The following is a 57,671-nucleotide window of genomic DNA, read 5'->3' as shown; positions in this document are numbered from 1 at the left end:
CGAGACGGATTGGCGACGTCCATCCGCCGCAGGCACTTTCGTATCAGCCGCCGACCGAGTAGATGCTCCACGGCCAATGGTCGCCCTTGCCATGGCCAACGAGAGTAAATCCGGCTTTCTTGACAAGATCGTCGTAGTCCGGCGAGTAGTAGATGACCGTAATCTTTTTCCGGTTTCGGCGTGCCGCCGAAACCAGGTTGTTCATCACTGCCGTGAAGACCGGCGGCCCGAATGGCGAGAACATGTACACGACCAGATTCTCGGCAGGCGCAATGAAGTCAGCAGCATCGATTGCAAGTAACTCGATCTCGGCGGCCTTCAGCGGCCCGGTATAGCGGCGCAGGTTATCCTCGGCCTGCCGGACGAAGGTGGGAGAGAAGTCGACACCGATGACCTTCTTGTACGGCGCACCGGCCGCCAGCAGCACGATTCGACCCTTACCACAGCCAAAATCGATGAACACGTGATCCCGATAATCGATGTCTTCGACGCTCGCCATCATACGCTCGAATTCATGTCTGCGGGTCGGCAGGTAGTGGGACGCCTCTTCCATGTGCGGCCCGACACCGTCGATATCAGCGAGACCGACGATCCCGTTGGTCTCGGTGCCGAACGTCTCGTCGAAGCGCTCCCGCCTTTCGTGGGATCGGATCCGGATGTATTCAATACTGTCGACGACAGACTCTCGAAACGTCGAGGTACGCAGCGTTTGTCGAAAAATCTTCCAGTCGGTACGCAGATCGGCGAAGATCGGCACGTCTCACCTGCAAATCAGGGTGATGGAGTCGGTTGAGCCCAGCTGGCATCTGACAGCCGGAGCGCTAGTCCATGATCGGACCAGAAGGAAACGCTGTCCAGCGGGATTCACCGTACGGCCGGCCAGGAAAAAGCCACCGGACAGTGGTAGCGTACGAGCCCTCGCACATGCATGTCCGACAAGGACAGGTCCATGTCCGACAAGAAGCGGCCCGGTCAAGACCTACCAGTCAGCCGCCAGTCCAGACGGCGGCTGAGGTGGCGTCCGGCGGATCGCGTATCGTGGGGAGGCCGTCTGCCGCCATCGAGGAGCTGCGACCTGATGATCTCCGCAGACCCTGCCGCTCCCGCTGGACACCGATTGCAGGCCGGGCACCGACTGGAGACCGTTCACGGTTCGATCGCTCTGCCGACCTTCCTGCCCGACGGCACGCGGGCCTCGGTCCGCGCGGTCGACAGCCGTGACCTTGCAACAGTGGGGATCCAGGCGGTGATGGTGAACGCCATGCACCTGGCCCAGCGCCCCGGGCTCCAGGCCGTCCGACGGGCCGGCGGGCTACACCACTTCATGGCCTGGGACGGGGTGATCGTCTCTGATTCCGGTGGGTTCCAGATACTCTCCCTGATCCGCAAACGGGGTCAGACCGGGTCAATCCGATCGAACGGGGTGACTTTTCAGGAATCGCCCGACACGAAAAAGATCGTGCTCACCCCCGAGAAGGTCATCGAATGGCAGTTCGGCCTCAGATCCGACGTGGTGATCGCCCTCGATGACTGCACCGGCCCGGAGGACTCCCCGGCTCAGCAACTCGCCTCCACCGAGCGCACGATCCGCTGGTTCCGGCAGGCCCGACAGGCCTACGACCTCCAGTGTCGGCAGCGCCGGGCATCGGAGCCGCCCCTGTTGGTCGGGGTGGTCCAAGGCGGTACCGATCCGACGCTGCGCCAACGCTGCGTCGACGCCCTCGTCGAGTCCGGGGCGCAGGGGTTCGGATTCGGCGGCTGGCCGCTGAACTCCGCTGGCGAGTTGGAGCGTGACATGTTCGCCCTGCTCGCCCAGATCACTCCGCCCGACGCGCCGCTGTTCGCCCTCGGAGTCGGCCGGCCCGAGCATCTGGTCGCCCTCTGCGAGCTCGACACTCGATGGATCTTCGACTGCACGCTCCCGACGCGCGACGCCCGACACGGCCGCCTTTACGCGTTCAAACCTGATATCGCCAGCCGGCAACTCACTCCGGATCGAAGCTTCTACCAGAACATCTACATCCTCGACGAGGAGAATTCCCGCAAGGACCAGCCAATCTGCCCGACCTGCGACTGTCCGACCTGCCAGAGGTACAGCCGCAGCTACCTGCACCACCTGTTCCGGGTGAAGGACGGACTGGCGGAGCGGCTCGCCACCCTGCACAATCTTCGCTTCTACACCCGCCTGCTGGAGATGATCCGGTCCGGCCAACCGGTCGGTCCCGCCGGATGCGAGCCGGGCGGGCGGGGATGACCGACCGGTGACCACACCACCACCGGGCCAAGCGCCGGACGACGATCAGCCACTGGTCAGTCGAGGTGGCGGTACCTCACGTCGCGGCCTGCGACCAGCAGGCGCCCACCCGCCGGGCCCAGCAGGCGGCGCCCACCCTCCGGACATCGCCACGCCATCAGCACGAACGCCCGAACCTCCCGCCGTTGGCAAGGTGATCGCCCGGCTCACCTCGGCCGCCAAGTACCGCGACATCCACCCGGAGACCATTGTCGACCTGGTACGGCGGGAGGGGCGGGGCACCGGCGACGCGGCCGAGCTGGAACGACGGGTACGGGCCCGGCTGCACAAGGTGGCCGCGTTGCATCTGCTCACCGCTCGGCCACCGGCGCTACGACGGGCGATCGACCGCGCCGATCTCGACGATCCGCAGGTCCGGCGGGACTGGTGCCGGCAAGTGCTGGGCGGCCACTTCTCCACCGCTGAGCGTCTGCCCGACCTCGACGACTTTTATTCCGTCCTGTTCGGACTGGTACCGCCACCACGGACGGTAGCGGACATCGCGTGCGCGCTGAACCCGTTCACGCTGCCCTGGCTGAGGCAGGTCAGCGATGCCCGGTACGTCGGCTACGACTTCAACGCGTTGTTCGTTGCGTTGGGTAACGCGTTTCTTGGCCGGGCATACCCTGAATGCGAGATCCGGCACGAGGATGTGCTCGCCGACGGCCGGCCGGTGAGCGCCGACTTGGCGCTACTACTCAAGACGTACCACTGCATGGAGGGACGCCGTACGGGTGCCGGGCAGTCGCTGGTCGACCGACTGGACTGCCGCGACGTGGTGGTTTCGTTCCCCACCCGGGCCATGAACGGTCGAGCCGCAGTCTTCGTGTCTCGACATGTCGAGGAACTCTCCGAGCTGGCCCGCGATCGGGGTTGGCGCTTTTCACGAGCCAGCCTGGCGTCGGAGGAGCTGGTAGCGATCCACAAGGGGTGAGACAGGTGGTCTCAGTCCGCCCAGAGCCGCTCGACGATCGCGACGGTCTGCTGCCGGGTACGAGGCCGGTCCGCCAGACCGTCCATGGCACCCCATGCGCTCGCGTACCAGGAATGTTCGGTGATTTCGCGGTCGGCGAAGCGGCCGGCTAGCACACGGCACACCCGGTCGATCCGCCCACACGCGTCTTCGACGACCGCGCCGGCGAACGCCGCCGACGGGGTCTGATTGTCGCCCTCGAAGAAGAGCAGCCCTTCGGCTGCCGCCGCAGCGTGGAAGGCGTCCTGCACCTCGCCGTCAGCACAGACGAACTGGAAGAGGTTGCCGTTGCCCGCGATGTCGATCGGCACGCCGGTGGTGGCGAATGCCGACCGCGTGTGGGCGATGAACGACTCGCCGGCGGCGCGGATGGACCGCTGCGGTACACCGGTCGCCATCCGGCGCAACGTAGTGGTCGCGGCTGCCAACGTGGTCGGTTCGAAGTACGAGGTGAACGAGACCTCCTGCAGCGGAGTGAGCAACTGTGCGGCGCCGCCGACCGCCGCAACCGGTGAGCCGTTGGCCAGGCACTTCGCCACGATCCAGACCGCTGGGTCGATCAGCTGGGTGGACAGACCGGCCTGGTAACGCAGGCCGACCTTGACCTCATCAGCGACAACCGGGACCTCCGCTGCCCTGGTCAGCCGGCTGAACTCGGCATACCAACGCTCACCCAGGTGCATGTGGTCGGGAGAGATGACCACTGCGGCCACCTGAGCTGGGCGGCTGAGCCATTCAGCGAGCACGTCGAGATCAAAGAGGAACTCGACGATTCCGTGCCGGTTGGGAGTGAACGGCTCATCGCAGTGCCACATCGGGTCGTACCCGTGGTATCCGGAGCTGAGGACGATCGGCCGGTCCCGGATCTCCCGAACAGCGCAGGTCACCGAGCGGAGCGCGGCGGTGCCGGTCCGGTAGAGTCCGACGACGTCGCCGCCGCACACCTGCCGCAACTGGCCGGTCAGCTCGTCCAGCATCGGGCTCCAGGAAGTGCCCACTCCGCTGCGGCCCCGGGCCGCCTGGGCGATCGCCTCGGCGATCTCCTCGTCACCGTGGCCGAGGACGACTGAGCCTCGGGCGTTGTCGAAATCGATCCACTGCCGACCGTCCGGGTCCGTCAGGTACGCCCCTGACCCTTCGACGAAGACCCGGGGGCGTCCGTCGGCGTCCCGGGGGCAGGTGGGCTCCTGCGCCAGTAGGTTACGCGCACCGATGTCGATGGTCATTGACTCCGCTCGTTTCGCTCCGTGCCGACAGGTGAGTAGGACAGGTCGAGTTCGATGCCAAACTCCCGGCGCAGCAGCCGGTGGGCCATCCGCAGGGCGAGGGCCTGGATGGTGAGCGTCGGATTGACACCGCCTGGGTAGGGCATCACGCCGCCGTCGACCACCATCAGATTGGTCAGTCCGTGCACCCGCCCGTCCGGGTCGGTGACCGACGTACGCGGGTCGGTGCCCGCGCGACAGGTACCGTGCAGATGGGTGCTACCCATCCAGAAGTACGATGATTCGCGCCAGGTCAGCTCGCAGCCGGCGGCTCGCAGGATCCTCTCGGCCCGCTGTTGGAGGTACTCCAGACGGGCACGGTCGCGAGGGTGGGGCGAGTAGTCCATCACCACGTCTGGTAGGCCGAACCGGTCGACCCCTCGGCCGAGGGACACCCGGTTGTCAAGACTGGGCTGGTCGGGTACAAGGCACTCGAGTCGCAGAATCTGCTCGTCGGGACGCATTCGAACAGCCTGCTCCGGACCGGACTCGATGATCAGACCGCCGAATCCACCAGGTGCGTCATCGGCGGTGTAGTAATCGGTGATCGCAGCGGAGGAGAAGGGGCCCGGGCCGGCGGGGCGGTTGTCAGGTGGAGTCGCCGGCGGGTCGGCCCGCCGATACCCGAGCACGTACCCACTCATCTTGAAGCACAGGCCACGACCGACCATGTCGTGATCGTTGCCGAGACCATGCGGGCTCTGCTTGTCGGTGGAGCGCAGCAGCAGGGCTGCGCTCTGGACGGCGTTTCCGGCGACGACCACGTGGCGGGCACGTAGGACATGCCGGTTGCCACTGTCCATCCGGATGCATTCGACACCGTCCACGGTGGTGGCGTCCCGGCGCCGGATCCGCACGGCCTTCAGCCCGGCGAAGAGACGCAGACCGGCTTTGCGGGCCGGGTCCAGGAACACCGTGACCGCGTCGCCCTTGGCACCCCGGTCGCACTGGTTCGAGATACACGGACGTTCCCCACCGCATGGCGGCCGACCCTGATAGGGCGTGGTGGTGATGGCCAGCGGGGTCGGGAAGGGGTGCAGGCCGAGAGAGCGGGCCGCAGCGTTGATCACCGCGCCCTCCGCCGTGGTCTCGACCGGCGGCATCGGGTAGGCAGGGTCGCTCGGCAGGCTCGGGTCGTGCCCGCCGCCAGCGATACCGAGCGCCGACTCCACCAACGCGTAGTATGGCTCGATTTCCGCCACAGTCCACGGCCAGCGCAACGGCAGGTCTCCGCGACCCAACCGGGTCTCCGAGTCGAAGTCCACCGGACGATGACGAAACGCCGCGCCACCGAAGAAGACGGTTCCACCGCCGACGTTACAGGTGGACCAGGGATTGCCGGTCTTCTCCCACAGGCCGCTGTCCTGACGGATCCAGGCGGTCTCGGCATTCGTCTCGATGTCGTCGTAGCTCACCCAGGGATCGACGAAGGGGCCCTGTTCGACGACTACGACGTCCAGACCGGCACGCTGCAGGGCCCACGCGGTGATCGCTCCGGAGGCGCCACTGCCGATCACACAGACGTCGGCAACCCGAGTGACGTCGTCCACGGTCGGCTCGGGGCCGTACCGCAGCCGGCTCGTGGCATCATCGTGACCGGTACCGAGGTCGGCTGAAACGCTGATGAGAACCTCCCGGGTTTGATCTAGGTGCTGCCTGCTGTGGTCATGTCCGCCGCACCGGCTGCCAACTCTTCGAGCGTCTGCCGGACGGTGAACACCTGCCCGGTGTTCCCGCGCTGGCGGGCAACAGTGGCGGCCCAGGCCACCAGCCCGGCGGCGGCCAGCGTGTCGTCGGGTGCGTCCGGGCCACCCATGTCGGTAGGGATCCAGCCCGGGTCGACCGCGTTGACGACGACGTCCTGGCCGCGCAGGGCGACTGCCAGGTTGACGGTCATGACGTTCAACGCGGCTTTGGACATCCGGTAGCCGGTGGCCTCGCCGTCGGCGGTGCTCGGGTCGGCGTCGTCGGCGGTCACGTTGACCACGGCGGCCCCGCCTGCTGCCCGAAGCAACGGCAGCAGCCCGCAGGTCACCAGCAGCGGACCGACCGCGTTGACGGCGAGCAGTTCGTGGACCGCCTCGGCGGTGATGCTCTCCGGCCCGGCGTCGCGTCCGTCGAGGAAGATCCCCGCGTTGTTGACCAGGCCGGCGAGGCATCCGCCGGTATAGGCGGCGACCAGTTCAGCGGCGGCCGCGATACTCGCCGGGGAGGTGACGTCCAGCGGTACGTGGGTGGCCCGGCCACCGCCACGGCGTAGTGCCTTGGCCGCAGCTGCTCCGCGCTGATCGTCGCGGCAACCGAGCAGGACCGACCAGCCGGCGTCGGCCAACAGGGCGGCAGCGGCAAACCCGAGGCCACGGTTACCACCGGTGATCAGGATATGACTCCGGCCAAGGTCGCCGTCTGCACTCGCCGGAGCGGCACTCGGTCCCCGTCGCCCGGTCACGTTCCGCTCGCCGCCCCGGCTCCGACGAGGGTGGCGCGGTAGCAGTCCAGAATCCGGTCCCGGGTGGCTGCGAGATCGAACGTACTCGCCGTATCGGGCTGGGCTGCGCGGAGCTGGGCGACCACCGAGTCGCGGTGGGTGAGTACCCGCCGAACGACTTCGGCGAGCCCGTGCACGTCACCGGGATCGCTGAGCAGGTCGGGGCAGGCCGAACCGATGGTGCTGCGCAGACCGCCGACAGCGTACGCCGCCACCGGGGTACCCGTCATGATCGCTTCGATCGCGCTGCCGCCGAGTTCCTCGTGGATTGAGGGCATGACCAGGGTGTCCACCAGGGCGAGCGCGGCCGGCACCTGGTCGTGCGGAAGGAAGCCGGTGACCACGAACTGATCCGTACGGCCGGCCTCGGCGATCTCCCGTTGCATGCGTTCCCGTTGCGGGCCGTCGCCGACTACGAGGAAGGTCGGAGCGAGATCATCGAGAAGCTCGGCCAGCCGGAGCAGATCGGGCCAACCCTTCTCATGAGCAACCCGGCCGATGTAACCGATGAGCGGCCGCCGCCCGGTCAGCCCGTGCCGCTGAGCGAACAACGCCGCCTCGGTGGCCGTTGCCGGGGTGATGTCGACTGCGTCCGGGTTGACCACGATGCTGGACCGGTCCAGGCCGGTCGCGGCGCTCACCACGTCGGCGGTCCGGGCGGTCAGCGTGCTGACCCGCGCTGCGGAGCGCAGGGCTTGCCGTTCGGCTCTGGTGACCATGCGGTGCGCCATGGCGTCGACCGCCGACATCGGCTGATAGACCGAGAGTCGGGAGCAGTGCAGCGTGAGTACGTACGGCACGCCCAGAATCCGGGCCGCGACCCGGCCTGCGATCAACGGCCAGATCTGACCGTCCGCGTGAACATGGACCAGGTCAGGACGCCAGGTTCCGCGACGCAGCCGCAGACACTCACGGATGGTGGCGATTAGCCAGGCCTGTCCGAGACCCACCAGGCCGGTGATCTCGGAGCGGACCTGCGGCAGCGAGACTCGGGCTATCCGGACGGTCAGCCCCGGCTCGATCTGCTTCGTCGGCGGCAACCCGGGGAAACCCAGGGTCAGCACAAGCTGATCGACTCCCGCCCTGGCCAGACTGCGGGACAGCGCCAGGATCTGGACCTGCATACCGCCTACCGGATCGAACTCCGCCGGCCAGTGGTCGACATAGTCGTGATGAAAAAAGGGGGTCAGCCGAAGCACACGCACGACGCCATCCAGTTCTCCTGAAAGAGCGGCGAAAGCTACTTTTGAATGACGTAGACCAGCTCGTTGCCAATCTCCAGTTGCCGAAAGCCGTATGACCGCTCCCGGGCCTGCGACTCAAAGCCCTGCGAATAGTTCTGGAACATCCCTTTCGATCGCTGGCCGAGAGATCTGGTCGGGAAGGTTACCACGATAATCGGCGAGTTGACAAGGTCGATAGCTTCCCAACCGGATCCTCGGCGCTGAGTTTCCAGGCAGGGCAACGTCTTCAGCAGTAGCGTGACATCGGTCGGCTCGTCAACCCGATCCTCAAGGATGTCAGCCACCCCCACCCGGTGCTCTACACCCAATCTCGTCAGCACCGAACCCACAAAGCCGATCAGGCGGGCGTCGATGTCGGATGCGACGTACACGGCCCGCTCGGGTAGCCCCATCCACGGCGCGGCCAGTGGGTTGAGGCCGCAAGCCAAGTCACGCACCGTGTTCGGCTCGGGCAGATCACGGAAGACTTCTTGGTAGAACTCCGCCAAATGTGGCAGTCGCTCCCGGGTGGATAGGTGCACCGACATCGCACGTCGTAGGGCCTCCTGGACCGCTTCGTCGTCTCCCGCGTCAACAGCAGAGTCAATCTGCTTCAGCAACGCTGCGTAGTTAGGTGGCTTGGGCGGCAGAAACGCGCCGTAGATCTCATGTAACCCGCGCTTGGTGCGTTTCACCGCATCGGGAACATCGCCCCGGGCCGCGACGAGCGCAGCTCTGGCCAGGCGTCGCACGGTGGCTGGAGCCACCGTCTGGTACCGCCGACTCTTCACGATGGCCTGCTCGATCTCGTCGACTCGGTCGTCGGCCGCAGATTGTGTCATTAATCGATCCCTTTCGAACCGCTGGCCCGGCACAAATCAGAGATATTCCCCGACTGATCACCGCATCGCCCCGCTAGCCATTGACTGTATACTATAAACCTATAAGGCGGACATTGCGCAATATTCCGGAGCGCCCACATCAGAACCGCAGCATCACGCCCGTAATGATCAGACTGTCCAACAAGCCCGTCTTGGGAATTTTCTTCAAGTCGACACTGGTAATTGCGTCTGGCACACTAGGCCCAGCCGATGATCCATTGGTTGCCGCAGTCCCGGCTCGGGGAGGACGTGACGTGACCCATCTTGCCGCCAATGGCGGCCCCCCTATACGTTTGCAGCAGTGGCCGACGTGGCCCGCTCCCGCACCCAGTGCCCTCAATGCACTCAATGAGGTTCTCCATTCCGGTCGCTGGGCAATCAGCGGACCATATCAGGGGAAGCGGAGCTTCGAACGGCGCTTCGCGGAGGCATTCGCCGCGTACCATGAGATCGCACACTGCGTGCCGACAGCCAGCGGAACGGCCAGTCTCATGGTCGCGCTCGAGGCATGCGGGGTCGGTGCTGGCGACGAGGTTATCATCCCTGGGCTCACCTGGGTCGCCAACGCCTCCACTGTGGCGGGGGTCAACGCGGTTCCCGTACCGGTCGACGTCGATCCCTTGACGCTCTGCCTCGATCCGGCGGCCGTTGAACGGGCGATCACCCCGCGAACCGCAGCCATCGTCGTGGTGCATCTCTACTCGGCCGTGGCGGACCTGGACGCGCTGACCGCCATCGCGAAACGGCACGACGTCGCACTGATCGAGGATTGTGCGCAAGCCCACGGCGCCCGCTTCCGCGGCCGTCGGGTCGGCACGTTCGGCGCCTTCGGCACCTTCAGCATGCAACACAGCAAGGTACTCACCAGCGGTGAAGGCGGCGCCGTCATCACCGACGACGGCGCGCTCTCCCGACGTGCCGAGCATCTACGGGCCGACGGTCGTACGTACACGGCGCACGAGCCCGCCGTGGGCGGGATGGAGCTGGACCAGACCGCCGAGCTGATGGGCAGCAATCGCTGCCTGTCCGAGTTCCAGGCGGCAGTCCTGCTCGGCCAACTCGAGCTGCTCGACGAACAGAACCAGAGGCGACGGGCCAACGCCGCGCTCCTCGACGACGGCCTCGGGGCGCTCGGCATCCGGCCTCAGGTCTCTTCACCCGGCACGACCGAGCGGACCTACTACGAGTGGGCAGGGCGGATCGAGGACGACGAGATCGGGCAGCTCGGCGTCGGACCGATCGCCTCGGCGGTCGCGGCCGAGCTCTCTGGTGCCGGCATCTACACCAGCTACCCGCCCATGAACCACAACCGGCTCTACCGTCCCGCCACCCGGAACCGGTTCAAGGCCATCCCTGGTCTCGACCTGACCGGCTATTCACTTCCTGTCGCCGAGGACGCCGGCCGGCGGGTTGTCACTGTTCATCACTCGGCACTACTCGGCGACGAGTCGGACGTGAAAGACATCATTCGGGCGTTCGAGAAGGTGTTCACGCATCATCGGGAACTATGCGGCTGACCCGGCGGAGTGGGACGGGTCAGCCCGCCCACCCGCCGTTCCGTCGTGACGAGGAGGTACCGACTTCGGCCTCCGCCTGGTAAGGGCCCCATCCAAGGGTTGCAAGGACCCGTGACGAAGGGTTTGCGTATGAAGGTCGAGATACGCTTGGGTTCGGTTCGATATCCGTTCCGGCTCGGCACCGATTGTCTCGGCGCCATCGTCGAAGACCTGGTCGACATGTCGGCCAGTCGACTACTGATCGTCTGCGACAGCAACACCGGCCCGCTCTTCGGTGCGGAGCTGGTCGAACGGCTCTCCCCCCGAGTCCCGGCCAACCTGCTCGTTCACCGCGCCGGAGAACCGTACAAGGACCTCCAGGCCGTCGGCACGCTCGCCGAATCGGCACTGCGGCTCGGCGCGGATCGCGCCTGCGTGGTGGTCGCCGTAGGTGGCGGCGTGATCGGCAACATCGCAGGGCTAATGGCTGCTCTCCTCTTCCGGGGAATCCGCCTCGTCCACATTCCGACGTCGCTGATTGCGATGTCCGACTCGGTCCTCTCGCTGAAGCAGGCCGTCAACGCGAGTGCGGGGAAAAACCTCATCGGCACCTTCTACCCGCCGGAGTGTGTTCTCGCCGACACCGCGATGCTGCGGAGTCTGCCGCTCCGGGAGACGGTCTCCGGCCTCTGCGAGGTCGTCAAGAATTCGCTGGCCATCCGACCCAGCATGGTTGAAATGCTACGTACCTCGCTGCGTCGGGACGGCAACTACGACAACGAGACGATGTACCGAATCATCTCCGAGAGCATTCTGGCGAAGGCCTCGGTGACCATTGACGACATGCACGAGTGCCGGGCCGGGCTGGTACTCGAGTACGGTCATACGGTCGGCCATGCCATCGAGTACACCGCAGCCGGAGAGATTTCCCATGGACAGGCAATCGGGCTCGGCATGCTGGTCGCCGCCGAGGTGTCCCGGCGGCTGGGCCACCTCGACGACGAAACGGTCGCGCTGCACCGGGAACTGCTGGCCAGAGCCGGGGCGGCAGTCACCATTCCTGCGCACGTCGATCTCGACGAGGTGATGCACCGGCTCCGCTTCGACAACAAGCGCGGTTACCTCAGTGATCTGGCCGAGAGCAGTGCCATGGTCCTGCTGCGTGGTCTCGGCGAGCCGCTGTGGCACGACGGGCGTCCGCTGGTCCCGGTCCCGATGAAACTGATCGGCGAGGTGGTCGGCGAGCTCGCCCGCCCTGAGCTGCCGGGCTTCGGCCTGAGCGTGTCGACCGGCGCGGAAAAGGTACCGGACGCGGTGGGGGCTACCGATGGTTGACCGGGTGGGCGTCGCCATCGTCGGCGGCGGTTTCATGGGCGGTGTGCACGCCGACGTGCTGACCGCCGACCCCCGGGCCGAGCTGCGGTGGGTGGTGGACCGGGACGAACGCGTCGCGACGAACCTGGCCGCGCGGACCAGCGCGCGCGTCAGCACGAGCTTCGACGACGCGCTACTCGACGACGCGGTCCGGCTGGTGGTGGTGGCCACCCCGGCGGCAACCCACCAGCCGATCGCGGCGCAGGCGATCTCCACAGGTCGGCACGTCCTGGTGGAGAAGCCGCTCGTACTCTCCGCCGGGCACGCACGGGAGCTGGCCGCCGAAGCCCTCAGACACCGGGTGACGCTCGCCCATGGCGGCAACTTCGGTTACGCCCCGAAGTTCGTCCGGGCACATGAACTTGCTGCCGACCGGGATGCGTTGGGCACCGTCCACTCGGTCCGGGTCGTCTTCCGCACCTCCGGTCCGGACGCCGACTGGTTCCGGTCGAAGGCGACCGCCGGCGGCGGTGCCCTCACCGACCTCGGGTGGCATGCGGTGGAGTTGTGCCGCTGGATGCTCGGCAAACCGGCCATCCGATCGATCACCGCCTGCACCCGGCAGCTCAGCGCCATCGGTGACGTCGAGGACCAGGGCGTCGTTCTGATCGAGTTCGCCGACGGCGCGATCGGACAGTGCGACGTCTCATGGGCCTGCCCCGGCGGGGAGCAACTCACGGTCGAGGTGATCGGCACCGAAGGTCTGGTCCGTGCCGATTTCTGGCAGGGCATGGGCGTCGAGGCCTACACCAACACCAAGTTCGGCGCGGTGTGGGAGCCCAACCAGGGGTGGTTGCGGCCGGAGTGGGAGTGGATCCGCAACAGCGGATACGTACACCAGGACCGTCAGGTGCTGGACGCGATTCTCGCCGGCCGGCCGATGACACACACCCCTGACGACGCGATCGCAGTCGTCGAAGCGCTCGATGCCGCATACCGCAGCGCGGAGGACGGACGGAAAGTGGAGTTGAATGACTGAAGACAGCGCCCCACGAGGCGTCCTCTCGATGACACCGTTCTATCTGTACGCCGACCACCAGAAGCTGTGGCAGCCCCGGTTCGACCCGATGGGCGGCATGCACGTGCTGGGCCATGCGATCGTGACGGAGATGGCCCGGCGGGGGTTCCCGCAGCGGGTTCTCACGATGGCCCCACCCGGCGTCCCGAAGGACCTCCAGACCGCGCCGAACATAAGTGTGCACGCCCGGCGGCTGCCCGTACTACCGATTCCGTCCAAGCTCGAGGGATACTTCGGGCTGGTCGGGGCATGGGCGAAGGCAAGCCTCCTCTACGTGGTCCGCAACCGGGAGCAGCTCCGGCGCGAGATCGGCATCGTGCACGCGCACTGTGACGGGTCCGGGTCGGCGCCGGCCTACGCGTACGCCGCCGCGAAGGTGCTCGACGTGCCGATCGTGTCGCACATCTATTCCTGCCGGTCGTTGACCCAGCACCCGACCACGGTGTTCGAACAGGTGGTCGACCCGTTGGCAAAGTCGGCCGAGAAGTACGTCATCCAGCACTCCGGCGCGGTTCTCACCCTCAGCGACAAGGTGCGTGAGCAGATCCGCGACGAGTTGCACGTACCGGACGATCGTGTGCATCGGCTCGCCCACCTGGTGACCGACAAGTTTGTCGGCCACGATACGCCCGAGCGCCGAGAGGAACTGCGTCGCAAGTTCGGACTCACCGACAACAAACCGACGATCCTGTACGTCGGAAGAATATCCTCCGAAAAGGGCGTCGACTGGTTTGTCAGGACTGCGGCAGAGGTCGCCAAGCGACGTAACTGCCGATTCCTCATAGCCGGCGACGGTCCGCAGCGCGCGGACATCGAGGCGTTGGCCCGCCAACTCGGGGTCGCCGACAACCTGATCATCACCGGTTTTCTGCTCCCCGAGTACATCCCGTCGATCATCTCGCTCTCGACGCTGGCCGTCCTGCCTTCGCTATACGAGGAGCTGGGGGTCGTGGTGCTCGAGTACATGTTGATGAGGCGACCAGTCGTAGCGCACGACGTCAGTGGTGTACACAAGCTGGTCGAGCACATGAAGACCGGCGTGCTGGTGCCGCCGTTCGACCCACCGAAGCTCGCCGACGCCATTGAGATGGTGCTCGACGATCCGGAGTTGGCCCGGCGCCTTGCGGAGAACGCCCAACCGATTCCTGCACGGGAGTACTCTCTCGCGTCCGCAGGTGCTCGCCTTGAGGCGATCTATCTATCCCTAATGAAGGAGTCCTGAGATGACCGTCCCTGACAAGATCGTCACCGGTGTCGCCTTCCCGCCATCGTTGCTGGCGGAGACCCCACCGATCTCCGTGGCGACCCTCACGGCGTACCTTCGTGACAAGGGCATGCCAGCCCGAGGTTTGGACCTCAACGCGGACTTCAATGAGTATCTGCTGAGCCGAGTCGAGATCGAACAGGTTCAGGGCACGGAGAACATCCATGACTTCACCAAGCCGTTTATCAAGCAGTTCTTTTTGAACCATATCACCGGGAACTACTTCACCGAGACCAACTTTGAGCAGTGGGAACTGCAGCAGCAGTGTCGGGTGGCGCCGGAAAGCCTCTCAATCTGGGACCCACCGTTCCCATTCTCGTACTGCGAGTTCCTGTCGATCCTGCGTGACGAACCGGAACGTGTCGCGAAGCTGGTCCGAGACCCGGATGCGAACATCTACCACGCGTTCTACCGAGAGAAGGTCGCCGGCCGAGCCTCCGAACTCGGCCTAATGGGCTTCTCGATCATGGGCTACAACCAGGTCATCCCCGCGCTGACCCTGGGCTACCTGATGAAGCAGGAAAACCCAGATCTCTACATCTGCTGGGGTGGGCCCTGGGTGACCTCATTCGCCGACATGCTGATCCCACGCCTCGAGTCTTGTCCCGAACTGGGCGACCTGATCGACGCGTTGGTCGTACGTGAAGGCGAGGAGCCGTTGCTGAAAATGGCCGAGGCGCTGTCGCGGGGCGAACGGCCGGTCGGTATCCCGGGCGGCTGCAAGCCGATGTCCGAGCAGAGCGTGCTTGACACGAAGCCGGTCGGCCGCAAACTGCTACTGGAGATGTCGAAGCCGCGAGAGAATGTCCCCAACACCCACTGGCGGACCGAGAACGGCAGCTACGAGCGCAGCGGCGACATCTCCTGGGTCGCCGACATGAACCAGATCCCGACTCCCGACTACAGCGACTTCGATCTGTCGCTCTACACCACGTTCCGCGAGGGTCAGGGCAGCCTGGTGCTGCAGGGTTCACGCTCCTGCTACTATATGAAGTGTTCGTTCTGCAACGCGATCACCAACTTTGCGCCTTGGAGCTACCGGGAACGCAGCACCGAGAACATTCAAAATGACATCGACACGTTTCTTGAGCTGTATCCTGGTGTCGTACACTTCGACTTCGCCGACGCGGTCTTCCCGGCAAAGCGGCTGGTCGAGATCGCTGACTTCTTCATCGCGAAGAAGCGGCCGGAGTTGTTCTGGGAGGTCGACGTCCGCTTCGAGGGCAACATCGACAAGGCAGTACTGACCAAGATGCGTGACTCACAGGGCACGCTCCGCTTCGGCTTGGAGACAGCAAATGAACGGCTGCTCGAGCTGGTCCGCAAGGGCAACCGGATGGACGTCGTCCACCGATTGCTCCAGGACAGCCGGGAGTTGGGCTACAAGCCGTTCCTGATGACCATCGTCGGCCTGCCCACCGAGAATCGGGACGAGGCTGAGGAACTATACGAGTTCCTCAGCAACTACCACGACACCGTGACCTACCAGATCGCCGACTTCATCGTCGAACGAAACTCCCCCATCCAGCTACGACCAGACGAGTACGGGATTCACATCGACGAGGACGAGCAGCAGAGCTTCCATCATAATCTACATTTCAGCCGTCGCTCCGGGTACAGCGACGAGGAGGCCCAGGAGGTCTACCGCGACATCCTGGTCCGGACGATGCAGCGGTTCAAGGGCGCCCAGGAAGTCGACGTGGAGCAGGAACGTTCCCGGGTCGCGCCGGACGACTCCGTGTATCGGCTGAGTCTGCGCGCCGGATCCTTCGCGCTCGAGAACTACTGGGTGAAGCACAACAACATGCCGTTCGACGGACTTGTGCCCATCGGTTACAAGGTCCAGCAGCAGTGGACCGACATGACAGACAAGGGCACGGTCTTCGAGATCGACCCAGACATCGCCCTCGGGGCCCTCGCCGGGGCAGGTAGCCACGGATGAACCAGAATCTGGCGATCCTCGGTGGCGACCCGGTCCGGACCCGGCCATGGCCCGAGTGGCCGCACGTCGGTCCACAGGACGTAGAGCGGCTCCGCGGTGTGATCGAATCCCGCAACCTCGGAGGCATCCCCTTCCCGAACACCCTGCACCAGCAGTTCGCCGAACAGTTCACCAGCAGACTGGGCGCCAGGTACGGGGTTCTGATGGTCAACGGCACCGTGAGCCTCTCGGTGGCGCTGCGAGCGCTCGGGGTGCACGCCGGCGACGAGGTCATCACGACCGGCTTCACCTGGATCGGGACGGTCGCCGGCATCGTGCACGTCAACGCGGTACCGGTGCTGGCCGACATCTCCGACGACAACTGGTGTATCGACCCGGCCAAGGTCGAGGAGTCCATCACCGACCGGACTCGGGCGGTCATGGTTGTTCACCTGGGAAACCAGGTCGCGGACATGGATGCCCTGCTGGACATCTGCCGCCGACACGAGCTCCTACTCATCGAGGACTGCGCACACGCTCACTTCGCTCAGTGGCGCGGGCAATGTGTCGGCACCGTCGGCGACGCCGGCAGCTACAGCTTCGAGACCAGCAAGATCATGACGTCGGGCGAGGGTGGTTTCCTGGTCACCGGCAGCGAGGAGGCGTTCCACCGCGCCATGTCCCTGGTGCACGTCGGCCGCAAGGAGGCCCCGTACGACAGGTTCCCGGGGCGGGTCTTCGGCTGGAACCATCGGGCCACCGAAATGCAAGCAGCCGTGCTGCTCGGCCAACTCGACCAGTACGACGCCCTCGACGAACAACGCACGGCGATGGCGGAGCTGCTCACCAAGGGGCTTACCGAGATCGGCGGGTTCCTCCCACTACCGGAGGACCCACGGGTCACCCGGCGGCAGCGGTATGAACTTCTCTTCCGTTTTGACACGGACGCGTGGGAAGGGCTGCACCGGGACAAGGTGCTGGAGGCGATCCTCGCTGAGGGTGTGGAGTTCGAGGGGAACACCTTCTACCCGCCGCTGCACCGTGACCCGCTGTTCCACATAACCGCCGACGACTGGCCGGCGATCCGGGATCGGTACGGCGACAAGATCTCCCCGGACGCGTTCCACTTGCCGGTGGCCGAGCGGGTCGCCTTCGACGAGGCGGTGTGGATTCACCACTCTCTGCTGTCGGTTGAGCCGGAGGACGTACAGGACATGCTGGACGCGGTGGTCAAAGTTAGGGACAATCTCGGCGCATTACGGCAGAGCCTATGATCAGTCCATGGCGCTGACGAAGCTCGGGCAGCCGGAGGCCAAGCCTGACCGGACACTCGATACCTTTCCGATCACGGACAGCTCGCAGGAGATCACGATCGACTGCCGGGAGTTCACCTGCCGCTGCCCCATCACGGGGCAGCCGGACTGGGCGACCATCCGGATCGACTACCGTCCGGGTGACCGGGGTGTGGAGACCAAGAGCCTCAAGCTCTACCTGGAGACCTTCCGGGACGAAGGCATCTTCCACGAGCACCTGGCGACGAAGATGCGCGATGATCTGGTAGCCGCCCTCGATCCCGTCTTTCTCAAGGTCACCGTTGATTTCAACGTCCGTGGCGGCATCGCGCTGGCAGCGTCGAGCACCTACCAGCGCTGACCGGTCAGCGCTCCGAGTGGGGCGCGGCGAGACGGCGGTGGTCGGCGTTCCTCAACGGAACGCCGACCACCGCCGTCTCGCTTTGTCCGACCACGCCCCCACCGGCCTGGTCGCACAACGTCAGTCCTGGGCCGGAACGAGGACCGGCTTGACCCGGCGATCCCGGTTCACCACCTGCTCAATAGTCGCCTCGATCAACATGTTCGTCCGCTCGTCATCCCGCAAAAGACCCCCAAACGCCTCCTCGGCAAAATCCAACTTCCGCTCCTGCGTCAACTCCCCACCCGACCGCAACACCAGATCCGGCCGATCCACGACCACCTGACGCACAGCCTTCCTGAACGCCGACAACGCATGATCCACCGCAGCCTCATCAAACGCCATCGTCACCAACTGCGTACCAGAATCCTCGAAATAGACCCCGTACTCATGCGCCGTCCGATAAATCTCCCAACCCAGATCATCATTCGGCAAAACCACATCAAACATCAACTCCGGCCCACCAACCCAATTCGGAATACCCTCCCCAACCAGAACCTCCCGCATACCATCCGCCAACCGCCGTCCCATCGCCTCAGCATTCCCATAAACACCCGGAGTGTCCAGAACATCCAACACCGCCAACGCAGCCGCCATCGGCGGGACCTCACGCGTGTACGTACCCTGAATACCCGACACATCGTACGCGTCAATGATGTCCCGCCGACCCATCACCGCAGCCAACGAATGACCATTCGCCAACCCCTTACTCACCACCACCACGTCCGCCGGCACCCCCAACCCGTGCACACCCTTCGGACCCGCCCGGAACCCCGTATACACCTCATCCATCATGAACGGCACACCATAGCGCCCACACAACGCCGACATCCGACGATAAAACTCAACATCGAAATACAACAACTCCGGCGAGACAAGCACCCCCGCCACCTCATCACCAAAGGCCTCCAACATCCTCCCCAAGGCCTTTTCGTTGTACCCGAAACCCACCACACCAGTCGTCTGCTGATAACCAAAAAGCTCCGACGCCAACTGCCACTCATGCCACCCGTGATACCCACAAGACAAAACCAGCTCCCGACCCGTCGCAGCCCGAGCCAGCCGAACCGCCATCGCAGTCCCCTCGGAACCAGTCTTGTGGAACACCACCTTCTCCGCACAGGAATACCGCTCGCACAACCGCTCCGCCAACTCCACCCGCGGCACCGACAACGTCGAAGCAAACGCCGTACCAAAATCCCGAATCTGCCGAACCATAGCCTCAACCACCGCAGGATGACGGTAACCGAGGATCACCGCAGCATCGGCGCCCGTGAGGTCCACGTATCGCTTTCCTGACAAGTCCGTCATCCAGGCGCCCTGAGCGTGCGCGATGACCGATGGATAACGGCCCGAGATATCGGACTCTTCCGCCGCGGTCGTCCGCCGGGCACGCGCTATTAGTTCACCGTAGTTCATCTGCCCATCACGTCATTTCACATCGTAGTTGGCGGACGTCCGGCCACCGCCCGGCCGCCCTGATCGAATCAGAGAAATTCGTCCAACAGCTGGAAGTAGGTCAGTTTGTCCTGGTCGACGGTCGTGCAGCCGTACCGTCGCAGGAAGTGCTCGGCGTGCGGCTTCCCGTAACCCCAGACGTCGTCCTGGCCGATGTTGTACAGCGCCAGTGCAAGGTCCGTCCACCGATCAGCGACCCCGGCCCGATCGACATCCAGGATCCCGGCCAAGGTCAACGTCTCCGGATCCACCAACACATTGTCGAGGCAGAGGTCACCGTGGCAGACAACGAGGTCGTCCTCAGGGGGCGGCGTCAGCCGGCTCAACTCGTCCCAGAGTTGCTGCGCCGTCCAACCTTCGTGCGACTGGTCCATGTCGTCGAGGTCCAGGGCGCCGAGTGACATCGAAACCCGTGCCTGGTGGACCAGTTGGGCCAACCGCCGCTCGAACGGGCACTGCTCGACCGGAAGCCCGTGCAGCGTGCTGGCGACTTCGGCGACTACGTCGATCACCCGCCACCGCTCGTCCGGACTCCAGTGGCGGGCTGCCGGCCGCCCCGGCAACCTGCGGGTGACGACCCACTCCAGTTCGTCGTTGCGGCCGAGCGCCACCACCTCCGGGACGGGGAGTCCCTGCTCGGTCATCCAACGGAGACGTTCGGCCTCTCTTGCCGGGCTGAACCTGTGGTCGTCGGGATGTCTGGGCGGCGTCGTCTTCACGTAGAAGCAGGGCTCCGCACCGACACTGTAGACGGTCGCACCCGACGAGCGCTCGCCCAGGCAGACCCATTGATCGCTCTTGTTGCCCCAGCCAGCCACCGAAATCGGTGCTGCTACAACCATCTTGGTGGCCCGCATCAAACTACGATCCGGGTCAGTCCTGGGCCGGAACGAGGACCGGCTTGACCCGGCGATCCCGGTTCACCACCTGCTCAATAGTCGCCTCGATCAACATGTTCGTCCGCTCGTCATCCCGCAAAAGACCCCCAAACGCCTCCTCGGCAAAATCCAACTTCCGCTCCTGCGTCAACTCCCCACCCGACCGCAACACCAGATCCGGCCGATCCACGACCACCTGACGCACAGCCTTCCTGAACGCCGACAACGCATGATCCACCGCAGCCTCATCAAACGCCATCGTCACCAACTGCGTACCAGAATCCTCGAAATAGACCCCGTACTCATGCGCCGTCCGATAAATCTCCCAACCCAGATCATCATTCGGCAAAACCACATCAAACATCAACTCCGGCCCACCAACCCAATTCGGAATACCCTCCCCAACCAGAACCTCCCGCATACCATCCGCCAACCGCCGTCCCATCGCCTCAGCATTCCCATAAACACCCGGAGTGTCCAGAACATCCAACACCGCCAACGCAGCCGCCATCGGCGGGACCTCACGCGTGTACGTACCCTGAATACCCGACACATCGTACGCGTCAATGATGTCCCGCCGACCCATCACCGCAGCCAACGAATGACCATTCGCCAACCCCTTACTCACCACCACCACGTCCGCCGGCACCCCCAACCCGTGCACACCCTTCGGACCCGCCCGGAACCCCGTATACACCTCATCCATCATGAACGGCACACCATAGCGCCCACACAACGCCGACATCCGACGATAAAACTCAACATCGAAATACAACAACTCCGGCGAGACAAGCACCCCCGCCACCTCATCACCAAAGGCCTCCAACATCCTCCCCAAGGCCTTTTCGTTGTACCCGAAACCCACCACACCAGTCGTCTGCTGATAACCAAAAAGCTCCGACGCCAACTGCCACTCATGCCACCCGTGATACCCACAAGACAAAACCAGCTCCCGACCCGTCGCAGCCCGAGCCAGCCGAACCGCCATCGCAGTCCCCTCGGAACCAGTCTTGTGGAACACCACCTTCTCCGCACAGGAATACCGCTCGCACAACCGCTCCGCCAACTCCACCCGCGGCACCGACAACGTCGAAGCAAACGCCGTACCAAAATCCCGAATCTGCCGAACCATAGCCTCAACCACCGCAGGATGACGGTGTCCGAGAATGATAGTCCCACTAGCGGCGGTAAGGTCGACCATCCGGTTTCCCTCCAGATCAGTCAACCACGCGCCCTCGCCCGACCGAATCATAGCCGAGAAGCGGGTTTCGATATCGTACTTCTCCGCCGCGGTGACCCGGCGGGCACGCTCCACCAGCTCTTGGTTCGTCAAGTTGGCAGGCTTCATGAATCGTATACCTTCTCTCGCCGATTCGACTCGAGTCCAAGAGATAACTGTGATCGACGCCGGCCTGTGTGCGTCGGTTACCAGACGGGTCTGTCTGACAGTCGGCGATCATCAGCCACCCAGGAACACCGTTGGCATCAGTATATGTCACGGCAACCGCACAGGGAACAATTTTTTCACGTTCGACATCAACGCTGCGGCGACTCCGTGGACAAGCATGGTCGCCCTCGGCAAGCCGAGCTGGGTCGAACCGTCTGTCGCGACTCGAACGGTTCACCAACCCTGCGGCAAGGCCCGAGGTGTATTTCAATAGTCTGTGGGTCAGGAAGCAGCGACCTCGGCCGGGATTGGGTCGGCTTCCTTCCGTCCCCGGTCGAGCAGTTCAACGAAGCGACGCTGAATTCGACCGATCCGCTCATCGTCGGTTGGCCGGATAACGAACGAACATCCTTCGACGTCGCCGGCTGTCTGCGCCCCCACCTGGTTACTGACCTGCGCCTCGCCGGTGTACAAAGCGATGGCGGCGGCGATCATGTCACCCGCGAATCGACAGAACTGGTCGGCACCCGCGCCCCTGTCGGGGTCCGCGACGTGCTGCATCACGCAGACACATCCCAGCGGATGGCTCAGCGCCAGCAGTCCGTCGACCCTCTCCTGGACCGCCCGCACGGTGGCCGGCAGCTCCTCCGGGCTCGCCGGATCCAACTGGGCCATGCTGTGTTCGACCAGCCGCTCGCCGGCCTCCGTGACGGTGACCGGCCCCTGTTCACGGCGCTCCGCCCCTTCGACGACATACTTCGGCCAAAGCGCCATGGCCAGAGTTCCGACCCACACGGTATACAATTCGTCTGCTGCTAGGACACCGTTGGCGAAGGCAAAATTGAACTGGTCGAACAACGCTGGATCGGTCAGTGGGTCGACGATGCCCCGCGATAGGCATGTCTGGTAGTCAGGGGACCCGTAGATCGGATAAAACGGGTTGGTCCAGAAGTCGACCCCGGCCAGCACTAGGTTCACGGCATCTTGAATGATCGCGTCGAGACTCTGGTCGGGCAGTCCGACAATGATCGCCGCACTCGCACTCAATCCGAACTTCTCGAACAGGGCAACCCCGGCGGAGACCTTGTCCAGCGAGGTGAATCCCTTGCGCATCTTTCGCAATCGAGCTGCGTCGGTGGTCTCCAACCCGAGAAAGAGGTCGTCGAAGCCCGCCGAGACCATGCTTTCCACCAGGTCCTCAGTGAGTTTCACGACAGTCATGCCGTTCGGCAAGCTAAGGCGGATGTCGAGGCCCCGCCGGACGATCTCCCGGCAGATGGCGTGGACCCGCCCGATGTCAAAGGTGAAGTTGTCGTCCTCCACCAGGAACCGACGGATCCCGTACACATTGACGTAGTGCTCAATCTCGTCGACTACGCGCTCGGGGTCTCGGGCCCGGAACTGCTTGCCGACCGTTGCGTGCACAGTGCAGAACGAGCAAGAAAACGGGCAGCCTCGGCTCGTGATAAGGGTGACCGCAGCACCGTACCGGTCGAAGTCCAGCTGGTCTGCGGCTGGTGGCGCGAGCGAGTCGAGATCCGCGACAAACGGTGCCCGCGGACGCACATGCGGCGGGCCGGCCGTCGCGCACCCGCAGAGCGCCTCGCCACAGCGAAACGCCACCCCGAGCATCTCGGTCAAGGGCCGCCCGGCGGTCAACGCGTCCAGCAGCTCGACCGTTGTCACCTCGGCTTCGCCGAGCATCACCACGTCGATCTCAGGAACTTCTAGGACGTGCGGGAAGGCGACGGTGCCGTGCTGCCCACCAAGAATGACCTTTGCGTGCGGCAGGACCCGCTTTGCCATTTTCGCCAGCTCGTAGGCGCTCTCGTAGTACGGAGTGAACATGCATGAAATGCCGACAACGTCCGCGTTACTGGCGGCGAGGGCCGCTTCGATACGCTCCGGTCGGGCGCCCCAGTGCATAATGTGCTGCCACCGCGGATGGCGGTCTAGCTTCGCCTGCTCGATCGCGGTCAGGTCGTCGGGCGGAACGACGTGGTTGTCCTCGGTAAAAGCCAAAGAGTCGAAGATCTCCGTGTCGTGGCCGGCCGCACGCAGCGCTCCCGACACGTAGGCTAGACCGATAGGGACGTGACGTCCGATTTCTACCATGCATCCACGGATCGGCGGCTTAACGAGGAATACTTTCATTTGGTCACCTTCCATAATAGAAGGCGCTGGCCACCAGCGCGTTTGCCAGATCGCGCCGCGCCCCCGCTACATGATAATCGACACTGCGACCGAGGCAAATGCCCAAGTAGACCTGGCTCTGCGTATAGCTACACAGTGGACAAGCTGGAGCACAATAGCGGACAGTCACCAGACACCGCCCCTAGGATGCCACTCTGCGGCAAGCGCTCGCGGTTTGCCAATTTGGCCCCTATGATTTCGAGGTGTCGCCCACAACCGGCCGAGGGGCGCAGGACGAGCCGGAGGTCACCCTGATGAGAATAGCCAATGCTGATGGTTGCACGCCGTACGAAGTGGCTCGGAACCTCACCCTCGTCCGAGGGGAGGGAGCGTACGTGTACGACGCGGCAGGTCGTGGCCTCGTCGATCTCTCCAACTCCTTCGGCAGCGTGTTGCTCGGGCATCAGGACCCCGTGGTCACCTCCGCAGTCCTGGCGGCGGTACGCACCGGTCTGCCAGCGGCCGCCTCACTGGACCTGCAGAACCGGCTAGCCGAGCAGATCGCCGGAGACCTCCCCGGTGAGCAGCGCGTGGCGTTCTTCAAGACCGGCACGGCGGCGACCCGGGCAGCCGCTTCGGCCGCGCGTCAGGTCACCGGCCGCCGGCTGATTGCCAGCTGCGGCTACCACGGTTACGACCTGATGTGGGAGTTCACCCCGCCGGGCCAGCCGAACTCGGAAGGCGTGCTGCACTGCTACCACCTGCCTGAACTGCTCGACAAGGTGCTCGACGAGTACGCGGACGAACTCGCCGCGGTCATCATCGCACCGGACTACATCCATGTCTCGCCGCAGTACATCGCCGAGCTGTTCCACCGATGCCAGCGGGCCGGGGTGGTGACCATCGCCGACGAGGTGAAGCACGGTTACCGCATGCTCCGAGGCGCCTCAGTCAACGGAGCCGGGGTCCAAGCCGACATCTACACCTACGCCAAGGGCATCAGCAACGGCTGGCCATTGTCCTGCGTGGCTGGGGATGAACGCTTCATGGACCCGCTCGCCGAGTTCGTCTCGACCCTCACCTTCGAGACCCCCAGCTTCGCGGCCGCCGCGGCCACCCTCGACCGGCTGACTGAGCTGGACGTCCAGGCCCGCCTTGGCGCCGATGGTGGACGATTCGTGTCCGAAGCTACCAAGCTGATCGATGCTCACGACCTGCCGATCGAGATGGCCGGAACCGGTGCCGCGTTCCAGTTCGTCTGCGCTCCGGAGGTAGAGCAGATCCTCCTGCCGCACGCCTTGGCCGAAGGACTCATCCTTGAACCGTCCGACCAGCAGTATCCCTCGGCATGCTTCCGGGACGAGGTAGTCGACGACGCGCTCGACAGGCTCGGCCGCGCGCTCACGGCGATGGTGGCTTCCCGGCCCGACCTCGTCGGGCGGGAGGTCACCCAGCTCGACCGGGTGCAGTCGGCCTTCTGCCAGATGGACGGGCTCCCGGGGCGGCCGAACGGTTGGAGCTTGGCTGAGTGTGTGGACTACGTGACCGGCCAGCTTTGAGTGAACCTGGTAGGCACCGGTGACACCCGACGGCTAGTCAATCGCCCTTCGCACCATCGATGCTCTGCCTGATGAGGTCCGCGTGGCCGTTGTGTCGTGCGTACTCCTCAAGGATGTGCACCACCGTGGTCCGCAGGTTACGTACCTCGCCCTCGTCCTCGTACGTCTCATCCAGGCTGCGCAGCGTGAAGGCCTTGCGGGTCAGCTCCACTTCCTGTAGGTAAAGCTCGAAGTCGGCCTGCACGTCCGCCGTGGCGGCGTCGTCGAAGGCGGCGTCCGGACGCTCCTCCGTGGAGTACGGATCGTCGATTGTCTCCCCGGAAAAGAGGCTACGTAGCCACCGCTCCAGTTCGGTCATGTGACGCAGCAGACCGAGCAGGGTCAGATCGGTCACCGGGACGCTGTTGGTCGTCAGCTGCTCTGCAGTCAGGCCCGAGCACTTCAGCAGCAGAGTGTCCCGGTGGTAGTCGAGCCATCCCGCCAGTACGGTGGCCTCGTCGCCCGATGCGGGATCTGGCTTCCGGTCGACGGTAGGTGCGGTCCAGGTCATGCGATGGTCCTTTCGATGTCTGGTTGGGAGATGCGGGCTAGCCAGCGGCTAGTTTGCTGCTACGAAAAAGTCGGAAACGGCAAGACCCGGGCGGTACCGTCCTGGCTGGCCGTGACGATGCGGGTGCCGGTCCGGTCGAAGGCGACGTTCCACACCGGCATGGTGTGCCCGGTCGTCAACTGCCCGACCTCTCGCCCACTCCCGACCTCCCAGACCCGTACGGTGCAGTCCTCGGCTGCGCTGACGAGCAAGAGACCATCCGGATGGAACGCCACGCCGTCCACCGCGTCGGTGTGCCCGACCAGCGGGTCGACCGCCGGCCCGTCCACCGAGTAGTCCCAGATCCGAACAGTTCGGTCGTCGGATCCGCTGGCCAGAAGCCGTCCGTCAGGGCTGAACGCGACGCTGACCGTACCCTTCGAGTGGCCGACCAGCGGTTTGCCGACTAGACAGCCGGTGGCGGTGTCATACAACCGAAGTGCGTCGCCGGTCGATGCGATCAGGTGGCCGTCCGGGTGAAAGGCCACCCCGTCGATCTCGTCTCGGCTCGCGGTCAACGGGCTCCCCACCGGGTCGCCACCAGGGACCCCCCAGAGCCGTACGGTATGGTCTGCGCTGCCGGTGGCCAGAAGTTCTCCGGTGGGATGGAACGCCAAGCCGTAGACGCCGGCGGTGTGGCCGGTCAAGGGGCGGCCGACCTGCCGACCAGTGGTGATGTCCCATAGCCGAGCGGTCCGGTCCTCGCTCGCGCTGGCCAGCAACCTGCCATCAGGGTGGAAGGCCACCAGCCAGACCGTATCGGTGTGTCCGCCCAGCGGGCGGCCAACCGGCTCCCCGGTACCTGCGTCCCAGAGCCTGACGGTGCCGTCCTCGCCACTGGTGGCGACCAGATGATCCGCCGGGTGAAAAGCTGCGCTGATCACGCCCCGCTCATGCCCGACAAGCATCAGGGGTTCCCGGGTCGGATTTGCTGCTGCCAACTCCACCTGTCTACTCCGTCTTGACGTTAGGGCAGGGGCCCAATCGAGACTCGAACCAGGCGGGACTACTCCTCGCGAAGATCGAAGACGACCCGGATCGTGCTACCGGTTCGGTTGATCGCCCGGTCGATGGCCGGGGAGTAGTCGTCAAGTAGGACAATGTCGGTGAGAATCCGCCGAGTATCGATCGCGCCGTCCGCGATGAGGTCCACGGCCTCGCGATACTTACCGCCCGGTCCCATCACGCCGACCATACTGGCGTACTCCAGCGGCAGCCGTGCGGTTTCCAGCGGGTGTTCGGCACCCACCTGGTAGCCCACCAGGCAGACCCGGCCGCCGGGGCGGACCAGATCGAGCGCACGGACCACCGACTTCGGATCACCGGACGCCTCGAACACGACGTCCACCTTGTCCGCGTAGCTGGTGAGTTCTGGCAGCTCGCTGGGATGGACCGAGACGACGGCTCCGCTCTCCTCGGCGACCTTGCGGCGCTCGGCGACCAGGTCAGTGACAAGCGTTACCGTTGCCCCGGCCGCGCGAGCCGCCTGGATGAGCAGCTGGCCGATACCGCCGGCGCCCAGTACGGCCACTCGCTCAGCGGGACGGAGGCTGATCCGGTCCAGCGCGTGCAAGGCGACAGCGAGCGGTTCGGCCTGGCTCGCGGCGGCCAGGTCCATCCCCTCCGGTAGCGGATAGAGGTTGGCGAGCGGGGCCGCGACGTAACCCGCGCAGCCGCCGTCCACGGTAAAGCCGATCTCGACGAGGTTCTCGCACATCACCGGTAACCCGTCCCGGCATGGCCCGCAGACCTGGCAGCCGACGATCAGATCACCCGTGACCGCACGGCCAACCCAGGATTCATGACCGTCCGGAGCGGAATCCACCACACCGGCCCACTCATGGCCGGGCACGATCGGGTACCGGTTGCCGTGCCATTTGCCACGGAACAGCCATAGGTCGCTGCCGCAGAGACAGCAGTAGTGCACCTTCACGACTGCCCAACCAGGAGGAGCCTCCGGGCGAGGAAGGTCTACAATCTGGGCCTTATGTCCACCATGGAACTGCAGCGCCCGCATCCGTCCCCCCACACGGTCGTGAGTCGATCTCTCGAACACTTTAGATGCCGGGAGATCAAGGCTCAACAGTTTCCGCACCGCAAACTGGAGCTTGACAGATGATCGAGACTCAACTAGGATTTTTCGCCAAACATATGCGGCTTTACGCCAAGTGCGTCAGGTGACCGATCCGCACCCTGGCGCCATCGCAGTTCCGGAGCAGATTCACCTGATGCCGTACCAATGATCGATAACGTCCAGTTTACGATACGACGATCGACATTGCGGCGGTTCTTGACGCACTGAACCCCTGATGAATTCCAGGACCCGAGGTCCCGGCACACCGCATCGCCGGGCAGCGGCGGCAGGGTGCCCTCGTTCCACCGGATCACGGCGAGTCGGCCGGCGTGACCCCCGCCGGCGCGCTGGCCCTGATCTGGGCTCTGGCGGCACGCTGGGTATGCTTGCCAGCTGGGTAGACCTGTGCCGATAAACGAGGGTGGAAGGTGGCGGAGCACGTGCCGACGGGGACGCGTAATGCCGTGGTGCTGCTCAGCGGCGGCCTCGACTCCACGACGGCGCTCGCGATCGCGATACACGAGGGCTACCGGGCCCACACGCTCAGTTTCCGGTACGGGCAGCGACACACCGTCGAGCTTGACGCCGCCGCCCGCGTGACGAAGGCACTCGGCGCGGCCCAACACATCGTCGCCGACATCGACCTGCGGGCCTTCGGCGGGTCGGCACTGACCGACGACGCGCTCGCGGTACCGCACCGTACCAACACCGACGAGATGGACGACACCATCCCGGTCACTTACGTGCCGGCACGCAACACGATCTTCCTGTCGTTCGCCCTGGCCTGGGCTGAGACCCTGGACGCCTCAGACATTTTTATCGGGGTGAACGCACTGGACTACAGCGGGTACCCGGACTGCCGCCCGGAGTACATAGCTGCGTACGAGACGATGGCCAATCTTGCCACCAAGGCCGGCGTCGAGGGGCAACAGCGGCTGCGCATCCACACCCCGCTGATCCGGCTGACCAAGGCCGCGATCATCCAGCGGGGTCTGGAGCTGGGTGTCGACTTCGCCTGGACACACAGCTGCTACGACCCGGTCGACGACCGGGCCTGCGGCAGTTGCGACTCCTGCCTGCTCCGTCGACGCGGTTTCGCCGAACTCGGCATGATCGACCCTGCCCTGTCCGGCAACGGATGATCGGCGTGTACCGGGTCAAGGAGATCTTCTACACGCTCCAAGGCGAGGGTACGCATGCCGGTCGCCCCGCCGTCTTCTGCCGCTTCACCAGTTGCAACCTCTGGACCGGGCGGGAACGCGATCGACATCGTGCGATTTGCCGCTTCTGTGACACCGACTTCGTCGGCACCGACGGCACCGGAGGCGGGCGATTCTCGTCCGCCGCCGATCTGGCCGCCGCCGTCGCGGAGGCTTGGCAAGGACGGGCACACCCCCGCAGCCGACGGTACGTGGTGTGCACCGGCGGCGAGCCACTGCTACAGCTGGACGAGCCGGCCGTGACCGCCCTGCACGAAGCAGGCTTCGAGGTCGCGGTCGAGACCAACGGCACTTTGCCCGCGCCTGCAGGCCTCGACTGGATATGTGTCAGTCCCAAGGCCGGCACGGAGGTGGTACTCACCCGGGGTGACGACTTGAAGCTCGTCTTCCCCCAGCCGGAGGCCGACCCGGCTCGCTTCGAGCACCTCGACTTCGGCCATTTTCTGCTGCAGCCGATGGACGGGCCGGACCGAGTCGCCAATACCGCGGCCGCAGTGCGGTACTGCCTGGAGCATCCACAGTGGCGCTTGAGTTTGCAGACTCACAAGTACATTGGGATTGCCTGATGGAGATCTTCCGGGAGTTCACCTTCGAAGCCGCGCACCGCCTGCCGTACGTGCCCGAGGGACACAAATGCGCCCGCCTGCACGGACACTCGTACCGGGTCACCGTGCACGTCAGTGGCCAGGTCGGAGCGCAGACCGGTTGGGTTATCGACTTCGGCGACCTCAAGCAGGCGTTCGCACCGGTCCGCGAGCAACTCGACCACCACTACCTCAACGAAATCGCCGGACTGGAAAATCCGACGAGCGAAGTGCTGGCCCGGTGGATCTGGCAGCGACTTGTCGGGCAGTTGCCGTTGTCGGCGGTGACGGTTCGGGAAACCTGCACGTCCGGCTGTGTCTACCGAGGCGAGGACTGAACGGGCCGGGCTCTACGGGTGGTCGGGCCACCGCAGAGGCCGGCCCGACCACCTCCAGGTTCAGACCCGGGACTCGCTCGTCCGGTCCCCTTGATCGGCGGCCATTCCGGCCTGCTCCTCAGCTGCCGCCACGGGATCTCCCGGCCGGCCGTCGCGGCTCGCCGTAGCAGCCGTTGCCGGCATTGCCTGCTCGTCCGTCTGTCCGTTGCGCGCTTCGGGTGGCATCGGATGCAGCGGACGCAGGCCGAGGATCTGCAGCCGGCCAGGAAAGACGTTCAGTCGACCGAAGTCGTCCAGACGGTTGCTGGTCCTGACGATGGACCGGCGGTGCCGTCTCGTCTCCTCGAGAATCCGTTCCCGAGCCAGCGGATCGAGCCGCCTGCCGGTCTGCGGATCGGTGCCCGCTCGGGCATGCCCCGGCTGGGCGAAGTCCGCCTCGCTAGCTCGCAGCCAGGCAGCGGTGTCCTCGCGGATGCCGTCGGCGAGTCGACGCACAGCAGTACCGTGGCTGGTCCCCTCGTCTCGCTCCTGCCAGTAGCGCAGAACCCGGTATGCGTGACCGATCATGCCGGTTGCGGAGCCCCCACTGAGCAGGAAACTGCCGTTTCCGAACGAGTCTCCGGCGACCACGCAGTTCGGGGCGACCAAGGCGTCCAGCCCGATCCGCTCTACATTGCTGACCAGCTTTGGCGTGGCGAGGCTGAGGGTACGAACAAGCTCCTGGCGGGGAATTTCGGTAAGCAGCGGCACTTGGTCCAGGAAGTAGTCCCGGATCAGGTAGCGGTGCGCTCCGAAGTACTCAGCGGAGTCCTGACGGGTGATCGCCGGCACCATGCCCGCCTGGATCGGATCGAAGGTCCGGTAGTCCGGTACCTCCAGGATCGTCCAGCCGGTTTCGCTGAAGCCGTCGTGCCCGAGCGTGATCTGCCGCACCCAGTACTCGTTGCCCTGCTTGTCGAAGGCCGAGGCTATGCGCTGACGGGAGTTCGCCCCGACGTTTACCGCGATCAGTCCGACGATGTAGTCGGCTTGAGCCACGACCGGACCACGACCGTCCTGGTGGTCGATGGTTACGATCTCCTGGGTGAACCCGAGTCGACTGGCGTCGGCACTCTCCACCCCCTCAGCGATCATGATCAGACCGGGGGTGCCGAGATCGACCGGTTCGGTACCTCGGGCTCGGATCCGTCGGTAGCTGCCCTTCTCGTCAATCTCCCGGATGGCCTCGATCTGAACCCTCAGCCGACCGTCCGAGCTTCGAACGAAACCATGGTCCTGGGTCGGTTCCCGGCGAAGCCAGCGCCGCCATCCGCTCGGCCGGCTCGGCTCTGCCACCCGGTGGTACGTGAAGAGGCGGCACCGCGGCTCCCGGCCGGCCGCCAGGTCCATCCGCTCTATCTCCTCCAGGTACCGACGTAGCATGATCAGCAGATCCTCCGCGTTGACCTGGAAGGCGGGGGACTCCGCGAAGACCTCGTCCATCTTGCGTCCGACGGTTGCCGGATCCAGGTTCAGATCCAGGGACGGCGCCGCTGGCTGCGTGACGGTGACGGCCCGATGCGGCTTTCCGTCCCTCCACCTGTCGTCCACGAACTCCGCTGTGCCGACGTGTCCCCCGACGCACGAGTCGGCCCATCCGTACAGGATCTCGTCGGCTCGGGCCTCGGCGCCGTCCTCGGCATCGGGCCGGTAGAAGATTTCGTGGAGGATGAATGGGTTCCCGTCGATCCGGCGCGGAATGCCGTCCGCGCCGTAGCGCTCCCGCATCATCCGGTCGATGACCGCGAGATGGTGGTAGAGGTCGGCCCGGACTTTCCACTGCATGAGCGTCAGGTAGGGGTCACCCCGCAGCTCGACACCAACCGCTCGCCGGCCGCTTGCGATCGACCAGAGCATCGCCATCATGTTGGTGCCGCCCAGGCCCACCGCGAGGAAGTCGGGATCGGCAGCGCCGGTCGGGTCGACCTGCCGAGTCGGCGGCGTCGATGCCGTCTCGTCCAGCGAGTCGGGCGCAGTCCTGGGTACCTCGCTCTCCACCGCGAAGGCGGCGAGCAGCATGGCTACGGCCATGGTGCCGAAACCGACCAGGAATGCCATCTGGAAACCGTCGGTCAATGCGGCAGCCGTCGTCTCACCTCGGGCGATGGCTGACTGCGTGATGTTGGCCGCTACTGGGGCCAGCACCGCCAGTCCGATCGCGGAGCCGAGCTGCTGGGTGGTGTTGAGCAGGCCGGACCGAACCCCACTGTCCTTGAGCGTGGCGTCGGCCAGGGCGATCCGCAACACGGGGGGTGTCGCAAGGCCGGAACCGGTACCGATCAGCAGCAGTGCCGGGAGTACGTCGATCCAGTAGCTGCCCTCCGTCGGGATTCGGGCCAGCAGCAGCAGACCGATGGCCATCAGGCCCATCGCGGGAAGAAGCAACGTCTTCGCGTCCCGCTTGCGGGCGAGCCGGGGAGCGATCTTCAACGAGCCGACCCCGATCGCGACAGCGGCCGGCACGAACGCGAAGCCCAGTTCCATCACCGTGAAGCCGAGGACGTTCTGCAGATAGAGGGCGCAGAGGAAGAACATGGCAGTCGGCCCGGCGACCATCAGGGCCAGGACGATGTTCGACCAGGCGACGTTACGGGCGCGAAGTATCGCGCCGGGCATCAGCGGATTCCGGGCCCGCCGCTGCCAGCGGACGAACACGGCCATCAGCAGCAGCGCCGCACCGGCGAGCAGCGTTGTCCGCGGCTCACTGAAATCGGCCTGCACGATGGCGGAGACCGCCAGCATCAACGAGCCAACCAGGGCCAACGCGCCGATCCAGTCGATCCCGTCACCGGCCGTCACGTCGCGGACGTTGTCCAGCAGCCGGACTGCCGAAAGAATGGTGATAAGCCCGATCGGAACGTTGACGAAGAAGATCCAGTGCCAGCTCAACGACGCAGTCAGCGCTGCGCCGGCCAATTGGCCGAGCGCGGCTCCGGACGCCGCCACAAAGGCGTAGAAGCCGAGTGCCCGGGCCTGTTCCCTGGGTTTCGGAAACATGGTCACGATCATGCTGAGCACGACCGCGGTGGTGAACGCGCCACCCACCCCCTGCACGAACCGTGCTCCGATCAGCACGGCCTGGTCATCCGCCAGCCCGCAGACGACCGACGCGGCGGTGAACAGGCCGAGACCGCTGAGGAAGACCCGCTTCGTGCCGATCAGGTCGCCGAGCCGGCCGGCGAAGAGCAACAGCCCACCGAAGGGAATGAGGTATGCGTTCACCACCCAGGCCAGGTCGGCCTGGGAGAATCCCAGGCCGACCTGGATGGACGGGAGGGCGACATACACCGCGGAGCCGTCGACTACGGAAATCAGCACACCTACGCAGAGCACGACCAGCGCGAGCTGCCGCTCCCGCAGGCTCCGCAGCGGCCGTGCTGTTTCACGCACGACGACCGTCTCGCCCGAACCGCCGTAGGAGTCGCCGCGGGGTTGGTTGAGCAGGCTCACGATTCCGAACCGGCCCCGACCGCGACGGTCTCCCGAATGTCGCCACCCGTCGATGCGTCATCTTCGGTTGCGGGCATGACCCGGCGCTGTTCAGGATGGGTCGTCATCAGCGGCGGTAGTTCGCTGCTGTGCAGGCGGCCGCTGCGTACCGAGAGGCGTCGCCAATCTGACGGGTCGAGCGGCACGAGCGAATGCCGGTGCCGGCGGGTCGCGTCGATCGTGTTCGCTCGTTCGCTGGAGGCACGTCCGCTTTGTTTCTCGATCTCCTTGATCCGCTCCTCGCCGAAGTTGATCGGCACGGCTTGGCTGAACTCCTGGGCACTGGCCTGGAGCCAACCGAGGGTGTCGGCCTTGATCTGGTCGGCCAAGGCCCGGATCGCCGCTGAGCGGTCCATCCCGGCGTCGCGCGCCTGCCAGTACCGCAGCACCCGGGAGCCGTGCCCCACCATGCCGGTGATCGCACCACCGCTGGTCATGAAGTGGCCGTTGCCGAAGGAGTCGCCGGCCACGACGCCGTTGGCGGCGACCAGTGCGTCGGCGCCGATCCGCTCCACCAGGCTGAACAGCTTCGGACCGTACGGAGCCTGGACCTTGTCGAGCTCCGCCACAGGGATCTCGGTGATCAGCGAAACCTGCTCCAGGTAGAACTCGCGCAACAACTGCTGATACGCGTTGAGGTACTCCTTGGCCCGTTTCGGTGTACCGGCGGGGACCAGCCCGGCCAGGATCGGATCGAAAGTCTTGAAGTCCGGCACTTGGACCAGAATCCAGCCCACCTCGGGATCGTCCTCGTGGCCTACCGCGATCTGGCGAACCCAGTACTCGTTCCCCTCGCGGTCGAACTCGGACGCGATCCGCCGCCGCAACCGGCCACCGACGTGCAACTCGAGGTAGCCTGCGAGGTAGTCGGCCTGGGCAACGACCGGCCCTCGACCGTCGTGGTGATCGACCGCGACATCCTCCTGACGGAAACCGAGGCGGTCGGCGTCACTGCTGTCGAAGCCTTGCGCGATCATGAACAACTCGGGGACGCCCAAGTCGATCAGCGGGCTGCCTGGCTTGCGGATCCGGCGGTACCGGCCGCGGTAGTCCAGTTCCTGGACCTCCTCGATGATCAGTCGTTTGCGCCCGTCGGGCAGACTGACGAACCCGTCTTCCTGCCGCATCCATTTGAGGAAGCCGTCGCCGTCTCCCTCGTCGCCGATCGCGACCCGGTGTGAGAGAAAGAGGCGTACCCGCGGCGGGACGCCTGCGGCGATGTCCATCTCCTCGATCAACTCGAGGTAGCGGCGCAGCATGATCAGCACCTCGGAGGCGCCGGCCTGGAAGGTGGATGGACCGTCGAGGACCTCGATGACATCCCGCCCGACCTTGCTCGGGTCGTGCTCGGCTGGTGGCTTGGCGGGCTGCAGAATGGTCAGCACCCGTTCCGGTTTGCCTGCCGACCACCGGTCGTCGATGAACTCGGTGTGGTGAATGAGCCCCGATACGTGCGAATCCTCGCCGCCGGCGATGATCTCGTCGGCGTACACGTCACCGGGGTCGGTGACCGCACTGTAGAACGTCTCCCGGAGCTTGAAGAGCCGACCATCGCCCTTACGGGGAATGCGCTCCTCGCCGTACCGATCCAGCATCAGTTGGTCGATGAGGCCGAGGTGATGCCAAAAGTCTTCCCGGATGTTCCAGTGGACACCGAGGGAAGGGTCGCCGCGCAGCTCGACGCCGACGCACCGGCGGCCGTTGGCGACCGACCACAACATCGCCATCATGTTGGTTCCACCGAGCCCGAGTGCGACGAAGTCCGGGTTGTGAATCCCGGTCCAGTCGACCTCGGTTTTCGTCCCACGCGACATTCGGGAACGCTCCGTCGGGTCGAGCGCGGTCGGCGGCCCTCCGCGCGACATACGTTCGACCAGGGAAGCTAATCGGAAGTTCTTCATGGCCATTTCCCTCGACTCTCGAAATCAGATGTGACCGGAACAGTCAAGAGGGCTTTCGTTGGCCAGGGCAGCGATGGCACATTTCCAAATACACCGATCGACTACCCACGGTCTACGTGCGCCCTCCGGTTCACGCACGGCACTGTGAGGCGAGCATGAATGGTGCGCTCAACGTCATGCACATGCATATCGGCGGCCAGGCAGCTCGGTACCGGCCAGCGGCATCGCCATCGGTCGATCGCATCGCCACCCAACGTTACGAGGCGTACACCCGGCCCTGACTTTAACAGCGTGATTGGGAAACGTCCACATGAGCAGTTTAGCCGGCCGACTCAACCCGGAATCGGCGATCTGCCCGCACCCACGTGGACGCGTCCGATTCCTAACGTATTCCCGACTGCTCCGGCATTCCACCATCACCGCCCTGACCCTCGCCCGCCGGGCGGTCGGCGCGTCCACCTGGCACGCTGCCATGCGGCGCGGACCGCGGGCGTCATCCACCGCGTCGACAACCGGTCGCTGCGGACGGGCGCACCGGCGGGCTACGCACAGAGACCGCGTTCCAGGCGCTAGGAGTGGCCGACGACACCGCTCACTGACCGCACAGTCCAGGCAGATGACCGGCGTCCGGGCCCGGATCGGTGCGGTCGGACCGAGGCCGCCCCGCCACCAGTGCGGATTCCACATCGTACCGAGCTTCGTCCTACTGGACTTCGTCCGTGCGCTCGAAGACGTACGGAGCCTGGCAGCAACCACCACTCCGAAAGATCCGCACCAATTTAAATCGGACGGACATACTGGCGGATATGCGCCAACCGCCCATATCAGACACCGACAAAGCCACCATCGGATTGCTTGACGCCCATTCGGCTCCATCTTAGTATCAAACCCCGCCGGAACTTCGCCACCGCACAACAAAGTCGACCTCACTTGGGGATATCCGCTGCCACAATCGCGTCAAACGGTCCAGCCTGGCCTCCGCCCACCATCCCTCGAAAGGGCGCCGAATGCCCGACCAGGACTACTCGGCGATAACGGACATCGTCGTCTCGCCGCATTTTGACGATGGCGTGCTCTCGGCAACCTCGGCACTGCGTGCCGGGCACTCCACGCTCCTCATCACCGTGTGTGGCGGCGTACCGACAGAGAACCATGAGGAGAGCCATGAGGAGTGGGACCGTCTGTGTGGCTTCGAGTCGGGTCCCGCCGCCGCCGAAGGACGGGCCGCCGAGGATCGAGCCGCCGCAGCGGTCGCAGGCAACTCGGTGATGCACCTTCCGGTCCCGGATGCGCCGTACCGCAGCGGCTTCCCGTCGGAAATGGTGGTGTCGGCGCTCGCCGGCCTGATCCGGCCGCACGTCCGGCGGGACGTGCGGCTGTGGATCCCGGTCGGTATCGGTGACCACCCAGACCATGTCGGCACCCGGGACGCCGTTCTGGCCGCTGTCGCCGGAACCGATGCCGATTGCCCTCTGATCTTCTACGCCGACTGCCCGTACGCGTTCGGCTCCGGCTGGGACGCACCCGACGCCGAGCGACCTACCGCCGACCAGTGGGAGCCGCAGCTGGCCACCCTGGCCCACCTCGTGGACGGGGCAAGCCCACGGATCGCCCGCCTCGACGACCCCACCATGCGGCTGAAGATCGCCATGCTCCGCTGCCATGCCTCGCAGCTGGCAGGTCTCGCCGTGGACCATCCTCACTTCCTGGCCTGGGAGGGGCCACTACGCCAGGAGGTCTTTTGGTCGACCTCCGCCTCCATCCCAGCTCTGGAACCAACTCCCAGGAGTAGCGCATGATCGTCGGTGGTTCAGCCATTCACCCGGAACGTGCCGATGCGGCGGCACTTCAGCAACTCGGCGACGCAATGCGGAAAGTGATCGGCGGCGAGAGGGAGACACCCCTGGCTGATCTGCTCTGCGGCATCGCGGTCGACCCGGACGAACTGGCCGCGCAGATCGGTGCGGATTGCCGGCGAGTGCTGCTGGACAGTGGCATCGCACTCGACGACGGTCGGCATCTGTCGTCCCCGCTGCGAGGCCACCAGTTACACGGCGTCGTGGTGCTGACTGACCCGGACGTCGATGAGGACGTGCAACACCGCTGGTACATCGACCCGCTCTGGGAAGCGGACCTGCTGATCCGGCTGATGCTCGGCCGCGGCGGTACCCGTGCGCTGGACATGGGTTGCGGCTCCGGGGTGCTCTCTCTGGTGCTCGCCGACCGGTACGACGCAGTTCTCGGGCTGGACGTCAACCCGCGTGCCGTCGCCCTGTCGCGGCTCAACGCCGCACTCAACGGGCTGACAAATGCCACCTTCGACGAGGGGGACCTGTTCGAGCCAGCCGAGGGGCGCTTCTCCCGGATCGTCTTCAACTCACCAACGAACGAGGAGGGCAACGAGTTCGTCGACCTCCTCGAGGCCGGTGAACCAATCCTGCAGAAGTTCTTCCGGGAAGTGCCCCGGAAGCTGGAGTCCGGTGGCGTCGTCGAGGTCAACCTCGCGATGAACGACTATCCGGGCGATCCCTTCCGGGAGCGGCTCGCCGACTGGCTCGGGCTGACCGAGCACGGGCTGCGAGTCCAGATTTTCGTCTCCCAGCGGCGGACGACCGGCAGCGGCGGCGAATGGAAGCGGGGATGGCTGGTGATCGCGCCGGGCCCGGTAGGCCTCGTCGAGACCGAGTGGCCGTACCACGACCGCTACGAAGAGGACCCGGGATCGCTGCTCGGTGCGACGGACCAGCTGCTGGCGCACTGACCTGCCCGATCTGCGTCAAGCCCACCGGCCAAACCTACCGACGCGTAACCTTACGCTAAGGTAGGCTCGACGTTCCGATCGGGAGGGTATGCGATGACCGAGTTCGACCCGGCCAACTTCGCGTCCATCGACGCCAAGGAGTTCAGCAAGCTGGTCAAGACCACCCCGGATTCCAAGATCGCCGAGGTGATGCAGGGCGACCTGCGCGGCAAGGTCCTCGATGAGGTGTTCAACCGGATGCCCACCCTGTTCCGTCCGGAGAAGGCCGGCGCCACCAGCGCGGTGATCCACTGGAACATCACCGGCCGGCCGGACGGCGGCACCGACACCTACGAGATCGTCGTCGACAACGGCACCTGCGTCGTCTCCCCGACCGCCGAGCGCGAACCGCGACTGAGCCTGACCCTCGGACCGGTCGACTTCCTCAAGGTTGTCGGCGGCACCGCGAACCCGATGATGATGTTCATGACCGGCAAACTCAAGGCCAAGGGCGATCTCGGACTCGCCGCCCAGATCCCCAACCTGTTCGACATCCCCAAGAGCTGACCTCCGATCCGTAGCCCCGCCTGATACGTGTCCTGTATCAGCGGGGTCGACCATCCCTCCGACCGGTCACGCCCGCAGCTGGGGGTGTTTTCCGGTGGACCTGCCGTTCCTGATTTCCACGCTGACCCGACGCGGGGTGCTCACCCCCGGCTCGCCGGTACGGACCGTCGCCCAACTCGCCGCGCTGCGTCGCTGGGGGTTCACTCTCGTCGGCGAACTGCGGCAGGCCGCCGCCCGCGATCCACGCCGGGTCGCGCTCATCGACGACGGCGGACAACAGCTGACCTACCGGGAGCTGCTGGACCGCGCCGAGCGGTTGGCCGGCGCGCTACGTACCGCACTGGATGTTTCCGCCGGTGACCGGATCGGCCTGCTCTGCCGCAACCACCCCGACATGGTGGCCGCTATGGTCGCCGCCGGGCTACTCGGCGCGGACACCGTGCTGCTGCACACCGGGCTGGCCGGGCCGCAGCTCGCCGCCGTCGCCGACGAGCAGCGGCTGCGGGTACTGCTGCACGACCGCGAATTCGGCGAGCAGGTGGTCGAGGTCGACACCGGGGTGGTCCGGGTCGACGAGACCCGGGTGGCGCAGCTGCTGCGCGACGCGCCGACGGACATCCGGCTGGAACCGCCGCGCCGCGACGGCCGCATCATCGTGCTCACCTCCGGCACCACCGGCACCCCGAAGGGTGCCCGGCGGCGCACCCCGACCGGGTTCGGACCGCTGGCGTCGATCATCGACCGGATCCCGCTACGGGTCCACGACCGGATCATGATCGCCACACCGGTCTTCCACACCTGGGGGTACGCCGCCCTGCAGATCGCTTTCGCGCTGCGGGCCACGGTGGTGCTGCACCGGCGCTTCGAGCCGGCCGCCGCGCTGGCCGCCGTCGACCGGCACGACTGCACCGCGTTGTTCGCCGTACCGGTGATGCTGCAACGACTGCTGCACGACGTACCGGCGCTGCGGCGGCGGCCGACCGGGCTGCGGGTGGTCGCGGTCAGCGGTTCGGCGCTCGGCGGCGGCATCGCCACCCGGTTCATGGACCGGTACGGCGACGTGCTCTACAACCTGTACGGGTCGACCGAGGTCTCCTGGGCGGCCATCGCCACCCCGGCCGACCTGCGCCGGGCGCCGAACACCGCCGGCCGGCCGCCGTACGGCACCCGGCTGGCGGTGCTCGGGCCGGGCGGCGAACCGGTGCCGACCGGGCAGGTCGGGCAGATCTTCGTCGGTAACGAACTGCTCTTCGACGGCTACACCACCAGCGACGACGGCACCGCCGAACGCCGGCACGGGCTGCTCGGCACCGGCGACCTCGGCCACGTCGACGCCGACGGGCTGCTCTTCGTCGGTGGCCGGGCCGACGACATGATCGTCTCCGGCGGGGAGAACGTCTTCCCGTCCGACGTCGCCGACCTGCTGGCCCAGCTACCGCAGGTACGCGAGGCCGCGGTGGTCGGCCTACCCGACGCGGAGTACGGCCAGCGGCTCGCCGCGTACCTGATGCTGCATCCGGAGGAGACGCTCGACGCCGAGGCGGTCCGGGAGTACGTGCGCCGCTACCGCGCCCGGTTCGCCGTACCCCGGCATGTGATCTTCCTGTCGGCGCTGCCGCGCAACGCCGCCGGCAAGGTGGTCACCCGGGACCTGCCCCGGCCCTCGGGCAGCTGACCCCCGGCCCGGACTTGTGAACCCCGGCACTCACGGCTGGCGCAGATGCTGAGCCACCCGCTGGTGGTCCCGGAACCGCGCCCGCGCCGCCCGCTGGGCCGGGTCCTGCTCCGGCGCGGCGTCGATGTGCGCCGAGCGGGCCGCCTCCGTACGGTTGGCGTACTCGACCGGCGGCAGGCCGCGCAACGCGCGTACCACGCCGGGGCTGGCGCCGACCCGCCGCGCCTCCGCGACGATCTCTTCCTTGTCAGCGGGAAAGTCCAGCTCGTTCAGGCTGTCCAGCACGTCCTGGTAGCTCGTCCCCATGCGCCGGGGCGTACCCGCCGAGCGGGCCGCTATCCGGCCGGCACGGGGTGATCCGGCACCCGGGTCAGGTCAGGGTGATCCGGCCCTCGGCGGCGGCCAGGGCGATGTCCGCCCGGAAGTGCCCATCGGGCAGGTCGACCCCGGCCAGCAGCCGGTACGCGGCGTCCCGCGCGCCGGCCAGGTCGGCACCGACGCCGGTGGCGCTGAGCACCCGACCACCGGCCGAGACCAACTGCCCCGTGGCGTCGCGGGCGGTGCCGGCGTGGCTGATCCCGGCCTGCCCGGCACCGGTGATCACGTCGCCGGTGCGGGCCGCCGCCGGGTAACCGGCCGACGCGAGCACCACGGTCACCGCTGCCCCGTCCCGCCAACGCAGCGGCGGGTGGTCGGCGAGCGTACCGGTCGCCGCCGCGTGCAGCAGGCCGGCCAGCGGGGTCTCCAGCAGCGCCAGCACCACCTGGGTCTCCGGGTCGCCGAACCGGGCGTTGAACTCGATCACCCGGGGGCCGGCGGCGGTGACCGCCAGCCCGACGTAGAGCAGCCCGGCGAACGGGGTGCCCCGGTGGCGCATCTCGGCCAGCGTCGGGTGCACCACCTCGGTCATCACCCGGTCCACCAGGTCCGGCGGCGCCCACGGCAGCGGCGCGTACGCACCCATGCCGCCGGTGTTCGGGCCGGTGTCGCCGACGCCCACCCGCTTGAAGTCCTGGGCGGGCAGCAGCGGCACCGCCGCCGTGCCGTCGGTGACGACGAACAGCGACACCTCCGGCCCGGCCAGGTGCTCCTCGACCACCACCTGCCCGCACGATTCGGCGTGGCCGAGGGCGGCGGCCCGGTCGTCGGTCACCACCACCCCCTTGCCGGCCGCCAGCCCGTCGTTCTTCACCACGTACGGGGAGCCGAAGGCGTCCAGCGCGGCAGCCACCTCGTCGGCGTTCCGGCAGGTCACGGCGCGGGCGGTCGGCACCCCGGCGGCGGCCATCACGTCCTTGGCGAAGCTCTTGGAGCCTTCCAGGACGGCGGCGGCGCCGGACGGCCCGAAGCAGGCGATTCCCTTGGCGCGTACCGCGTCGGCGACCCCGGCGACCAGCGGCGCCTCCGGGCCGACCACGACCAGGTCGGCCGCCACCTCGACAGCGAGCGCGGCGACCGCCTGCGGGTCGGTGGCGGTGACCGGGCGCAGCTCGGCCACCTCCGCGATGCCCGGATTGCCCGGAGCTGCGATCAACTGGTCGACGGCGGGGTCGGCGGCCAGGCTGGACGCGAGCGCGTGCTCGCGTCCGCCGCTGCCGATGAGAAGTACGCGCACAACGGCCGATCCTAGACGCCGGCCTGCGCCATCCGGGAACCCCGCCGCAGATAGGCGAACCAGGTGACGGCCAGCATCACCACGAACAGCACGACGTAGAAACGCAGCGCCGGCTCGATGTTGCCGTACGTCGACTTGGCCCAGGCATAGCAGATCGGCACCAGGAAGCCGCCGAACGCGCCGACCGACGAGATGATGCCGAGCGCGCCGGCCGCCTCCCGGCGCATCCGCAGCATCGTCTCCGCAGAGCCGCCCCGGTCCTCACCCTTCACCCGGAAGATCTTCGAGATCATCCGGTACGTCGACCCGTTGCCGACGCCGGTGGCGACGAACAGCACCATGAAGCTGACGAAGAAGACGCCCAGGTTCTGCTGCTGCACCGCCCACAGGGCCGCGTAGGCACCGGCGGCGAGGACGACGAAGCTGGCCGCGGTCACCCGGGCGCCGCCCATCCGGTCGGAGAGCCGACCGCCGAGCGGCCGGGCGACCGAGCCGATCCCGGCGCCGAGGAACGCCCAGCCGAGCGCGATGTCCGGCCGGTCGAACACCGCGTTCAGCAGGGTCGGGAACGCCGCCGAGTAGCCGATGAACGAGCCGAACGTACCGATGTAGAGCAGCGACATGATCCAGGTGTCGGGGTGGCGCAGCGACGACCAGACCGGTTCGACGTCCGCCTTCGCCTCGGCCAGGTTGTCCATGTAGAGGTAGGCGCAGACCGCCGCGATGACCGCCAGCGGGATGTACATCAGACCGGCCCGGGACAACGCCAGCCCACCGCCGAGCACGATCACCTTCGGCACCAGGAACTGCACCACCGCGACGCCGATGTTGCCGCCGGCGGCGTTCAGGCCGAGCGCCCAGCCTTTTTCCCGTTCCGGGTAGAAGAACGAGATGTTGGCCATGCTGGATGCGAAGTTTCCGCCGCCGAATCCGGCTGTCGCGGCGATCACCAGAAGGGTGCCGTACCCGATTTCCGGATTGTTGACCGCCCAGGCGAGACCGGCGCACGGGATGATCAGCAGCAGGGCGGAGACGACCGTCCAGTTCCGGCCGCCGAAGATCGGCACCGCGAAGGTGTAGGGCAGCCGCAGGAACGCTCCGACACCGCTCGGTACGGCGGTCAGCCAGAGCGTCTGGCTGACGCTTAGGTCCCATCCGGCGCTGCTCAGCCGCACCACCACGATGCTCCAGAGCAGCCACACCGAGAAGCCGATGTGTTCGGCGAAGATGGAGAAGATGAGGTTGCGCCGGGCCACCGGCCGGCCCACCGTACGCCAGAAGGTGGGGTCCTCCGGCTCCCAATGGGCGATCCACCGTTTCCGGCTCTCCTGGGGGCGGGTCTCGATGGTCTCCGCGTTGACTGTCTCGTTGGCCATCAGGTTGGCTCCTTAGCCATCGGGTGCCGTAGGGTGGCGATCGAGATGCTGCCGAGCGACGTTTGCGGATCGGCGATGATCGGCATCGGCCGGGGTGGCATTGGGGAATCAGGTTATGAACCGAATGTTTCCTGGCGTGGAAAACGGTGATGTCGGGGCGTGGTCGTGGTTCGCACCGGTCCGGCCCCGACGTTGTGAGATCTACCGGGCGTCGCCACCGGCAGGCGGTGCCGAGACCCGTGTCGCCGGCACCGAGACCCACACCACACCGGCCGGGTCCTGCCGGACCGGATAGCTGCGCAGTGCCGGCTGCCCGGTGCGTGAGCATCCGGTCGCCAACTCGAAGACGTGCTGGTGCAGCGGGCAGACAACCACCTCGGCGTCGATCAGCCCGTCGGCGAGCGGTCCGCCGGCGTGCGGGCAGACCGCCGACACCGCACGCAACTGCCCCGACGTCAGCCGGAACACCGCCACCAGGTCACCGGCGATTGGATAGGCCCGGCCCTCGCCGGGTGGGATGTCGTCGCCGGGTCCGATCGGGTGCTCGACCAGCCGGCCGTCCTCGACCGCGGTCACGACCGGCTGCTCTCGGCGCGGACCGGTACCGCCGGCAGCGGCACCAGCGGCAACGCGGTCCGGAACTGGCCCGGCGTCGCCGGGGCGTCCCGTTCCCGCCACGGATCCCGGTAGCCGGCCACCGCCGCCGCCATCCGTTCGTCTAGTCCGGCGCCGAGGCCGTCGACGTCGTCGACGATCAGCTCCCGCAGCCGGTCGACGCCGACCCGGGGCACGAACGCGTAAGTGCGTTCCAGCCAGTTCGCGTTCTCCCGGTAGTACTGCAGGAACCGGCCGGTCAGCGTCATCACCTCAGCCGGCGTGTCGACGGTGGCCAGCAGGTCGCCCTTGCGTACGTGGGCACCGGCCGCGCCGCCGACGTAGATCTCCCACCGGCCGCCCTCGATCGCGACCACGCCGAGGTCCTTGACGTACGCCTCGGCGCAGTTGCGCGGGCACCCGGTGACCGCCAGTTTGAGTTTGCCCGGCGCCTCCAGCCCCTGGAACCGTTCCTCGATCGCGATGCCGAGCGCGGTCGAGTCGCCCAGGCCGAACCGGCAGAAGTCGCTGCCCACGCAGGTCTTCACGGTCCGGAAACTTTTGCCGTACGCGTACCCGGACGGCATGTCCAGGTCGGCCCACACCTGCGGCAGGTCCTCCTTGCGGACGCCGAGCAGGTCGATGCGCTGCCCGCCGGTCAGTTTGACCAACGGCACCTGGTGCTTCTCGGCCACGTCGGCGATCCGGCGCAGCTGGGCCGGGGTGGTGCAGCCGCCCTTCATCTGCGGCACCACCGAGAAGGTGCCGTCGCGTTGGATGTTGGCGTGCACCCGGTCGTTGATGAACCGGGCACCGCGCTCGTCGACGTACTCGTCGCCCCACATCATCCGCAGCAGCGACACCAGCCCCATCTTGCTCCTGGCGTCCTCGCGCCCGTCGGCGAGCGCGTCGAACACCGCCGACACGCTGCGCAGCCGGCGGGCGCGGATCTCGGCCATCAGGGTCGGCTTGTCCATCGGCACCCCGGGCACGTACCAGTTGGCTGCCGGGTCCTCCGCGACCTCGCCACCGGCGGCCCACTCGACGATCTGGCCGACCAGGCTCTTGCACGAGCCGCACCCTTTGCCGGCCCGGGTGGCGTCCATCACCCCGCTCACCGTGCGCACCCCGCCGGCGACGGTGGCGACCAGCGCGCCCTTGCTGACCCCGTTGCAGTTGCAGACCTGGGCGTCGTCGTCGAGTTCGGCGGCGGACACCTCGGCCGGCGGCCCGCCGAGGTCGAACAGCAGCCGGACCCGCTCCTCGGGCAGCGGCGAACCCCGGTCGAACGCCTGCATCAGGAAGCCGACCTTGCTCACGTCCCCGACCAGGGTGGCACCGATCAGCCGGTCGTCGCGGACCACCACGCTCTTGTAGACGCCGCGCCGGGGTTCGGCGAAGACCACGAACTCGTCGTCGTCGCGTTCCGGCGCGGTCACCCCCATGGCGGCCACGTCGACGCCGGCGACCTTCAACTTGGTCGCGGTCCGCGAGCCGTGGTACGCCGCCGTCGGGTCGGTGCCGGTGAGCTGGCCGGCGAGCACCTTCGCCTGGTCCCACAGCGGCGCGACCAGGCCGTACGTCTGGCCACGGTGCTGCACGCACTCACCGACCGCGTAGATGTCCGGCTCGTCGAGCACCCGCAGGTGGTCGTCGACGATGATTCCCCGCTCCACCGGCAGGCCGCTGACCTGGGCGAGCGCGGTGTTGGGTCGGATCCCGGCGGCGATCACCACCATGTCGGCGGCGAATGTCCGCCCGTCGGCGAGCCGGACCCCTTCGACGGCGTCGCGGCCGAGGATCCGTTCGGTACGGGCCTTCGTGACCACGTCGATGCCGAGCCGTTCGACGCTGCGCCGCAGGATGTCCCCGCCGGTGGCGTCGAGCTGGGCGTTCATCAGATGCCCGGCGGCGTGCAGCAGGGTCACCGACACGCCGTACTGCTGCAGGCCGCGGGCGGCTTCCAGGCCGAGCAGGCCGCCGCCGATCACCACCGCCCGCTCGTGGTCGCGGGCGTAGCGGATCATAGCCCGGGTGTCGTCGAGCGTGCGGAAGGTGAACACGCCCTGGTGGAAGCCGCGTCGTGGGTGGTGGGCGCCGTCGATCGGCGGCACGAACGGCACGCTGCCGGTGGCGATGACCAACTTGTCGTACGGGGTGGCGCTGCCGTCGGCGGCGTGCACCGTCCTGGCGAACCGGTCGATCCGGGTGACCTCCACGCCGGCCCGCAGGGTGATGCCGTTCTCCTGGTACCAGGGCAGACTGTTGAGGAAGATGCCATCCTCTTCCTCGGCACCGGAGAGCACGTTGGACAGCAGGATCCGGTTGTAGTTGCCGTACGGTTCAGCGCCGAACATGGTGATCTCGTAGCGGTCCGGGCCGACCCGGTCGATGATCTCCTCGACGGTACGGGCACCAGCCATGCCGTTGCCGACCACCACCAACTGCGGTCGTCGCTGCGTCACCTCACACCTCCACCAGGCCGAGATCGAGCACGACGGTGCCGGTGGTGCCGGCCGGCGCGGCGACCTGCAGCTCCACCACGGTGCCGCTGTCGAGGTCCTCGACCACCCGCAACGGCACGTGCACCGCGTCGCGGGCACCGATCGGGAAGTAGCGCATCGGGTCGCCGTCGCGCAGCAGCAGGACGTAGACGAGCTCGCCGCTGCTGTTGCCGCCCCGGAAGTAGACGGTCTGCGCGACCAGCCCGTCCGGCACCGTGTAGCGCAGGCTGCCGTCCAACGGCAGCGGCGTGTCCAACCCTTTGCCGTCGAACGCGAACACTCCTTGCAGGAAACGTGGGGTCGACTGCATCGTGGGTCCCTTCGTCAGGTGGCGGAATCGTCCGGGGCGGCGCTGCTCGGGCCGGCTCCGGCCGGGCCGGCGGTGGCCCGGCCGACTCCGTCGGGTCCGGCAAGGCGGCGGACCGCGACCGCGCAGACCTTGAACGCCGGCATCCGGGAATACCGGTCCAACGTCGGATCGGTCAGGGCGTTGGCGCTGGCCAGTCCGCCCCAGTGGAACGGCACGAAGACGGTGTCGGGGCGGATGTGCTCGGTCAGGTACGCCCGGAACACCGCCCGGCCCCGCCGGGTGGTCAACTCGACCAGGTCGGCTGTGCCGATGCCGAGCCGGCGGGCCAGGTCGGGGTGGATCTCGGCCTTCGGATCGCCGGCGGTGCTGGCCAGCGACGGCGAGCGGCGGGTCTGGTTGCCGCTCTGGTACTGGCCCATGATCCGGCCGGTGGTGAGCAGGTACGGGTAACTGCGGTCGGGCAGTTCGGCCGGATCCCGGTGCTCCACCCGGATGAACCGGGCCCGCCCGTCGGCGGTGGCGAACCGTTCGGTGAACAGTCGCGGCGTACCCGGATGGTCGTCGGCCGGGCACGGCCAGAACACCCCGTCCTCGGCCTCGATCCGCTGGTAGCTGATGCCGGCGTAGTCGGCGATCCCGCCGGCGCTGGTCCGGCGCAGCTCGTCGTAGACGGTCTGCGGGTCGGCGGAGAAGTGTTTGCCCCGGCCGAGCCGGTCGGCGAGCGCGGCCAGCACGCTCAGGTCGTCGCGTACCCCGTCCGGTGGTGGCAGCACCCGGCGGCGGCGCAGCACCCGACCCTCCAGGTTGGTCATGGTGCCCTCCTCCTCCGCCCATTGGGCGGTGGGCAGCACCACGTCGGCGACGGCGGCCGTCTCGGACCGGAAGATGTCCGACACCGCGAGGAAGTCCAGCGCGGCCAGCCGGTCGGCGACCCGGTCCCGGTCGGGCGCGGAGACCAGGATGTTCGAGGCGAACACCAGCATCGTGCGCACCCCGCCGGGGGTACCGATCCGGTCGATCATCTCGATGGCGGAGACCCCCGGGCCGGGCAGGTCGGCCGGGTCGACGCCCCACACGGCGGCGACGTGGGCGCGGGCGGCCGGGTCGTCGAGACGCCGGTAGCCGGGGAGCTGGTCGGCCTTCTGGCCGTGTTCCCGGCCGCCCTGGCCGTTGCCCTGCCCGGTGATGGTGCCGTAGCCGCTGCCGGGCCGGCCGGGCAGCCCGAGGGCGAGCGCGAGGTTGATGTACGCCTGGGCGGTGTCGGTACCGCTGCTGTGCTGCTCCGCACCGCGGGCGGTGAGGATCATCGCGGTCGGCGCGGTGGCCAGCGCGTGCACCGTACGCTGCAGCAACTCCTCGGACACACCGGTGATCCGCTCCACCCGGTCCGGCCAGTAGCCGGCGACGGCGGTGCGGACCGCGTCGAACCCGGTGGTGCGGTCCCGCACGTACGCCTGGTCGACGTGGCCGGCCCGGATGGCGATGTGCAGCAGCCCGTTGGCCAACGCCAGGTCGGTGCCGGGCGCCACCGGCAGGTGGATGCCGGCGCCCCGGGCGGTCGCCGAGCGGCGCGGGTCGGCGACGATGTGGACCGCTCCGGCGGCCCGGCCGGCGTCGAAGTACTGCATCGCCGGCGGCATGGTGTCGGCCGGGTTGCCGCCGACGACCAGCACGGCGCGGGCGTCGGCGATGTCGGCCAGCGGAAACGGCAGGCCCCGGTCGATGCCGAAGGCCCGGTTGCCGGCGATGGCCGCCGACGACATGCAGAACCTGCCGTTGTAGTCGATGTGCGGGGTACGCAGCCCGACCCGGGCGAACTTGCCGAGCTGGTACGCCTTCTCGTTGGTCAGCCCGCCGCCGCCGAACAGGCCGACGCTGGCCGCGCCGTACCGGTGCTGGCTGGTCTGTACAGCGGCGGTGATCCGGTCGAGGGCCTCGTCCCAACTGGCCGGGCGCAGCGGGCTGCGCCGGTCGGCCGGGTCGGCGCGCACCAGCGGGGTGAGCAGTCGGTCGGGGTGGTCGAGCAGTTCCGGCGCGCTCCAGCCCTTGGCGCACAGCCCGCCCCGGTTGGTGGGGAAGTCCGCCGGCTCGATGACGGGCGGTCGGGGCGGTGCCGGCCGCATCCGTACACCGCACTGCAGCGAACAGTACGGGCAGTGGGTCGGCACGCTCGGGCCCAGGTCGGGACTGCCGTGGTCGCCCATCGCCCAAGAGTGGGAAATCGACGTTGCGCTATCGTGTTGCCCGCGTCACATAAGTGTTGCCAACTACTGTTGATCTTGTAGGCCTGGATGTGATCGCAGTCGGTTGTCAGCCACCGGCGACGATCGACTCGGCGCTGACGGTGCCGTCGGTCGCCGTCTCGCCGTCCACCGACACCGACGCGCCGACGGCCAACCCGTCGAGGTCACCAGGCACCCGGACGGCCGTCCCGCCATCGGTGCGCACGATCACCACCTCCCCGGCCTCGGTCTCCACGTACACCGTGTCGCCGTCGACCAGCTTGACCGTGCCGACCGCTGCCGGTTGCGGGCCGCCCCCTTCCGCACCCGTCGCGTCGGCCGCGCCGCCCGGCTGGAACTGCCCCGCCCCCGGCTGGAACTGCCCGGCGCCGGATCCTCGCAGTCCGGGCCTGGCACCCGCGCCGGTGTCGTCGTTGGACGGCACCGCCACGCCGACGGCGAACCCGGCGACCGACATCAGCACGGCGACCAGCCACGGAGTGAGCCGGTTCGTCCACGGCCTGGGCGTCGCCGCAACCAGCCATCCGGTGTCGTCGTCGCGCACGTCATCTCCACCAGTTGTCATCGGTCGGTCACCTACTCGTACCGCAGGGCGTCGATGGGTCGCAGGTTCGCCGCCCGGCGGGCCGGGACGCTGCCGAAGAAGAGGCCGATCGCCACCGACACACCCAGCGCCAGCAGCACCGAACTCGGCACGATCACCGGTTCCACCCCGACGATGGTGAACCGGCTGCCGATCACCGCGACCGCGACCCCCGCCCCGCCGCCGAGCGCGCTGAGCAGCGTCGCCTCGACGAGAAACTGGGCCATGATGGTGCCGGGTGGGGCGCCGAGCGCCTTGCGGACACCGATCTCGCGGGTCCGTTCGGTCACCGTCACCAGCATGATGTTGGTGATGCCGATCCCGCCGACCAGCAGACTGATCGCCGCGACCGCGCCGAGCAGCACAGTGAACGTCTCCGCCGTCGACGCCTGCGTCTCCAGCAGCTGTGACGCGTTCTGAATCCGGTACGAGGAGCCGCCGGATACGGCGGCGCCGTCCGTGGCCAGCTTGCGGTCCAGGATCGCGCTGACCTGTGCCTGCGCGGCGTCGACCCGGTCCGGCCCAGCCGCCTCCACCAGCACCGAGTTGATCGACCCGTACCCGGTCAATGTCTGACGCACCGCGGTCAACGGCGCCACCACCAGGTCGTTGGCGTCCTGCAGTCCGCCGGTGGAGGTCTTCTCGGCGAGCACGCCGACCACGGTGAACAGGGTGCCGTCGACCATCATCTGGCTGCCCAGCGGATCCGCCTCGGCGAAGAGCTCGTCGACCACGGTCTGCCCGACGAGCGCCACCCGGCGGCCCTGCGCGACATCGGCTTCGGTGAAGGTGACCCCCGCGCCGACCGGCGTGTTCGACGCCGCCAGGTAGCTCGGGTAGCTGCCGACGAACTGCCCGACGGAATGGTCGGCGTCGCCGTAGGTGAGCGTCGCCGAGGTGCTGACCACCGGCGACACCGAACGGACGTCCGGGGCGAGCACCGGATCGTGCAGCGCCTCGGCGACCGCGACGGTCAGCCCGGCGCCGCCACCGCCGGACGCCGACACGGTGATCGTGTTGGTGCCGAGTGCCTCGATCCGCTCGTTGACCGCCTGCGCCGACCCGTTGCCCACGGCGACGAGCAGGATCACCGCGGCCACGCCGATCAGGATGCCGAGTGTGGTCAACGCCGAACGCAGCTTGTTCGCGCCGATGCCGCGCAGCCCGGAGCGGACGATCTCTACCGGCCCCACTGGGCGACCTCCCGGTACGGGCTGCCCGCACCCGGCTGACCGGCACCGTGTCGTCGGTCGTCGGAGACGATCCGCCCGTCGCGGACCCGTAGCAGCCGGCGGGTCCGGTCAGCGACCTCCGGTTCATGGGTGATCAGCATGATGGTGCGGCCGTCGGCGTTGAGCTGGTCGAAGATGGTCAGCACCTCCTCGGTGGACGCGCTGTCCAGGTTTCCGGTCGGTTCGTCCGCCAGCACCAGCGCCGGTTCGGTCACCAACGCGCGGGCGACCGCGACCCGCTGCTGCTGGCCGCCGGAGAGCTGATTCGGCAGATGCCCAGCCCGTCCGGCCAGCCCGACCAGGTCGAGCGCGGCCAGCGCCCGCCGACGTCGCACGGACGGACGGACCCCGGCGTACGCCAGCGGCAGCTCGACGTTCGCCACGGCGGTGGTCCGCGGGATCAGGTTGAACGACTGGAAGACGAAGCCGATCCGGCGGTTACGGACCATGGCCAGCTGCCGCTCGGTGAGCCGGCTGACGTCCACCCCGTCGATCAGGTAGCGGCCGGTGCTGGGCACGTCCAGACAGCCGAGGATGTTCATCAGCGTCGACTTGCCGGAGCCGGACGAGCCCATCACGGCGATGAACTCACCCCGGTCGACCTGCAGCGACACGCCCCGCAGAGCGGCGACTGCCGACTCACCGACGCCGTACACCTTGGTCACGTCCCGTACGTCCAGAACCGGGCTCACCGGCCACCGCCCGGCCTGCCGCCACCGGAGAAGCCACCGGCACCCGGTCCGCCCCCACCGGGGAAGCCGCCACCGCCGGTCAACCCGCCGCCACCGGGGAAGCCGCCGGACCCGCTCTCCGACTCGGTGGGGATGACGACCACCACCTGTTCGCCGACGGCCAGCCCGGAGATGATCTCCACCGCGTCGTCGCCCTGCAGGCCGACCTCGACGGTACGGCTGACCTGTGCGCCGTCGACCAGCACGGTGACCGACTGCCGGGTGCCGGTGCCGGTCAGCGCGGCCGGGCTGACGGTCAGCACGTCCACCGCCTCGCCGACGACCACCGTCACTTCCACGGTCTGTCCAGGCCGGACGCCTTCGGGCAGCGAGTCCAGGTCGAGGGTGATCGGATAGCTCACCACGCCGTTGGTGGTGGTCGCGTTCGGGTCGATGACCCCGATGCTCGCGGTGGCTTCGGTGTCCGGCAGCGCGTTCCACCGTACGGTCGCCGGCTGACCGGTCTCGAGCCGCGTCGCATCGGTTTCCGACACCGAGGCGGTCACCTCCAACTGGGTCAAGTCGGCCAGATCCACGAACCCACTGGCACCCGACGACGAGGACGACCCGGTGCCGCCACCCGCCGACGACGACCCGGTGCCGCCACCCGCCGACGCGCCGACGCTGCCGTTGACCGCGACGACCGTACCGGCCACCGGGGCTGTCAACGTCGTGCCGTCAACGGCCGCCTGCGCCTCGTCGACCGCGAGTTCCGCCTCGGTCACCGCGGCGACGGCGTCAGCCGTCGACACGCCAGCGACCTCGGCGGTGTCGAGGGCGTCCTGCGCGGCGTCGAGGTCGGCCCGCGCGGCGTCCAGTTCCCGCTGGGCCACCGTGTCGTCGACCCGGGCGAGGTCCGCGCCCTCGTCGACCTGCTGCCCGACGGACACCAGGATCTCCGTGACCGTGCCGCCGGTGACGAAGTCGGCGACCGCCGTCTTCGCACTGCGTACCGAACCGGAGGCGGTGACCGTCGCCGTGACCGTGGCCTGCTCGACGACGACGGTCGCGGTTGCCGCCGAGCCGGCGGCGACAGCGGTGTTGTCCGGCCCGACCACTGTGTGGTATGTCCAGCCGAGCAGGCCGAGTACGGCCAGGACAAGAACCGCATTGAGGATCAACGGCCGGCGAAGGCCGGCGAGGCGACGCACAGGCATGGCGGACAGCTTCTAGTGACTTCCTCGACGCGGACTCGGAGCGGGCTCGGTGGCGGCTGAGAGTCGACCGGCGGATCGCATCACCCATCCACCACTTCGTCGCCGACCGCCAGCCCGTCGATGACCTCGACGTACTGGTCGCCGCGGACGCCCACGGTCACCACCCGCTGCTGCTCAACGCCGGATCCGTCCCGCACGACGACGATGTCCTCGCCGCCGACGCTGCTGCGGCTCACCGCGGTGACCGGGACTCGTACCACGTCGGTCACCTCGTCGACGACGACCCGTACCCCGGCGCTCTGACCGACCAGCAGGCCGGCCGGGACGTCGTCGAAGTCGACGATCACGCCGTAGCGCACCAGCTGGCCGTCGACGCTGCCCACCGGGTCGACCTGACCGAGGTGGGCGGGGAACTCCTCGCCCGGCCGGGTGGCCAGGGTGACGACGGCCGGCTGGCCGACCGACAACCGCGCGGCGTCGGCCTCGGGAAAGCTCGCGGTCACCTGCATCTGGGCGACCGCGCCGAGTTCGATGAAGGTGTCACCGGCCCGTACCGTGCTGCCGACGGTGCCGGAGACACCGAGCACCTTGCCGTCGATTGGAGCGCTGATCACCGTACCGGCGAGGTCGTCCTCGGCAGCGGCGAGTCGCAGCTGCGCCGCGGTGACCTGCTGCCGGGCCCGCAGCACCGGGTCTCCGCCGGAGCGCCCGTCCGCCGCCCTACCGCAACCGCTGTCGGAACCGTCGGCCCGGTCCCCAGGGTCGCCGGTGGGCGCGGCCGGCGAGTTCGCCGGTGGGGCCGGTGGGGCCGGGGTGGGCGATCCCGCCGGTACGGACGCGGTGAGCGAAGGTGCCGGCGGGGTGGTGGTGCCGACAGTAGGGGACGGGTCCGGGGTGGCCGACCGAGTCGCCTCCGGCGTCGGGCTGGTGGTGGGGTCGGGATCGGGAGCGGTCCAGGACGCCAGCGCGGTCGTCGTGCACCCGGTGCTCACGTCGGTGTCCGTCCCGTCCGTGCGGGCGTCCGCCTGCGCCTCGGCGAAGCCTTGCTGGGCTGCCGTCAGCGCCTCTTCAGCCTGTTCGACAGCTGCCGCCGCGTTGCTGTCGTCGATGGCAGCGAGCACGTCACCGGCGGCGACGTCCTGCCCGAGCCGTACGTCCAGCCTGGTCACCGTGCCGGTAACCGCGAAGCCGAGCTGGCGGTCCTCGGCCGGTGCGACCGACCCGGTCGCGGCGATCGCAACGGTGACCGTCCCTCTGTCCACCTGCGTCATGGTTACGGGTACGGCGTCGTCGGTGCTCGTCGGGACGGCGACCGCGTAGGCGACGGCACCCGCCGGGATCAGCGCCGCACCGGCCGCCACGGCGACAAGTCGCCGACTCGCGGGCAGCCGGCTGACCAGCGCCCTGATGGGGCCGAGTTTCATGATCGGGGAGTGTTCCGGCACCGGCTCAGAACCGGCTCGGTGGCAGCTCGACGTTTCCTGTGAACCTCCGGTTCGCCTGTGCCCGCCCCGCGTTGGTCGCCATCCCAGCGCGGTCACAGCAAACCCTGACGCGACGCGGAGGTTCGTCAGCTCTGCTGACGCCCGCACCGGCGACGTCCGTCGCGGGCCATCTGATGGGGAGGGCATGATCGTGCACGTTGCGCTCAGTCGTTCGATGTGGGGCACTGCCGGAGCCATCTGTCTGCTGATACTTGCCGCCTGTGGAGCGTCCGACCCGGACTCGGACAGCGAAACCGCGGCAGCTGGCGCCGGAGCCGTGGCGGAGTACGTGGACTGCCTGCGGGACAACGGGGTCGACGGCGTGGAGATTCCCGAAGCCGGAGGTGGTTTCCGACGTGGTGCCCCGAACGGGATGCCGTCGGGGCAGCCCGGCGACCGGCCGTCGGGGTTGCCGTCCGGCGCGCCGTCGGGGTTCCCATCCGGCGCGCCAGGTGGTGCGGGACCGGGTGGCGGCAGGATGGGCGGCGGATTCGGCGACATGCTCCGACCTGACGACGTCGACGACGACACCTGGGCGGCGGCGCAGGAGGCGTGTCAGTCCGAGCTACCGGCCCGTGGACCCGGCGGCGGCACCGAGAACGGGGCGGACGCCAGCGGCATCGTCGCGTACCGCAACTGCCTGGCGGAGAACGACGTCGAGTGGGTTGACGACCTGGACTCCTCGGACCCGACCGTCGCCGCGGCGCTGGCCGCCTGCGAACCCCTGCAGCCGGCCGAGTGACCCGCTCACCTGCCGGCAGGTGACGCGCCGAAGGTCTCCTGCAACGACGGTTCGAGCGACCGGCCGGTCAGCGGCTCAATGAACAGCTCGGCGAGGAGCAGGTCGGCCAGGTGAGCGGGGTTGAGCCCGGATTCCCTGCGGGCGAGCGCCTGCAGCGCGCCGCCGGCCCGCAGGGCCACGCGGACCGCACCGGCGGGCAGCCGCCGGACCGGGCGGGGCCGGCCCACCGCCTCGGCGATCCGCCCGAGCATCTCGACCCAGGTCAGGTTGGCGTCGGCGACCGGAACGTCCCCGCCGTACGCTCCCTCGATCGCGTCGACCGCCGCGACGGCGACGCTGCCGGCCGAGGCCGCGGCGGTTCCGCCGACCGGGACCAGCAGCGGCGCCGCCGACCGTGCCCACCGGTCCAGCGGACCGGCCCAGTTCGGTAGCCGGTCACCGGCTCGGCCGAAGACGAACGGCAGCTCCAGCACGGTGACCGGCAGGTCGGTTCCGGCCGCCGTCCGCACCTGCCGGGCCTGTTCCAGCCGGCACCGGATGTACGCGTGCCGCTCGCCGAGCCGCCACTCGGGACGAAGCCGGTCGTGGTAGGTGTAGTAGGAGCCGAACAGGACCCCACGGGTCAGGCCGGCGTGCCGGGCAGCGGTGAACAGCCGCGCCACGGGATCGACGAGTTCACTGCGCAGCACGCGATGGATCGGCGCGGGGAGCACCCGCTGCTCGTCGACCCGGGTGCCGTACACGACGCCGTCGTGGCCGGTGAGCAGCGGCCGCAGGTCGTCGACCGAGGCGGTCTCGACGTCGAGCACGTGGTCGACCCCGGTACGGGCGGTCCGCGCCACCGTGGTCACCGCGTGGCCGCGCTCGCGCAGCAGGTCGACGACGTGGGTACCGATCAGGCCGGACCCGCCCACGACAAGGATCCTCATGCTGGCTCTCCGCTGGTCAATCGGTCAGGAAGGCGTCGATCTGGGCCAGGAACTCCGGCCAGGCCGGCTCGGACGCGGTGAGCAGATGGTTGCGGCTGTCCAGCAGCACCAGTTGACTGTCCGGGATGAGGGTGGCCAGCTCGCTGGCCTGCGAGGTGGGCACCCGCATGTCGTCGCGGCAGTGCAGGATCAATGTCGGGCACTGCACCCGGTGGGCGATGTCCGAGACGTCGATCCGGGCGAACTCCTCCAGAAACCGGACCCCGTTCGCCGCCGAGGTGGTCCGCCGCTGAAAGCCGATGAACTCCTCCAACTCCTCCGGAGTGCCCTCGGGCAGGAACTGGGAAGCGAAGACACCGAGGAAACTGGGGTCCTGGTGCGCCCAACCGACCCGCGCCAGGTTCAGATCCAGGGCCGCCTCGTCCCGCTCGGCCTGGCTGCGGGCCCGGACCTGGCGGCCCCGGGCGTACGCGCCGGCGAGGATCAACCGGCTGACCCGCTCCGGCCGGCGCACGGCGTACGCGACCGCTACCGCACCGCCCTGGGAGACACCGAGCAGCGGGAACCGGTCCAGCCCCACCGCCTCGACCACGGTGTCCAGGTCGTCGACCCAGTCGTCGAAAGAGAAGCTCGGCACGTCCCAGTCGGACAGGCCGCACCCCCGCTCGTCGTAGCGGACCAGCTGCCGGTCCCGGGCCAGCCCGTTGAGCCAGTGCGACCACACCGGGGTGGTCCACTCCAGATCGAGATGGGTCATCCAGTTGGCGGCCTTGAGCAGCGGCGGACCCGAACCGACGCTGGCGTAGGCGATCCGGGTGCCGTCGTCGGCCCGGCAGAACCGGACGATCTGGCGGTCCGCGCCGCCGGCCTCCCCGGCGACCACAGACCGGGCCGGTGCCGGTCGGGTCGGGTACGCGGCCGGCTGCGGTCCGGGGGCGGCGGGGTCACCGGCCCGGGTCACCGTCACTGGTGCCGCGAACTGGTACCCCCGCCGGTGCACGGTCCGGATCAGCCGCTGGTGACGGCCGGTGTCACCGACGGCGATCCGGGCGGTACGCAGCCCGGTGGTCAGCGCCGCCTCGCTGACGAAACGGTCGCCCCACACCTGGTCTAGCAGCTCGTTCTTCGATACCACCCGGTCCCGGTGTTCGATGAGGTACTGCAGGAGGTCGAGTGCCCGGGGCTCCACGTGGACCGGCTCACCGGATCGCCGCAGCTGGTAGCGGGCCATGTCCAGTTCGTACTCGCCGAAGCGGTAGGTGTCGCCGGCCATCGGCTGAGCGTACCCCCGGTGCGCGCCCGGCCCTCGACGGACGATCTTGGCCACCGCCTGGCGGCGACCAGGACGCCCTGGTCAGCGGCGCTACGAATGGTCGCACTGTTTCAGACCCGACAGAAATGCTGTAGAGTTTCGAGCAGAGTCAATGTAGCGGCGATCACCGACTCCGCCGGAAAGAGCACTGGCCATGATCCTTCCTCGCAGGTAACTGACTACGTGGTGACCTTCGCGGAGACCCGTGAGCGCGCGTTAAGCTCCCAGGACTCGCTTGCTCTGATCCGCGAGATCGCCAGGGAGATGAGATGACCCCTCAGCCTCGATCCACCGACGCGGTTCGTCTTGAGCTCGGTTGAGTAGTTTCGGTATTGGGTGG

At 67.5% G+C, this 57,671-nt stretch carries 49 protein-coding genes (1 of these 49 running past the window's edge); 20 read left to right on the top strand and 29 right to left on the bottom strand.

Features of this window, described 5'->3' with window-relative positions:
- Window positions 1–62, top strand: partial view of an IPT/TIG domain-containing protein gene (locus ACFHWT_RS13295; protein WP_416594911.1) — the end only. 664 nt of this gene lie to the left of the window's left edge; only the last 62 of its 726 coding nucleotides appear in the window; its start codon lies off the left edge, out of view; its stop codon occupies window positions 60–62.
- Here the strand turns inward: ACFHWT_RS13295 and ACFHWT_RS13290 are convergent.
- On the bottom strand, window positions 44–757 hold the full coding sequence (locus tag ACFHWT_RS13290) for a class I SAM-dependent methyltransferase (protein WP_416594910.1): 714 nt from the start codon (window positions 755–757) through the stop codon (window positions 44–46). The two genes, ACFHWT_RS13295 and ACFHWT_RS13290, sit on opposite strands and share 19 nt — an antisense overlap.
- Before the next feature lie 321 nt (window positions 758–1,078).
- On the opposite strand from ACFHWT_RS13290, the gene ACFHWT_RS13285 reads away from it, so the two are divergent.
- Together ACFHWT_RS13285 and ACFHWT_RS13280 are read left to right on the top strand one after the other, a co-directional pair.
- A complete protein-coding gene (locus tag ACFHWT_RS13285) occupies window positions 1,079–2,254 on the top strand; it encodes a tRNA-ribosyltransferase family protein (RefSeq protein WP_416594909.1) in 1,176 nt (391 codons plus the stop codon).
- A 193-nt stretch (window positions 2,255–2,447) separates the two neighbouring features.
- Window positions 2,448–3,227, top strand: a complete 780-nt coding sequence (locus ACFHWT_RS13280) for a hypothetical protein (protein ID WP_416594908.1) — start codon at window positions 2,448–2,450, stop codon at window positions 3,225–3,227.
- Between the two features lie 11 nt (window positions 3,228–3,238).
- Here ACFHWT_RS13280 and ACFHWT_RS13275 read toward each other — a convergent pair whose 3' ends face one another.
- The 5 genes from ACFHWT_RS13275 to ACFHWT_RS13255 form a co-directional block, all read right to left on the bottom strand.
- Window positions 3,239–4,492 carry an aminotransferase class III-fold pyridoxal phosphate-dependent enzyme gene (locus ACFHWT_RS13275; RefSeq protein ID WP_416594907.1) on the bottom strand — a complete coding sequence of 418 codons (1,254 nt, stop codon included), beginning with the start codon at window positions 4,490–4,492 and terminating at the stop codon, window positions 3,239–3,241.
- A complete protein-coding gene (locus ACFHWT_RS13270) occupies window positions 4,489–6,081 on the bottom strand; it encodes an FAD-dependent oxidoreductase (protein ID WP_416594906.1) in 1,593 nt (530 codons plus the stop codon). The genes ACFHWT_RS13275 and ACFHWT_RS13270 overlap by 4 nt, the downstream gene beginning before the upstream one ends.
- A gap of 95 nt (window positions 6,082–6,176) precedes the next feature.
- On the bottom strand, window positions 6,177–6,980 hold the full coding sequence (locus tag ACFHWT_RS13265; RefSeq protein WP_416594905.1) for an SDR family NAD(P)-dependent oxidoreductase: 804 nt from the start codon (window positions 6,978–6,980) through the stop codon (window positions 6,177–6,179).
- Complete coding sequence (locus ACFHWT_RS13260; protein ID WP_416594904.1) at window positions 6,977–8,224, bottom strand: glycosyltransferase family 4 protein; 1,248 nt, start codon at window positions 8,222–8,224, stop codon at window positions 6,977–6,979. Before ACFHWT_RS13260 ends, ACFHWT_RS13265 begins: the two co-directional genes overlap by 4 nt.
- Before the next feature lie 35 nt (window positions 8,225–8,259).
- Complete coding sequence (locus tag ACFHWT_RS13255) at window positions 8,260–9,084, bottom strand: Rmt family 16S rRNA (guanine(1405)-N(7))-methyltransferase (RefSeq protein ID WP_416594903.1); 825 nt, start codon at window positions 9,082–9,084, stop codon at window positions 8,260–8,262.
- Window positions 9,085–9,377: 293 nt separating this feature from the next.
- On the opposite strand from ACFHWT_RS13255, the gene ACFHWT_RS13250 reads away from it, so the two are divergent.
- The 7 genes from ACFHWT_RS13250 to queF all read left to right on the top strand — a co-directional run bounded on the left by ACFHWT_RS13250 (window position 9,378) and on the right by queF (window position 17,849).
- Window positions 9,378–10,640, top strand: coding sequence for a DegT/DnrJ/EryC1/StrS family aminotransferase (locus ACFHWT_RS13250; protein WP_416594902.1), 1,263 nt, complete (start codon window positions 9,378–9,380; stop codon window positions 10,638–10,640).
- A gap of 129 nt (window positions 10,641–10,769) precedes the next feature.
- Window positions 10,770–11,954, top strand: a complete 1,185-nt coding sequence (locus ACFHWT_RS13245; protein WP_416594901.1) for a 2-deoxy-scyllo-inosose synthase — start codon at window positions 10,770–10,772, stop codon at window positions 11,952–11,954.
- Complete coding sequence (locus ACFHWT_RS13240; protein WP_416594900.1) at window positions 11,947–12,972, top strand: Gfo/Idh/MocA family protein; 1,026 nt, start codon at window positions 11,947–11,949, stop codon at window positions 12,970–12,972. Before ACFHWT_RS13245 ends, ACFHWT_RS13240 begins: the two co-directional genes overlap by 8 nt.
- A gap of 88 nt (window positions 12,973–13,060) precedes the next feature.
- Window positions 13,061–14,233: a glycosyltransferase family 4 protein gene (locus ACFHWT_RS13235; protein WP_416594899.1), complete on the top strand. Its 1,173-nt coding sequence runs from the start codon at window positions 13,061–13,063 to the stop codon at window positions 14,231–14,233.
- A 1-nt stretch (window position 14,234) separates the two neighbouring features.
- Window positions 14,235–16,217 (top strand): B12-binding domain-containing radical SAM protein, encoded by a 1,983-nt coding sequence (locus ACFHWT_RS13230; RefSeq protein ID WP_416594898.1) that lies wholly within the window; start codon window positions 14,235–14,237, stop codon window positions 16,215–16,217.
- Window positions 16,214–17,470: a DegT/DnrJ/EryC1/StrS family aminotransferase gene (locus ACFHWT_RS13225; protein ID WP_416594897.1), complete on the top strand. Its 1,257-nt coding sequence runs from the start codon at window positions 16,214–16,216 to the stop codon at window positions 17,468–17,470. The genes ACFHWT_RS13230 and ACFHWT_RS13225 overlap by 4 nt, the downstream gene beginning before the upstream one ends.
- A gap of 7 nt (window positions 17,471–17,477) precedes the next feature.
- The gene (gene queF, locus ACFHWT_RS13220) at window positions 17,478–17,849 is read left to right on the top strand and encodes a preQ(1) synthase (RefSeq protein WP_416594896.1); all 372 of its coding nucleotides are present in this window, start codon (window positions 17,478–17,480) and stop codon (window positions 17,847–17,849) included.
- Window positions 17,850–17,969: 120 nt separating this feature from the next.
- Here the strand turns inward: queF and ACFHWT_RS13215 are convergent, their stop codons facing one another.
- The 4 genes from ACFHWT_RS13215 to ACFHWT_RS13200 all read right to left on the bottom strand — a co-directional run bounded on the left by ACFHWT_RS13215 (window position 17,970) and on the right by ACFHWT_RS13200 (window position 23,765).
- Window positions 17,970–19,307 (bottom strand): aminotransferase class III-fold pyridoxal phosphate-dependent enzyme, encoded by a 1,338-nt coding sequence (locus ACFHWT_RS13215; protein WP_416594895.1) that lies wholly within the window; start codon window positions 19,305–19,307, stop codon window positions 17,970–17,972.
- A 68-nt stretch (window positions 19,308–19,375) separates the two neighbouring features.
- Entirely contained in the window at window positions 19,376–20,188 is an 813-nt protein-coding gene (locus tag ACFHWT_RS13210) for an APH(3') family aminoglycoside O-phosphotransferase (protein ID WP_416594962.1), read from the bottom strand.
- A 31-nt stretch (window positions 20,189–20,219) separates the two neighbouring features.
- Window positions 20,220–21,572, bottom strand: a complete 1,353-nt coding sequence (locus tag ACFHWT_RS13205; RefSeq protein WP_416594894.1) for an aminotransferase class III-fold pyridoxal phosphate-dependent enzyme — start codon at window positions 21,570–21,572, stop codon at window positions 20,220–20,222.
- 321 nt (window positions 21,573–21,893) lie between these two features.
- Window positions 21,894–23,765, bottom strand: a complete 1,872-nt coding sequence (locus ACFHWT_RS13200; protein WP_416594893.1) for a B12-binding domain-containing radical SAM protein — start codon at window positions 23,763–23,765, stop codon at window positions 21,894–21,896.
- Window positions 23,766–24,058: 293 nt separating this feature from the next.
- On the opposite strand from ACFHWT_RS13200, the gene ACFHWT_RS13195 reads away from it, so the two are divergent.
- A complete protein-coding gene (locus ACFHWT_RS13195) occupies window positions 24,059–25,303 on the top strand; it encodes an aminotransferase class III-fold pyridoxal phosphate-dependent enzyme (RefSeq protein ID WP_416594961.1) in 1,245 nt (414 codons plus the stop codon).
- Window positions 25,304–25,340: 37 nt separating this feature from the next.
- Here the strand turns inward: ACFHWT_RS13195 and ACFHWT_RS13190 are convergent, their stop codons facing one another.
- The 3 genes from ACFHWT_RS13190 to ACFHWT_RS13180 form a co-directional block, all read right to left on the bottom strand.
- Window positions 25,341–25,853 carry a DUF664 domain-containing protein gene (locus tag ACFHWT_RS13190; protein ID WP_416594892.1) on the bottom strand — a complete coding sequence of 171 codons (513 nt, stop codon included), beginning with the start codon at window positions 25,851–25,853 and terminating at the stop codon, window positions 25,341–25,343.
- 59 nt (window positions 25,854–25,912) lie between these two features.
- A complete protein-coding gene (locus ACFHWT_RS13185) occupies window positions 25,913–26,800 on the bottom strand; it encodes a WD40 repeat domain-containing protein (RefSeq protein ID WP_416594891.1) in 888 nt (295 codons plus the stop codon).
- Window positions 26,801–26,898: 98 nt separating this feature from the next.
- Window positions 26,899–27,909 carry a zinc-dependent alcohol dehydrogenase gene (locus tag ACFHWT_RS13180; protein ID WP_416594890.1) on the bottom strand — a complete coding sequence of 337 codons (1,011 nt, stop codon included), beginning with the start codon at window positions 27,907–27,909 and terminating at the stop codon, window positions 26,899–26,901.
- Window positions 27,910–28,394: 485 nt separating this feature from the next.
- Here ACFHWT_RS13180 and queC point away from each other — a divergent pair, with 485 nt between their 5' ends.
- From queC to queD, 3 genes are read left to right on the top strand one after another with little or no spacing between them, the layout of a single operon-like run.
- Complete coding sequence (queC, locus tag ACFHWT_RS13175; RefSeq protein WP_416594889.1) at window positions 28,395–29,108, top strand: 7-cyano-7-deazaguanine synthase QueC; 714 nt, start codon at window positions 28,395–28,397, stop codon at window positions 29,106–29,108.
- Window positions 29,105–29,752, top strand: a complete 648-nt coding sequence (gene queE, locus ACFHWT_RS13170; RefSeq protein ID WP_416594888.1) for a 7-carboxy-7-deazaguanine synthase — start codon at window positions 29,105–29,107, stop codon at window positions 29,750–29,752. The genes queC and queE overlap by 4 nt, the downstream gene beginning before the upstream one ends.
- On the top strand, window positions 29,752–30,108 hold the full coding sequence (gene queD / locus ACFHWT_RS13165) for a 6-carboxytetrahydropterin synthase QueD (RefSeq protein ID WP_416594887.1): 357 nt from the start codon (window positions 29,752–29,754) through the stop codon (window positions 30,106–30,108). The genes queE and queD overlap by 1 nt, the downstream gene beginning before the upstream one ends.
- Before the next feature lie 60 nt (window positions 30,109–30,168).
- On the opposite strand, the gene ACFHWT_RS13160 is transcribed toward queD, so the two are convergent.
- On the bottom strand, window positions 30,169–33,537 hold the full coding sequence (locus tag ACFHWT_RS13160) for an MFS transporter (protein ID WP_416594886.1): 3,369 nt from the start codon (window positions 33,535–33,537) through the stop codon (window positions 30,169–30,171).
- A gap of 56 nt (window positions 33,538–33,593) precedes the next feature.
- The gene (locus tag ACFHWT_RS13155) at window positions 33,594–34,904 is read right to left on the bottom strand and encodes a hypothetical protein (RefSeq protein WP_416594885.1); all 1,311 of its coding nucleotides are present in this window, start codon (window positions 34,902–34,904) and stop codon (window positions 33,594–33,596) included.
- A gap of 75 nt (window positions 34,905–34,979) precedes the next feature.
- Here ACFHWT_RS13155 and ACFHWT_RS13150 point away from each other — a divergent pair, with 75 nt between their 5' ends.
- The 5 genes from ACFHWT_RS13150 (at window position 34,980) to ACFHWT_RS13130 (ending at window position 40,519) form a co-directional block, all read left to right on the top strand.
- Window positions 34,980–35,522: a hypothetical protein gene (locus ACFHWT_RS13150; protein ID WP_416594884.1), complete on the top strand. Its 543-nt coding sequence runs from the start codon at window positions 34,980–34,982 to the stop codon at window positions 35,520–35,522.
- A 1,022-nt stretch (window positions 35,523–36,544) separates the two neighbouring features.
- Window positions 36,545–37,336 carry a PIG-L deacetylase family protein gene (locus ACFHWT_RS13145; protein WP_416594883.1) on the top strand — a complete coding sequence of 264 codons (792 nt, stop codon included), beginning with the start codon at window positions 36,545–36,547 and terminating at the stop codon, window positions 37,334–37,336.
- Window positions 37,333–38,298: a methyltransferase gene (locus ACFHWT_RS13140; protein WP_416594882.1), complete on the top strand. Its 966-nt coding sequence runs from the start codon at window positions 37,333–37,335 to the stop codon at window positions 38,296–38,298. The genes ACFHWT_RS13145 and ACFHWT_RS13140 overlap by 4 nt, the downstream gene beginning before the upstream one ends.
- Window positions 38,299–38,391: 93 nt before the next feature.
- Entirely contained in the window at window positions 38,392–38,844 is a 453-nt protein-coding gene (locus tag ACFHWT_RS13135; protein WP_416594881.1) for an SCP2 sterol-binding domain-containing protein, read from the top strand.
- 94 nt (window positions 38,845–38,938) lie between these two features.
- On the top strand, window positions 38,939–40,519 hold the full coding sequence (locus ACFHWT_RS13130) for an AMP-binding protein (protein ID WP_416594880.1): 1,581 nt from the start codon (window positions 38,939–38,941) through the stop codon (window positions 40,517–40,519).
- Window positions 40,520–40,549: 30 nt separating this feature from the next.
- Here the strand turns inward: ACFHWT_RS13130 and ACFHWT_RS13125 are convergent, their stop codons facing one another.
- The 12 genes from ACFHWT_RS13125 to ACFHWT_RS13070 form a co-directional block, all read right to left on the bottom strand.
- Complete coding sequence (locus tag ACFHWT_RS13125; protein WP_416594879.1) at window positions 40,550–40,825, bottom strand: DUF2795 domain-containing protein; 276 nt, start codon at window positions 40,823–40,825, stop codon at window positions 40,550–40,552.
- A 64-nt stretch (window positions 40,826–40,889) separates the two neighbouring features.
- Window positions 40,890–42,134: a phosphoribosylamine--glycine ligase gene (purD, locus tag ACFHWT_RS13120; RefSeq protein ID WP_416594878.1), complete on the bottom strand. Its 1,245-nt coding sequence runs from the start codon at window positions 42,132–42,134 to the stop codon at window positions 40,890–40,892.
- Between the two features lie 11 nt (window positions 42,135–42,145).
- On the bottom strand, window positions 42,146–43,510 hold the full coding sequence (locus tag ACFHWT_RS13115) for a NarK family nitrate/nitrite MFS transporter (RefSeq protein ID WP_416594877.1): 1,365 nt from the start codon (window positions 43,508–43,510) through the stop codon (window positions 42,146–42,148).
- Between the two features lie 201 nt (window positions 43,511–43,711).
- Window positions 43,712–44,086: a Rieske (2Fe-2S) protein gene (locus tag ACFHWT_RS13110; RefSeq protein WP_416594876.1), complete on the bottom strand. Its 375-nt coding sequence runs from the start codon at window positions 44,084–44,086 to the stop codon at window positions 43,712–43,714.
- On the bottom strand, window positions 44,083–46,569 hold the full coding sequence (gene nirB, locus ACFHWT_RS13105) for a nitrite reductase large subunit NirB (RefSeq protein WP_416594875.1): 2,487 nt from the start codon (window positions 46,567–46,569) through the stop codon (window positions 44,083–44,085). Before nirB ends, ACFHWT_RS13110 begins: the two co-directional genes overlap by 4 nt.
- Window position 46,570: 1 nt before the next feature.
- Window positions 46,571–46,918, bottom strand: coding sequence for a molybdopterin oxidoreductase (locus ACFHWT_RS13100; protein ID WP_416594874.1), 348 nt, complete (start codon window positions 46,916–46,918; stop codon window positions 46,571–46,573).
- Between the two features lie 14 nt (window positions 46,919–46,932).
- Entirely contained in the window at window positions 46,933–49,122 is a 2,190-nt protein-coding gene (locus tag ACFHWT_RS13095) for a molybdopterin oxidoreductase family protein (RefSeq protein WP_416594873.1), read from the bottom strand.
- Between the two features lie 106 nt (window positions 49,123–49,228).
- Complete coding sequence (locus ACFHWT_RS13090) at window positions 49,229–49,726, bottom strand: hypothetical protein (RefSeq protein ID WP_416594872.1); 498 nt, start codon at window positions 49,724–49,726, stop codon at window positions 49,229–49,231.
- Between the two features lie 11 nt (window positions 49,727–49,737).
- The gene (locus tag ACFHWT_RS13085; RefSeq protein WP_416594871.1) at window positions 49,738–50,937 is read right to left on the bottom strand and encodes an ABC transporter permease; all 1,200 of its coding nucleotides are present in this window, start codon (window positions 50,935–50,937) and stop codon (window positions 49,738–49,740) included.
- Entirely contained in the window at window positions 50,925–51,668 is a 744-nt protein-coding gene (locus ACFHWT_RS13080) for an ABC transporter ATP-binding protein (RefSeq protein WP_416594870.1), read from the bottom strand. The genes ACFHWT_RS13085 and ACFHWT_RS13080 overlap by 13 nt, the downstream gene beginning before the upstream one ends.
- The gene (locus tag ACFHWT_RS13075; RefSeq protein ID WP_416594869.1) at window positions 51,665–52,864 is read right to left on the bottom strand and encodes an efflux RND transporter periplasmic adaptor subunit; all 1,200 of its coding nucleotides are present in this window, start codon (window positions 52,862–52,864) and stop codon (window positions 51,665–51,667) included. The genes ACFHWT_RS13080 and ACFHWT_RS13075 overlap by 4 nt, the downstream gene beginning before the upstream one ends.
- 80 nt (window positions 52,865–52,944) lie before the next feature.
- Window positions 52,945–54,288 (bottom strand): efflux RND transporter periplasmic adaptor subunit, encoded by a 1,344-nt coding sequence (locus ACFHWT_RS13070; RefSeq protein ID WP_416594868.1) that lies wholly within the window; start codon window positions 54,286–54,288, stop codon window positions 52,945–52,947.
- 205 nt (window positions 54,289–54,493) lie between these two features.
- Here ACFHWT_RS13070 and ACFHWT_RS13065 point away from each other — a divergent pair, with 205 nt between their 5' ends.
- The gene (locus tag ACFHWT_RS13065) at window positions 54,494–55,090 is read left to right on the top strand and encodes a hypothetical protein (RefSeq protein ID WP_416594867.1); all 597 of its coding nucleotides are present in this window, start codon (window positions 54,494–54,496) and stop codon (window positions 55,088–55,090) included.
- A gap of 5 nt (window positions 55,091–55,095) precedes the next feature.
- On the opposite strand, the gene ACFHWT_RS13060 is transcribed toward ACFHWT_RS13065, so the two are convergent.
- Together ACFHWT_RS13060 and ACFHWT_RS13055 are read right to left on the bottom strand one after the other, a co-directional pair.
- Entirely contained in the window at window positions 55,096–56,019 is a 924-nt protein-coding gene (locus ACFHWT_RS13060; protein ID WP_416594866.1) for an NAD-dependent epimerase/dehydratase family protein, read from the bottom strand.
- A 16-nt stretch (window positions 56,020–56,035) separates the two neighbouring features.
- On the bottom strand, window positions 56,036–57,292 hold the full coding sequence (locus ACFHWT_RS13055; protein WP_416594865.1) for an alpha/beta fold hydrolase: 1,257 nt from the start codon (window positions 57,290–57,292) through the stop codon (window positions 56,036–56,038).
- Between the last annotated feature and the right edge of the window lie 379 nt (window positions 57,293–57,671).

Source organism: Micromonospora sp. LOL_021 (assembly GCF_048060215.1).
In the GTDB taxonomy this organism is placed as follows: domain Bacteria; phylum Actinomycetota; class Actinomycetes; order Mycobacteriales; family Micromonosporaceae; genus Micromonospora_E.
Note: the sequence above shows the minus strand (reverse complement) of the source record. Positions and strands in the feature narration are given on the sequence as shown.

Bases quoted from the DNA above. Each gene is read 5' to 3' on its own strand.
- ACFHWT_RS13215 (WP_416594895.1), bottom strand. From the start codon at position 19,307: ATGAACTACGGTGAACTAATAGCGCGTGCCCGGCGGACGACCGCGGCG.
- ACFHWT_RS13235 (WP_416594899.1), top strand. From the start codon at position 13,061: ATGGGCGGCATGCACGTGCTGGGCCATGCGATCGTGACGGAGATGGCC.
- ACFHWT_RS13285 (WP_416594909.1), top strand. From the start codon at position 1,079: ATGATCTCCGCAGACCCTGCCGCTCCCGCTGGACACCGATTGCAGGCC.
- ACFHWT_RS13185 (WP_416594891.1), bottom strand. From the start codon at position 26,800: ATGCTTGTCGGGCATGAGCGGGGCGTGATCAGCGCAGCTTTTCACCCG.
- ACFHWT_RS13115 (WP_416594877.1), bottom strand. From the start codon at position 43,510: ATGGCCAACGAGACAGTCAACGCGGAGACCATCGAGACCCGCCCCCAG.
- ACFHWT_RS13095 (WP_416594873.1), bottom strand. From the start codon at position 49,122: ATGGGCGACCACGGCAGTCCCGACCTGGGCCCGAGCGTGCCGACCCAC.
- queE (WP_416594888.1), top strand. From the start codon at position 29,105: ATGATCGGCGTGTACCGGGTCAAGGAGATCTTCTACACGCTCCAAGGC.
- ACFHWT_RS13190 (WP_416594892.1), bottom strand. From the start codon at position 25,853: ATGACCTGGACCGCACCTACCGTCGACCGGAAGCCAGATCCCGCATCG.
- ACFHWT_RS13275 (WP_416594907.1), bottom strand. From the start codon at position 4,492: ATGACCATCGACATCGGTGCGCGTAACCTACTGGCGCAGGAGCCCACC.
- queD (WP_416594887.1), top strand. From the start codon at position 29,752: ATGGAGATCTTCCGGGAGTTCACCTTCGAAGCCGCGCACCGCCTGCCG.
- ACFHWT_RS13135 (WP_416594881.1), top strand. From the start codon at position 38,392: ATGACCGAGTTCGACCCGGCCAACTTCGCGTCCATCGACGCCAAGGAG.
- ACFHWT_RS13055 (WP_416594865.1), bottom strand. From the start codon at position 57,292: ATGGCCGGCGACACCTACCGCTTCGGCGAGTACGAACTGGACATGGCC.
- ACFHWT_RS13090 (WP_416594872.1), bottom strand. From the start codon at position 49,726: ATGACAACTGGTGGAGATGACGTGCGCGACGACGACACCGGATGGCTG.
- ACFHWT_RS13125 (WP_416594879.1), bottom strand. From the start codon at position 40,825: ATGGGGACGAGCTACCAGGACGTGCTGGACAGCCTGAACGAGCTGGAC.
- ACFHWT_RS13140 (WP_416594882.1), top strand. From the start codon at position 37,333: ATGATCGTCGGTGGTTCAGCCATTCACCCGGAACGTGCCGATGCGGCG.
- ACFHWT_RS13245 (WP_416594901.1), top strand. From the start codon at position 10,770: ATGAAGGTCGAGATACGCTTGGGTTCGGTTCGATATCCGTTCCGGCTC.
- ACFHWT_RS13205 (WP_416594894.1), bottom strand. From the start codon at position 21,572: ATGAAGCCTGCCAACTTGACGAACCAAGAGCTGGTGGAGCGTGCCCGC.
- ACFHWT_RS13240 (WP_416594900.1), top strand. From the start codon at position 11,947: ATGGTTGACCGGGTGGGCGTCGCCATCGTCGGCGGCGGTTTCATGGGC.
- queF (WP_416594896.1), top strand. From the start codon at position 17,478: ATGGCGCTGACGAAGCTCGGGCAGCCGGAGGCCAAGCCTGACCGGACA.
- ACFHWT_RS13230 (WP_416594898.1), top strand. From the start codon at position 14,235: ATGACCGTCCCTGACAAGATCGTCACCGGTGTCGCCTTCCCGCCATCG.
- ACFHWT_RS13145 (WP_416594883.1), top strand. From the start codon at position 36,545: ATGCCCGACCAGGACTACTCGGCGATAACGGACATCGTCGTCTCGCCG.
- ACFHWT_RS13075 (WP_416594869.1), bottom strand. From the start codon at position 52,864: ATGCCTGTGCGTCGCCTCGCCGGCCTTCGCCGGCCGTTGATCCTCAAT.
- ACFHWT_RS13210 (WP_416594962.1), bottom strand. From the start codon at position 20,188: ATGGTTGTAGCAGCACCGATTTCGGTGGCTGGCTGGGGCAACAAGAGC.
- ACFHWT_RS13225 (WP_416594897.1), top strand. From the start codon at position 16,214: ATGAACCAGAATCTGGCGATCCTCGGTGGCGACCCGGTCCGGACCCGG.
- ACFHWT_RS13100 (WP_416594874.1), bottom strand. From the start codon at position 46,918: ATGCAGTCGACCCCACGTTTCCTGCAAGGAGTGTTCGCGTTCGACGGC.
- ACFHWT_RS13195 (WP_416594961.1), top strand. From the start codon at position 24,059: ATGAGAATAGCCAATGCTGATGGTTGCACGCCGTACGAAGTGGCTCGG.
- ACFHWT_RS13060 (WP_416594866.1), bottom strand. From the start codon at position 56,019: ATGAGGATCCTTGTCGTGGGCGGGTCCGGCCTGATCGGTACCCACGTC.
- ACFHWT_RS13255 (WP_416594903.1), bottom strand. From the start codon at position 9,084: ATGACACAATCTGCGGCCGACGACCGAGTCGACGAGATCGAGCAGGCC.
- ACFHWT_RS13180 (WP_416594890.1), bottom strand. From the start codon at position 27,909: ATGCGGGCGCTGCAGTTCCATGGTGGACATAAGGCCCAGATTGTAGAC.
- ACFHWT_RS13065 (WP_416594867.1), top strand. From the start codon at position 54,494: ATGATCGTGCACGTTGCGCTCAGTCGTTCGATGTGGGGCACTGCCGGA.
- ACFHWT_RS13070 (WP_416594868.1), bottom strand. From the start codon at position 54,288: ATGAAACTCGGCCCCATCAGGGCGCTGGTCAGCCGGCTGCCCGCGAGT.
- ACFHWT_RS13200 (WP_416594893.1), bottom strand. From the start codon at position 23,765: ATGAAAGTATTCCTCGTTAAGCCGCCGATCCGTGGATGCATGGTAGAA.